The following is a 56,808-nucleotide window of genomic DNA, read 5'->3' on the forward strand; positions in this document are numbered from 1 at the left end:
GGACGCATGGGTGTGTCGACGCAAGCCTTCGGTACGCTGTGCCATTGGCTGGCGCAGTTGATCAATCTGGTCACCGGCAATCTGGACCGTGTCGGTGGCACGCTGTGTACTGAACCTGCGGTGGATCTGGTCAGTTCGACATCCGGCGGGCATTTCAATCTGTGGCAAAGCCGCGTCTCTGGCCTGCCGGAGTACGGCGGCGAGCTGCCGGTATCAGCGCTCGCCGAGGAAATGCTGGTGGAGGGGGAAGGGCAGGTTCGCGCACTGGTGACGGTCGCGGGCAACCCTGTGCTGTCGACACCCAACGGGCGTCAACTGGATCAGGCGTTGAGCGGGCTGGAATTCATGGTCAGCATTGACCTGTACATCAACGAGACAACCCGTCATGCCGATTTGATTCTGCCGTCGACCTCGGCCCTGGAAAACGATCATTACGACACCACATTCAACACGCTCGCGGTGCGTAACGTCACGCGCTTCAACCGCGCCATTTTTGACAAGCCAGAGGGTGCGCTGCACGACTGGGAGATCTTTGTCGGTCTGGCCAAGGCTTTTGCCGCCAAAGCCGGGCGCGAACTCAAGGCGACCCTGCCGCCCGCACAGATGATCGATCGCGGCCTGCGGGCGGGGCTTTACGGTGATGCTTCTCCGCACAAGCTGTCGTTGGAAACATTGGCCAGTCATCCGCATGGGCTGGATCTGGGGGCTCTCAAGGCCAATTTGACCGAGCGACTGAAAACCGCCAATGGCCGTATTCAGGCCGCGCCAGGGGTAATCATGGCGGATCTGGCGCGCTTTGCCGCTGCTCCCGCCCCCAAGCCCGGCGAGTTGCTGCTGATTGGCCGCAGGCACGTACGCAGCAATAACTCCTGGATGCACAACTATCACCGGCTGGTGAAAGGCAAGCCTCGTCATCAGTTGCTCATGCATCCCGATGATCTGGCCTGTCGCGGGCTGAGCGACGGCCAGCAGGTCAGCGTCAGCTCGCGGGTCGGGATGATCGAGGTGCAAGTGCAGGGCAGTCTGGACATGATGCCAGGGGTGGTCAGCCTGCCGCACGGCTGGGGCCATTCGCGAGCGGGCGTCAAGATGGAGATTGCCCGGAGCCAGCCTGGCGCAAGCGCCAACGACCTGACCGACGAACGGCAATTGGATGTTCTGTCCGGCAATGCGGCGCTGAACGGGGTACCGGTGCAGGTGGCTTCGTGTTGAGGTTCAAGCGTCTGGCTCGGGATTTCGTTACAATGCGCCACCGTGCCGACAACTGAGTCGGATATTTCAGCCGAGGTGCTCCATGGATATCATCGAAACAATCAAAGAGCAGATTTCCAGCAACACTATTCTGCTTTACATGAAAGGCGCTCCAAACGCTCCGCAATGCGGTTTTTCGGCCAAGGCCTCTCAGGCGTTGATGGCGTGTGGCGAAAAGTTTGCCTACGTCGACATCCTGCAAAACCCTGAAATCCGCGCCAACCTGCCCAAGTACGCCAACTGGCCGACTTTCCCGCAACTGTGGGTTGCCGGTGAACTGGTGGGTGGTAGCGACATCATCACCGAGATGATGGCCGACGGCTCGCTGCAGACGCTGGTCAAGGAAGCATCGGCCGCCAAAGCCGAGTAAAGCCTTGCGTTCGAACGGCATTCCGGCGCGGAGCATTGGCAGATAGTTGATTATCTTCCCCTAAGCTCCAGTGGAATGCCCTTCACGACGCTCTGCGTCGCAAGATGACGCTGAGCATCCTGAACCGCATGCCCACGCGGAGCATGCGCACGATAGGTCAGGGTGCCAAGTGTTGTGAGCAACATGTTTTTACCGACAAGAAAAAGCCCGCTCTCGATTGAGGCGGGCTTTTTCGTTGCAGCGCAGTCGGCGAATCAGTCGCCCATCTGCGATTGCAGGTAGTTCTCGATACCGACCTTGACGATCAGCCCCAGCTGCGTTTCCAGCCAGTCGATGTGCTCTTCCTTGGGCTCAAGGATGTCTTCCAGCAGCTCACGGCTGCCGAAATCACCCACGGTCTCGAAGTGAGCAATCGCCGCTTTAAGATCAGCCAAGCCTTTCTGCTCGATCTTCAAGTCACACTCAAGCATTTCCTTGGTGTGCTCGCCGATCAGGATCTTGCCCAGCTCTTGCAGGTTCGGCAGGCCTTCGAGAAACAGGGTGCGCTTGATGAGTTTGTCAGCGTGCTTCATCGCATGGATGGACTCGTGATACTCATGCCCACCGAGCTTTTTCAGACCCCAGTCTTCGTACATGCGTGCATGCAGAAAATACTGATTGATAGCGACCAGCTCGTTTCCGAGGATCTTATTGAGATGCTGGATGACTGTAATGTCGCCTTTCATGTTCGAGGTCCTGCCGATGGATGGTGTCGATAAGCTGCAAGTGTGAGCTGCGCCTAAACGTCTGTCAAACCTAAGTAATTGAATAATAAGTGAATTTAAATAGGAATAAGAATGTTTGAGTTCCGCATCTTGATGCTAAGCGCTTGAATTACAGGCATAAAAAAACCGGACATGGCGTCCGGTTCTTTAAAAAGGGGTATTCAGGCCGCTGAAAATTCTGTGGAATAGGCCAGTGCTGCATGACTGCTTTGCAGTTCGGTCAACGTGTCGCGCACCACTTCCTTAGCCAGGCAGGCGCATTTTCCACATTTACTCGCGACGCCAAGCGTTTCGCGGACTTCACGGTAACTGCAGCAGCCTTCCAGAATTGCATCCCGGATTTGACCGTCTGTGACACCTTGGCAGAGGCAAACATACATAAGCTATGGACCGTCGCTGGTTTATTGCTTGGTGCCGAGGAGCTTAATGTTAATGAGAATGCTTGTCAAAACTGTTTTGGGTCCTATTCAGGAAGCGGCGATGAGTGGTCATCCAGAACACATGCTTTTCGACAAACATGAAAAAACCGGCACTGGGCCGGTTTGCTCATCACGCATCGGCATCAATCGTCGAAGTCTTCCCAACCGCCCATCTCTTTCCAGCGGTTGACGATGCCGCAGAACAGCTCGGCAGTCTTTTCCGTGTCGTAGCGGGCCGAGTGGGCTTCGCGGCCGTCGAAGTCGATGCCGGCAGCCTGGCAGGCTTTGGCCAGTACCGTCTGACCGTAGGCAAGGCCGGCGAGGGTGGCGGTATCAAAGCTGGAGAACGGGTGAAACGGGTTGCGCTTCATGTCCATGCGGGCGACGGCGGCGTTGACGAAGCCGAGGTCGAAGCTGGCGTTATGGCCGACCAGCACGGCGCGTTTGCAGCCATTGGCCTTGAGGGCCTTGCGTACGCCACGGAAGATGTCGTTCAGCGCAGTTTCTTCACTGACCGCCATGCGCAGCGGGTGATCGAGCTTGATGCCGGTGAATTCCAGCGCTGCGGCTTCGATGTTGGCGCCTTCGAAGGGCTCGACCCGGAAGAAATAGGTGTGCTCGGGGAACACGAAGCCTTTTTCGTCCATGCCGATGGTCACCGCAGCGATTTCCAGCAGCGCGTCGGTGGCCGAGTTGAAGCCACCGGTTTCTACGTCAACGACTACCGGCAGGTAGCCGCGAAAGCGCGCTGCCATCGGGTGACGTGAACCGCCACCGCCGTGGCCTTCCTGTTCGTCATCGAAATGATCTTCACTCACGCGTGTTCCTCCAGACGCCAGCGCAGTTTTTCACCCGCGCGCAGCGGAATAACGGTCAACTCGCCAAACGGCAGGCTGGCAGGGGCGGTCCACTCGTCACGTACCAGCGTGATGGTGTCCTGATTGGCGGGCAGGCCGTAGAACGCTGGACCGTGAAGGCTGGCGAAGCCCTCCAGCCGATCCAGAGCGTTACGTTGCTCGAAAGCTTCTGCATACAGCTCGATGGCGGCGTAGGCGGTGTAGCAACCGGCGCAACCGCAGGCGTTTTCCTTGGCGTGCTGGGCATGGGGTGCCGAGTCTGTGCCGAGGAAGAACTTGCCGCTGCCGCTGGTGGCCGCGTCGAGCAGAGAAGCCTGATGCGTATTGCGCTTGAGAATCGGCAGGCAATAGAAGTGCGGACGAATCCCGCCGACCAGCATGTGGTTGCGGTTATACAGCAGGTGATGTGCGGTGATGGTCGCCGCGACGTTGGCCGAGGCCTCATTGACGAATTGCACCGCTTCGCCGGTGGTGATGTGTTCGAACACCACCTTGAGCGCCGGAAAGCGTTCGACGACGCGGCGCAGGTGTTCTTCGATGAACACTTTTTCGCGATCAAAGACGTCGACTTCACCGCGCGTCACTTCACCGTGTACCAGCAGCAGCATGCCGACTTCGGCCATGGCTTCAAGCGCAGGGAATATCTTGTCGATGCTGGTGACACCGGAATCGGAGTTGGTCGTCGCGCCGGCCGGATACAGCTTGGCGGCGTGGACGAAGCCGGTTGCCTTGGCGGTGCGAATGTCTTCAGCCGTGGTCTGGTCGGTGAGATAAAGCACCATCAGCGGCTCGAAGCGGCTACCAGCCGGGCGTGCGGCCAGAATGCGCTGGCGATAGGCATCGGCTTGCACCGCGTTGCGAACAGGCGGCACGAGGTTGGGCATGATGATTGCGCGACCAAAGGTTCGCGCTACGTCGGCAACGGTATGCGGCAAAACAGCTCCATCACGGAGGTGAATATGCCAGTCGTCGGGGCGCAGAAGGGTCAGGCGATCAGACATTGGGGATTCCAGGCGGGTCAAACTCGCTGGGAATGCTACCGGAAAAGACTCTGTCAGGCATCCGCTATCAAGTTTTGTATGAAGTTACCGATAGCTCCCCTGTAAGGAAGTAATTTCTGTTTCGCGTTCATTTTCAGTGGAGCCTCCCGTGCGCCAGCGATATCTAGCCCTGCTCAGCATGTTTGCCAGCCTTCCGGTGATGGCTATGAATTTCCAGACGCGTCTGGAGAGCATCGAGTGGAAAGTCGAAGGCGATCAATTCGAGTGCCGCCTGACTCAGCCGATCACCGATTTCGGTGCGGGCGAGTTCGTGCGTCGTGCGGGCGAGCAGGCGACGTTTCGCCTCAAGGCTGCTTACAACATGCTTGGCAATGGTTCTGCGACGCTGCTGGCCGCTGCGGCTCCGTGGCAGCCTGGGCGCGGTGACATCAACCTCGGATCGGTGCGCGTCAGCAATGGCGATATTCCGTTCAATACCTCTCAGGCCCAGGCCGGGCGGTTGATCAATGGCCTGATGGACGGGCGCAGTCCGCTCATCAGGCACTACAACCGCGACGGAGGGCAGATGGAAATTCGCTTGCTGCCCGTCAAGTTCAGCAAGGCGTTCAGCGATTATCAGGCCTGCACCGCGAAGCTGTTGCCGATGAATTTCGATCAGATCAAGCAGGCCGAAGTCGGCTTCCCGGGTGGAGGTATCGAACTGGATGCCGCCGCCAAGGCACGCCTGGACAATATGGTCGCCTATTTGAAGGCTGACCCGACCGTCAACCGTATCGAACTGGATGGCCATTCGGACAACAGCGGCAATCGCCTGACCAACCGCGACCTGTCGCGTCGTCGTGCGCTGGCGGTCATGGATTATTTCAAGGCGCAGGGTATTCCCGAACAGCAGATCACCCTGCGTTTTCACGGCGAACGTTACCCGCTGGCGCCCAACACCAACAACGCCAATCGTGCACGCAACCGCCGCGTGAACGTGCACTTGGAGCGTGTTGCTCCCGAAGAGCGTCCGGTACCGGTTGCCTCCTCGGCTAGCGCTGCGCATACCTCGTAAATCCTGTCTGTAATTACTGCTGAACGTCGCCTTGTCGTCACAAGCTGTCGCGCCCCTGTAAATTTGCTGGTTTGAACGGTAGAATCAGCGGTTTTCCGTACAACCTGGTGGAGTGATGGCATGGCGGACGTAAACAAGGTAGTTCTCGCGTATTCCGGTGGCCTGGATACTTCGGTAATCCTCAAGTGGCTGCAAGATACGTACAACTGCGAAGTGGTGACCTTTACCGCTGACCTGGGTCAGGGTGAAGAAGTCGAACCGGCACGCGCCAAGGCTCAGGCCATGGGCGTCAAGGAAATCTACATCGACGACCTGCGCGAAGAGTTCGTGCGTGATTTCGTGTTCCCGATGTTCCGTGCCAACACTGTCTATGAAGGCGAGTACCTGCTGGGTACATCCATCGCTCGTCCGTTGATCGCCAAGCGTTTGATCGAAATCGCCAACGAGACCGGCGCTGACGCCATTTCCCACGGCGCAACCGGCAAAGGTAACGATCAGGTCCGTTTCGAGCTGGGCGCCTACGCGCTGAAGCCGGGCGTCAAAGTGATCGCTCCGTGGCGCGAATGGGATCTGCTGTCGCGTGAAAAGCTGATGGACTACGCCGAGAAGCACAACATTCCGATCGAGCGTCACGGCAAGAAGAAATCGCCGTACTCCATGGATGCCAACCTGTTGCACATCTCGTATGAAGGCGGCGTGCTGGAAGACACCTGGACCGAGCACGAAGAAGAGATGTGGCGCTGGACCAAGTCCCCGGAGGACGCACCGAACGTTGCAACTTATCTTGAACTGACCTACCGCAATGGCGATATCGTCGCGCTGGACGGCGTTGAGATGACTCCGGCCACCGTGTTGGCAACCCTGAACCGCATTGGCGGCGAAAACGGCATTGGTCGTCTGGATATCGTGGAAAACCGCTATGTGGGCATGAAGTCCCGTGGCTGCTATGAAACGCCAGGCGGCACGATCATGCTGCGCGCACACCGTGCTATCGAATCAATCACGCTGGACCGCGAAGTCGCTCACCTCAAGGATGAGCTGATGGTGAAGTACGCCAGCCTGATCTATACCGGTTACTGGTGGAGCCCTGAGCGTCTGATGCTGCAACAGATGATCGATGCGTCCCAGGCTCATGTGAATGGCGTGGTGCGTCTCAAACTCTATAAGGGCAATGTGATCGTCACAGGCCGCAAGTCCGACGATTCGTTGTTTGATGCCAACATCGCAACATTCGAAGATGACGCAGGTGCTTACGATCAGGCCGACGCAGCAGGCTTTATCAAGCTTAATGCATTGCGTATGCGGATCGCTGCAAACAAGGGCCGCAAACTGTTCTGATTGCGCGTCCCGTTCTGCCAGGTGCAGCCCCTTGCAGGGCTGCACCTGGATAATGATAGTTGTTCCTGTGCAAGCAATAGCCTGGCGGGTATTAATGAACGTAGCATTGCAACGATGCCACGTTGAATACGGTAAGGTGCCCAGTGGTTTCTTACAGCACGCCGCAGTGTTCTATAAAGTCCCTTGTACTTTCTTACAGGTGATGTCGCATTAGCGGTTTTAAAGGTAGTCCTCTGCAGAGCTTTTTTCCAAAGGCTGTTCGCACCTGACGGCCTTTTGGTTTATGAGTGGCTATACCTTCCTGTTGAAACGTCTGATGCATCAGTTCGTGCCGAACGTCATGGCGTATCGCTGTCGCGGCGTTGCCGGAATTCGATTCGGTACGCCTTGCCGATGTCCCACACCTGCCTGAGGGTAAGGTCCAGCACCTGCGCAATCTCCGATGCGGTGTAGCCAAGGCTCGAGTAGTGCAGGGCGTGGCCCGCAACCACGTCATCGACATCCCCCGGATCATGTCGGGCCTCCCTTCTCAGGGCTCGAACAGGCTGACTAAAGCTGATTTTCACGCCATTCTCGGTGGCCAGTTGCCGGATATCCTTCCTGTTCATCCTTAATGAATACTGCAAAGCGGTAAAGCCGGCGCCCTTGGCTGCCAGGCGCTTCAACAGTTCCACTTTGGCCGCTTGCTCGAGGCTGATATCGGCGTCCGCAGACAGATCGGTTGATGAAGTGGCTGATGAGCCTGCTGTTTCGCCATCCGCGATGACTGCGATAACACCACCTTTGTCAACAAACGTGTTCACTGCCTTGATCAGGTCAAGGGCAGTGGACTCACTTGCGGGCGAACGAGAGTGTTTGTTGTTCATGATATATCCCTTTTTGAACATGGTTATACACATGACCCATTCAAAGAATTTGTCACGCGTCCAGGTGCGCTTCAAAAGCGTGCGTGATAGGCCATGTGCGTATCGTCGAAATCCGTCCGACGCTTGTGGTGTGCATGAACGGTGCATGAGCACTGTTTGTTTGGAGTATTCACAGGGTGGCATTCATTTAATGGCGTCCCCAGTGGTTTGATATTAAAAAAGTAACGACTGGTAATAAGATTTGCAAGTGAAAAGTGGGAGGCTACATAAATCGATCAGGGCTTTCTTGGGGTGTCTTACAGGTTTTAGTTTGACGTCTGTGACCTGTGTAGTCTTTTTCCTATTTGATGAGTCAGGTATGGAACTGAAATAAATTATGGTATTAGCTTCTTGTCGAATCAGCCATAAATTATCTTAAGTAGTGTAGGGTGATGCCATCGTCTCTGTAAGAATTCGTGAATGTACGCATTTCAGGGCGTAATCGGTGCGGAGAGTCAGCGTGCCGCTTGGGGCTATCGTGGTATGAGGTGGTTATAGGGATAAAGCTTTGCCGTAGGATTTATCGGGCGGACCTGTAGGAAACGTCCTTATATAACTATTTGTACGGAATTTAACGGTAAATGTGTAATTTTTCATAACCGTTTACGTATTAAGGGTGCCACTGATCAGCGATGGGTTACAAGGCGCAGGCGGGTCGATGCTGAATGCATCGGAAGGCCTGCATGATTTGATATATAAAAGCTTCATTTGCAGGTAACGGCTCGCCAGCGTTCTATATTTATTTAGAGGTGTTTGGGCGAGCAGCATTTGCGGAGTGGCGACAGGCTTAAGCAGTCCAATATCGCTGGCTATAGGCCACTTAAATCTTGCGGTCGGCCGCCTGTGCAGCAAGCGTTCAGAGAGAATTTAACAGTGGTGGCGTGATCAGGCTGAACATGAGTGATCACTCTGATCATGTCACATCCAATTATCTACTGGTGTCGCGACGCCTTATGTCATCGACCCTAGCAGCAACAATTCATCGGATTCCGAAAAGGAAGGCTCTATGAAAATTAATAAAAAGTATGCGTTCGTGCCGAGTTTTGTAGGAAGTTTCTGCCGTAATTGTAGGAATGGTCTTTGGCTGTCAGTCCTCAGGGGTGAGCGCCATGCAAAGCAGTAAACGACTAAGTTATTGTGCTGGCTCTGAAAATTCGAATAGCGAAAAATGGACTGCCCATGAATAAAGTGCTGATCGTGGATGATCATCCCGTCATTCGCCTTGCTGTGCGCATGCTGATGGAGCGTCATGGCTATGAGGTCATTGCGGAGACTGACAACGGTGTGGATGCGTTGCAGCTTGCACGTGAGCACCTGCCCGATATCGTCATTCTCGACATCGGTATTCCCAAACTCGACGGACTCGAAGTCATTGCCCGGTTGTCGGCCATGACATTGCCATTCAAGGTTCTGATCCTGACGTCCCAGGCGCCAGGTCACTTCTCGATGCGCTGCATGCAGGCGGGTGCTGCCGGTTATGTCTGCAAGCAGCAGGACTTGACCGAATTGCTCAGTGCCATCAAGGCGGTACTGTCGGGTTACAGCTATTTCCCCAATCAGGCTTTGCATACCGTGCGGTCGAGCATGGGAAATGCGAGCGAATCAGACATGGTCGATCGTCTGTCCGGTCGGGAGATGATGGTTCTGCAACAGCTGGCCCGAGGGAAAACCAACAAGGAAATCGCTGACGGGATGTTTTTGAGCAATAAAACCGTGAGCACTTACAAAACGCGCCTGCTGCTCAAGCTGAATGCTCATTCTCTGGTCGATCTGATTGAATTGGCACAGCGCAACGGGCTGGTCTGAAGCTGGATAGTCAGTGAGTCCCGCCTTGGGTCAACGGTCGTGGCCTCGATTTCCACGGTGTCGAGGCCTCTTTCTGGAGGCTTCGAACTGTCTAGAGATCAAAGTCGTAGTCAGCCAGCTGTTTTTGCAGTCGCCGTTCTTCCAGAAGGTTGTCGATGGTGCGCCGTTTGCTCAGATTGGTCTTCGCTGGCTCGACGATTACCTGTTCGCTTTCGTCTGCATCGGCGGCGACCAGTTCATCATCAACATCCAGTTGCTCTTTGCCAGTACTCATGAAGTTGACTCCAAGGCTTGGTTTCTCTCTGGCGCACCTTATATCGACAATCCACGAACGGGTAAAAAAGATTTTTTCAATCGATCCATAGGCAATTCCCGATCAGCTCAATCGTCGGAGGTTTTCTCCTTGTAATCGCACAAGTCCTCAATACGGCAGCTGCCGCAACGCGGTTTGCGCGCCTGGCAGACATAGCGCCCATGCAGGATCAACCAGTGGTGCGCATCGAGAAGGTAGTTTTTAGGCACAAACTTCATCAACTGCTTCTCGACCTCCACCACGTTTTTCCCGGGTGCGATGCCGGTGCGATTGCTGACGCGAAAGATGTGCGTATCAACGGCCATCGCAATCTGCCGGAAAGCGGTATTGAGCACCACATTGGCGGTCTTGCGTCCCACGCCCGGCAGCGCTTCGAGCGCTTCCCGGGTTTGCGGTACTTCGCCATTGTGCAAGTCCACCAGCATGCGGCAGGTTTCGATCACATTTTTGGCCTTGCTGTTGTACAGGCCGATGGTCTTTATGTATTCCGACAAACCTTCGACGCCAAGGTCATGGATAGCCTGTGGCGTATTGGCGACCGGGTAGAGTCTGGCCGTTGCCTTGTTGACGCTGACGTCGGTTGCCTGAGCAGAAAGGATCACCGCAATCAGCAACTCGAAGGGGGTCGTGTAGGCCAGTTCGGTCTTGGGGTCCGGATTGTCCTCGTGCAGCCTGCGAAAGATTTCCTGACGTTTTGCGGCATTCATGAACAGAACGTTTCCTGAGTATCGGTCGTGGAAGAAGCTGTCAGCAGCGTATCGAGCGCCTGCTCGGCTGCTTCGTACTCGCGTTGTAATTCCACAAGCCTGGCAGCCTGCTCCGCAACAGGAGGGTGGCCGAACGCCTTGAGCGACTTGTTCAACTGCGCACGGCTCATGGCCAATGCGATCCTGGCTTTTTTCAGGGCTTCATCTGGTGTCGCAGCGTTGTTGGCCTGAACATGTTTTACGACAGAGCCAGGGGCGGCGTTACGGATGGATTCGGTTTTTTTGCTGCGAGCCAGGCGCTCTGTCAGGCGCGCCTGCTGTTCGCGATGCAGGCGTGCGTTACGCGACTCGAAACGCAGACGGGCATGGATGCGTTTTTTCAGGCGTGCCTGTTGCAGCTCCGTGGTTGGCGCCAGACCACCCACTATCGGTGTAACAGTCGCCCAGGGTAGCGGATGCATTTCAATGCAATCGACCGGGCAGGGCGCAACGCAGAGATCGCAGCCTGTGCATTCATCGATGATCACGGTATGCATCAGCTTGGATGCGCCGACAATCGCGTCTACCGGGCAGGCCTGGATGCATTTGGTACAGCCGATGCATTCCGCTTCACGGATAAAGGCGACCTGGGCGGGGGCCGAGCCGCGTTCGGTATCCAGCGGCAGGGTCGGTACAGACAGCAGACCGGCCAGTTGAGCAATGGTTTCGTCACCGCCCGGCGGGCATTTATTGATGGCTTCGCCGCCCGCAATACCTTCGGCGTATGGCTGGCAGCCGGAATGACCGCATTTGCCGCACTGAGTTTGCGGCAGAAGCGCGTCGATGCGCTGGACCAGTTCCACGCTGGGGAGTAAACGAATCAAGTCAGTCATGATCTTTTTGGGGGTGAACGGCCTGTTCAGGATCTTTGGCGACCCATGTTACCGGCCGCCGGTGAGTCTTGCGAATACACGAAGGCCCGGTATCCGCTGCCATTTAGCGGATACCGGGCCTCGCGGGTGTTACTTGATTCGCTGACCCGGCTTGGCGCCGCTGTCCGGACTGAGCAGGTAGATTTCCTCGCCGCCAGGACCTGCCGCCATGACCATGCCTTCCGAGATACCGAAACGCATTTTGCGCGGCTTGAGGTTGGCGATCATCATCGTCAAACGACCTTCCAGCTCGGCGGGGTTCGGGTAGGCACTCTTGATCCCGGAGAAGACATTACGCTGCTCGTCACCGATATCCAGGGTCAGGCGCAACAGCTTGTCGGCACCTTCCACGTGTTCGGCCCTGAGAATCAGTGCCACACGCAGATCGACAGCAGCAAAGGTATCGAAATCGATTTCCGCAGACAGCGGGTCCTTGGCCAGTTCGCCATTGCCGATTGGCGCGGCGGCAGTGTTGGTATCCGTGGCCGTCAGGTCTTCCTTGGATGCTGTGGCCATGGCCTCTACCTTGGCCGGGTCGATCCGCGTCATCAGTGCCGAAAACGGGTTGAGTTGATGATTGGCCAGCAAGGTCTTGTGATCATTCCAGGTCAGCGGCGCGACGTTGAGGAACTTCTCGGCGTCAGCGGCCAGATTCGGCAACACTGGTTTGAGGAAAATGACCAGTTGGCGGAACAGGTTGATGCCCAGTGCACACACTGCCTGGACCTCGTCCTGTTTGCCTTCCTGCTTGGCCAGTGCCCAGGGCGCTTTTTCTGCGATATAGGCATTGGCGCGGTCGGCCAGGGCCATCGTCTCGCGCATGGCACGGGCGAAGTCGCGGGCTTCGTAGGCGTCGGCAATGCTCGGTGCGGCAGCCAGGAACGCGTCCGTCAGTTCAGGCGCGGCATTGGCCTCGACCATCACACCGGCATTGCCCTTGTGGATGAATCCGGCGCAACGGCTGGCAATGTTCACAACCTTGCCGATCAGGTCGGAGTTGACCTTCTGCACGAAGTCTTCGAGATTCAGGTCCAGATCGTCTACGCCGCGGCCCAGTTTCGACGCGTAGTAGTAGCGCAGGTATTCCGGTGGCAAATGATCAAGATAAGTACGTGCCTTGATGAAGGTACCGCGCGATTTCGACATCTTCTGGCCGTTGACGGTCAGGTAGCCATGGACATTGATGCCGGTCGGTTTGCGCAGGTCTGTGCCTTCCAGCATCGCAGGCCAGAACAGGGCGTGGAAGTTGACGATGTCCTTGCCGATGAAGTGGTACAGCTCGGTGGTCGCGTCTTTACCCCAATACGCGTCGAAGTCCAGGTCCGGACGACGCGCGCACAGGTTCTTGAAGCTGGCCATGTAGCCGATCGGCGCATCGAGCCAGACGTAGAAATATTTGCCTGGCTCGTCGGGAATTTCGAAACCGAAATACGGTGCATCGCGGGAGATGTCCCACTGCTGCAGGCCACTGTCGAGCCATTCGGCGATCTTGTTGGCCACTGCGTCCTGCAACGTGCCGCTACGCGTCCAGCTTTTCAGCATGGCATCGAAGGCTGGCAGGTCGAAGAAGAAGTGCTTCGAATCCTTGAGGACAGGCGTTGCACCGGAAATCGCCGACTTGGGATCTTTCAGGTCGGTCGGTGCGTAGGTGGCACCGCATTTTTCGCAGTTATCACCATACTGGTCTTCAGCCGCACATTTCGGGCAGGTGCCCTTGATGAAGCGGTCGGCCAGGAACATTTTCTTTTCCGGGTCGAAATACTGGGTAACCGAACGTGTAGCGATATGGCCCGCATCGCGCAGGCGCGTGTAGATCATGCTCGACAGCTCGCGGTTTTCATCCGAGTGCGTCGAGTGGAAGTTATCGAAGTCCACCAGGAAATCGGCAAAGTCGGCGCTGTGCTCAGCCTTGACGTTGTCGATCAGTTGTTCCGGGGTGATGCCTTCCTTTTCGGCGCGCAGCATGACTGCCGAACCATGAGCGTCGTCCGCGCAGACATAAATGCATTGATTGCCGCGGTGCTTCTGGAAACGCACCCACATGTCGGTCTGGATGTACTCGAGCATGTGGCCAAGGTGAATGGAACCATTGGCATAGGGCAGGGCGCTGGTAACGAGAATCTTGCGTGGCTCGGACATGGGGCTCGGCTACTTGAAGTGAAACGGAGGTCGGTCACTATAAAGGTCTGAGCGATTTTTTTCACCCCGCGCGGCTGTGGGAATGCGCCTGAAGATGTGCCGAAATTATGTGGGCACCTGGCAGAACAGGTACGATAGCTGCCTGTTTTAGTCAGTCTTTTCGGAGTAAGCCCATGAGCGCAGTCAATCGCGCAGCGGTGGAGACGATTCTTCGCCAGTACACCGACCCTTATCTGAATCAGGACCCGGTCAGCGCCGGTTGCGTCAGGTCCATCGACATTCAGGGTACGCACGTCAGTGTGCAGCTTGAGTTGGGTTACGCCGCTGATCTGTTCAGGAACGGCTGGGCGCAGGTCCTGAAAACCGCCCTCGAGAATCTGGACGGCGTGACGTCAGCCAGGGTGGATATAAACAGTGTGATCGTTGCGCACAAGGCGCAGAGCCAGATCCCCGGCCTGGCCAATGTGAAGAATATTGTCGCCGTGGCTTCTGGCAAGGGGGGTGTGGGCAAATCCACAACGGCCGCCAATCTTGCACTGGCCTTGTCTCGTGAAGGCGCACGGGTCGGGATTCTTGATGCGGATATCTATGGGCCGAGTCAGGGCGTGATGTTTGGTATCCCTGAGGGGACACGGCCGAAGATCAAGGATCAGAAATGGTTTGTGCCGATCGAGGCGCACGGCATCGACGTGATGTCGATGGCCTTTCTGACTGATGACAACACGCCGATGGTCTGGCGTGGGCCGATGGTGTCTGGCGCATTGCTGCAACTGGTGACCCAGACTGCGTGGAATGACCTGGATTATCTGGTCATCGACATGCCACCCGGCACCGGGGACATTCAGCTGACGCTGGCGCAGAAGGTTCCGGTCGCCGGTGCGGTGATCGTCACCACGCCTCAGGACCTGGCGTTGCTGGATGCAAAAAAGGGCGTGGAGATGTTCCGCAAGGTCAATATTCCGGTATTGGGTGTCGTGGAAAACATGGCGGTGCATATCTGCTCGAATTGTGGGCATGCCGAACACCTGTTCGGTGAGGGCGGAGGCGAGAAGCTGGCGTCGCAGTACGATGTCGAGCTGCTGGCTTCACTGCCATTGTCGATGCTGATTCGCGAGCAGGCAGATGGCGGGAAGCCGACGGCGATTGCCGAGCCGGAAAGTCAGATTGCGATGGTTTATCAGGAACTGGCGCGTCACGTCGGCGCACGTATCGTGTTGCAGGAAGCTGCCAGCCCGGCCATGCCGACCATTTCGGTCAGCGACGACTGACTCTGTAGCGATGCTCTGGTGGGGGGGGGAGGTGGCGGTTCAGCCTTCCCTGATCAGGCTTGATGAATGGGCGAATGCTCAAACAGCAGGCAATAAAAAACCCCGCTTTTAAGGGCGGGGTTTTTAAGCGAATCAGTACAAGTTAGATAACTTGAACTTCTTCAGCTTGCATGCCTTTCTGACCGCGGGTAGCGATGAAAGAAACCTGTTGGCCTTCTTTCAGGCTTTTGAAGCCGTCGGATTGGATAGCTTTGAAGTGCACGAACAGGTCGTCACCGGATTGTGGAGTGATGAAGCCGAAGCCTTTTTCATCGTTGAACCACTTAACGGTACCAGTTTGGCGATTAGACATAGTATATCTCCTTGGACAAAGTTAACTGCGGCGTAGGAAGAGCCCTGGCCGAGACTGAGTGCAAAGAGCTGGAAAATTCATGGAGATGGTTGGATCGAAATTCAACATCGTGTAGAGATTCTCAGTGACACAAGCAACACAGTGACGCCACCTTAACCCTTTTTTTCGAACGTGCCAATGGTCTGTTGATGATTATTTCCATTCGCAGCAAATCGACGTGGCGCGCTACCCAAACTCTCTATCTGTTGCCTTTGAACCGTTGGCCCCACCCCGGTAAGATGCCGGATATCTTTTTTACCTCGCTATTCAGGACACCGCCATGAGCATCAAATCAGACAAGTGGATTCGCCGCATGGCGCAGGAACACGGGATGATCGAGCCTTTCGTCGAGCGTCAGGTACGTGGCGAAGGCGCCAACCGGGTGATCTCTTTCGGCGTGTCCAGCTACGGCTACGACGTGCGTTGCGCGGACGAATTCAAGGTGTTCACCAACATCAATTCGGCGACGGTCGACCCGAAAAATTTCGATGAAAAAAGTTTTGTCGATATCAAAAGTGACGTGTGCATCATCCCGCCGAACTCGTTCGCGCTGGCGCGCACCGTGGAATATTTCCGCATTCCACGTAATGTTCTGACTATCTGCCTGGGCAAAAGCACCTATGCGCGCTGCGGCATCATTGTCAACGTCACGCCGCTTGAACCGGAGTGGGAAGGCCATGTGACGCTGGAGTTCTCCAACACCACGACCTTGCCGGCCAAGATCTACGCCAACGAGGGTGTGGCGCAGATGCTGTTTCTCGAATCCGATGAGGAGTGCGAGGTTTCGTACAAGGACCGCGGCGGCAAGTACCAGGGCCAGCGTGGCGTCACCCTGCCACGCACTTGATTTGCGAGTCAGGCGACTAGTGGAATTGAATTAATGCTCTATTTCGTACTCTATCTGCTCACACGCTTTCGCATAATCATGACGTGCGATGGCCTTTGATCTGGAGTGCCCTATGAAGACTCATTTTAAAATCTCTGACCAGGTTCAATCTCCACTTAACGAGATCGGTTTGCTGGCCTGGTCATTGATGGCTCATTCGGATCTTCTGCCGGAGCTCAATATGGTCGGTGGCGGAATTCCGGGTGATCCGGGCCCTGATACGCCGTACCCGGAGCCTACAGAGCCGGGCGGCCCTACAGTCCCGGACGAACCGCCGCCAGCACCGGTTGCCTGATTCGATTACGCCTGCCCGCTGGATCAGCGAGCGGGCGTTTTTCATTAGCGTGCGGCATCGGTGCGGCATCGGTCAGATGACTCGCCAGACGGCATCCCCGCCCGTCACATAGACCGAGCTGCCTTCCTCCGGCCTGATACGGAATCCTCCTGTGAATTCGCCGAAAGCCGGTAACAGGGTGATCCGCTTGCCGATGTAGAAGCATGCCAGACGCAAACTCTGCCGACCGCGTCCGTACAGGTGATAAACCGGGTGAACGTGCCCGGCCAGAACGTGAAACTCAGGATGCGGGTCAGGTTCGTGTTGTAGCGCAAACGGGCCCACGATCAGCGGCTCTGGTACCACCTCGATGTTCAGGTAAGCGGGCGGGTCGCCTGCGCGCTTGTCGTGATTGCCCCGGATCAGTGTGATGGGCAGCGTCGGGCGTCCTGCTCGCCAGTGTTCCAGCGCCGCCAGCGTGCCTGCGGCATGTGATTCTGGCGCATGCAGAAAATCTCCCAGAAAAATCAGGTGCTCAGTGGGGTACTCGTTCAGCAGGCTGTCCAGTCGGCGCAGATTCTCCTGAGTCGTGCCATGCGGCACCGGTTGCCCAAGCTTGCGGTAGGCCGCTGCCTTGCCAAAATGCGCGTCGGCGATCAGCAAGGCTCGTCTGGCGGGGTAGTAGATTGCCTTGTCGGCCAGCAACCACAGCTCTTCACCTGCCAGCGTCATGCTCAGGTAAGGCGTCATTGCTCATGCTCCGGGCCTGCTGCCTTCTCAAGATCGCGGACCATGCGGGCGATGCGATCGGCCAGTTTTTCCGAGCTGAGGCTTTCGCGAAAGCGCTCTACCAGTAACGGGAATGCCAGGGGCGTCGCGCGTTTTATCGCGTGCAGGTCCAGTCTGCGACTGTTGATCTGTCTCAAGGTCAGCTCAAGACGCTGCAGATCCAGCTCTTGGCGCAGCACCTCTTCCTGAGCCTGGGTCAGCAGCATGTTATCGGCGTCGTACTGTTTGAACACTTCGAAAAACAGCCCGCTCGAGGCCTGAAGCTGTCGGTTGCTCTTGGCCGCGCCGGGGTAGCCGGAAAATACCAGCCCGGAGATGCGGGCAATTTCCCGGAAGCGTCGCAGCGCCAGTTCACCTGCGTTGAGGCTGGCCATGATGTCGGCGAGCAGATCGGTTTCACTGAACAGCTCGGCATTCAAGGTTTCGACCCAGTCGATTTCGCTGGCGCTGAGCAGCTCCAGGCCATAGTCGTTGACCGCAATCGAGAAGGTCAGTGGCCGATCACGGCTGAGTCGCCATGCCAGCAGGCTGCCCAGCCCCAGATGCACATGACGTCCGGCAAACGGATAGAGAAACAGGTGCCAGCCCTCGCGGGACTTGAGTGTTTCGACCAGCAATGTATCGCGCTGCGGCAGGGCAGACCACTGTTGCTGCACTTCCAGCAAGGGCTTGATGGCCTGCATTTCCGGGCTGTTGAATTCTCCCCGTGCGGCAGCATCGAATTTCTCGACCACCGCGTCCGCCAGTTCGCTGGACAGGGGCATTCGCCCGCCATTCCAGCGTGGCACGGCAGCTTTTTTGCCGCTCGCGCGTTTGACGTACGCTGTCATGTTTTCGACGCGGACCAGCTCCAGCAGGCGTCCGCCGAACAGAAAGCCGTCGCCGGGCTTGAGCCGGGCGATAAAGCCTTCCTCGACGCTACCCAGCGAGCCGCCTCCACCGCCTTTTTTCCAGTATTTCAGGTTTACAGTGGCCTCACTGACGATCGTGCCGACCCCCATCCGATGGCGACGTGCCAGGCGTGCATCCGGCACCCGCCAGACGCCGTGTTCATCGGGCTCTGCGCGGCGGTAGTCGGGATAAGCGGTCAGCGAGTGGCCACCGTTGCGCACAAAAGCCAGTGCCCATTGCCATTGCTCGTCGCTGAGGTCGCGATAGGCCCAGGCGCTACGCACTTCGGTCAGCAGCTCGTCGGGCAGAAAACCGCCGCCCAGAGCCATGCTGACCAAGTGCTGGACCAGAACGTCCAACGGTTGGTGCGGCGATTCGCGTGGTTCGATCATGCGGGCGGCCACGGCGTCGTGTGCCGCTGCGGCTTCTACCAGCTCGAGGCTGTGGGTCGGCACCAGCGTCACGCGAGAAGGGCGGCCCGGCGCGTGTCCCGAACGTCCGGCGCGCTGCATGAGGCGGGCGACGCCTTTGGGCGAGCCAATTTGCAGTACACGTTCGACCGGCAGGAAATCCACGCCCAGGTCGAGGCTGGAGGTACACACCACGGCTTTCAGAGAACCCTCTTTCAGAGCACGCTCAACCCAATCGCGCACCTCGCGGGCCAGCGACCCATGGTGCAGCGCAATCAGGCCGGCCCAGTCCGGGCGCGCTTCGAGCAGCGCCTGATACCAGATTTCCGATTGTGCCCGAGTGTTGGTGAACACCAGGCAACTGGCGCTGCTTTCTACCTCTGCCACCACCTGCGGCAACATGCGCAGGCCCATATGCCCGGCCCACGGGAAGCGCTCGATGGAAGGCGGCAGGAGCGTATCCACTTGCAAGTCCTTGACGATCTTGCCTTGCACGGTCACACCGCCGTCGCCAATCAGTACCTGTTGTGCGTGCTGCTGATTGCCGAGTGTTGCGGAAATACCCCACACAATCAGCTGCGGATTCCACTGGCGCAGACGAGCCAGCGCCAGTTGCAACTGCACGCCGCGCTTGTTGCCGATCAGTTCGTGCCACTCGTCCACGACGACCATCTTCAGCGTCGACAAGGCGACCTGCGCATCGGCGCGGGTCAGCAGCAGGGTCAGACTCTCGGGTGTGGTGATCAGCGCAGACGGTAAACGACGACCCTGACGTGCGCGCTCACTGCTGCTGGTATCGCCGGTGCGCAACCCTACTGACCACGGAATATCCAACTCGGCCAGCGGTGCTTCAAGGGCGCGGGCGGTATCGGCGGCCAGCGCACGCATCGGCGTGATCCACATGACACTCAGCGGTGCGGCGGGTGGTTTGCGTTTGCGGGGTTTGTCGTCGGCGGTCAGCGTATTGGCTTTGGCGAATTGATTGAGAGCGGCGAACCACACCGCGTAGGTCTTGCCCGAACCGGTACTGGCATGCAGCAACCCTGACTCACCCTTCTTCACCGCTGCCCAGACGTCCTTCTGAAACGCGAACGGCTTCCAGCCTCGGGCGAGAAACCATCGTCGAGCGAAATCGGTGGGTCTGCTCATCCGTTTGAGTAGGCTCTGAGGGGGTTAAGTCAGAGACAGCGGAGAAAGGGTAATAGTTTTAAATGGTTATGGGATTGATCGCTCGTAGATTCCGGGGAAACGAGATTCGACTCTTGGGCCGATGCGCAGCGCTCATCGTAAGACATAAATCTAACGGACTATCGTGCCGATGCTCCGCGTCGGCATGCAGTTCTGGACGCTCTGCGTCCTGGTTGTGACGCAGAGCGTCACGAAGTGCATTCCCACGCTGGAGCGTGGGGACGATAGTCGTGGATATTTCAGTCCCGGTTTCCAGGCATTTCCGGCTGTGGCACAAAAAACGTGCTACTTCAGATTGCCACTCAAAAACTGCTGCAAACGCTCGCTCTTCGGGTTGTTAAGTACTTCGTCCGGGTGGCCGGATTCTTCGATCTGCCCTTGGTGCAAAAACACCACCTGGCTGGCAACCTTACGGGCGAAGCCCATCTCGTGGGTGACCAGAATCATGGTCCGGCCTTCTTCTGCCAGGCCCTGAATGACTTTCAGCACCTCACCGACCAGTTCCGGGTCGAGCGCCGAGGTCGGTTCGTCGAACAGCATGATTTCCGGTTCCATCGCCAGCGCCCGGGCAATCGCCACGCGCTGCTGCTGGCCGCCAGACAGAAACGCCGGGTACTGACCGGCGACCCGCTCTGGCAGGCCGACCTTTTCCAGGTATTTGCGCGCGCGGGCCTCGGCTTCGGCCTTGGGCACGCCGAGCACACGGCGCGGCGCCATGGTGATGTTTTCCAGCACGGTCATGTGCGCCCACAGATTGAAATGTTGAAACACCATCGCCAGACGGGTACGTATACGTTGCAGCTCATCGGCGTCGGCCACGCGCATGCCGTCCTTGTCGCTGACCATGCGCACTTGCTTGCCGTCCAGGCTCATTGCGCCGTCGTTGGGCTGTTCGAGAAAGTTGATGCAGCGCAGGAACGTGCTCTTGCCCGAGCCGCTTGCGCCGATCAGGCAGATCACATCACCGCTGCTGGCCTTGAGCGATACGCCTTTGAGCACTTCGTTGTCGCCGTAGCTCTTGTGCAGGCCATCGATGGTCAGTTTGTACATGACAGGTCCTCAAGGAGAAAGTAGATAGCCGCTGCGATAGGCCTGAGTGCCCGCGATATGAGCGATGACCATGCCCGCCGTGGCCATGCGGCGCAGCGAGCGTGCGTACAGCAGGCCGCCATTCAGGGCATGGATACAGGTCACGCTGTCGCTGATCGGGTCGATGACCTCGGCAATCAGTTGGCCGGCCTCGACGTATTCGCCGGGCATCGCGCAAAACACCAACAGACCGCCGACCGGTGTCGCGACCGGTTCGACCGCAGCCAGCGGCGTGGCGGGGTAGAGCAATTCGGGAGGCGGCGACAGCTCGCCATCAATGAGACCGGCGTCGATCAGGTAATGAATGATCGCCTGGCAGTCGCGGCTGGCGAGGGCATGATTGACATCACCCTGGCCACGCAGCTCCAGGGTTACCGAAAAGCTGCCCATCGGTATCGGGAAGCGCTCGCCGAAGCGTTGCTGCAATTGCCACCAGACCAATGTGAAGCATTCATCGAACGACTGACCGCCAGAATCCGTTGCCAGCAGGCTCGCCTGCGCGCCCAGATAACGCGACAGCGTCTCGACTTTTGGCCATGCTTCAGGCGTGGTGTACAGGTGTTCGACCGACTCGAAGTCGCAGTGCAGGTCCAGCACCATGTCGGCATCGCAGGCCAGACGTTGCAGCGTCAAGCGTAGCGATTCCAGCTGAGTGGTTGCCGTTTGAGCATTCAGTGCCGCCAGCAGGCTTTCCCGCACCAGCGTGCGGTTTTGCTCGGCGTCGGCGGTCAGTCGTGTCTCGATAGCATCGCCGACTTGCGCGCCGAGGTCGCTGAACCGGCGATTGAAGTTTTGCCCGCTCTCCAGTTCGTAGCGTCCCAGCGGCGTATCCATCAGGACCTGTTCCAAACCGATCGGGTTGGCGACCGGCACCACCACGATTTCGCCCAGCAGCCGCCCGGCACTTTCCAGTTCGGCCAAGCGCTGCTTCAAGCACCAGGCGACCAGCATCCCCGGCAGTTCGTCGGCGTGTAGCGACGCCTGAATGTAGACTTTCCCCGCGCCGTCCTGCGGCCCGTAATGAAAGCTGTGAATGTGCCGGGCAGTGCCCGGCACAGGGGACAGCAAGTCGTGGGTGTTATGGCGCATGATCAGCGGGCCGGTCCGAGAAAGGCCAGCCAGCGCCGTTCTGCCAGACGAAACAGTCCAACCAGAATAAAGGTCACGGTCAGGTACATGACGGCAGCGATGCCGAACGACTGGAAGGTCATGAAGGTTGCGGAGTTGGCGTCCCGAGCTACTTTGAGAATGTCCGGCACCGTGGCGGTGAACGCGACGGTGGTCGAATGCAGCATCAGGATCACTTCGTTGCTGTAATACGGCAGCGAGCGACGCAGCGCCGATGGCATGATCACGTAGGCGTAGAGCTTCCAGCCGTTCAGCCCATAAGCCTTGGCGGCTTCGACTTCTCCATGGGCCATGCTGCGAATCGCACCGGCGAAGATTTCCGTGGTGTACGCGCACGTGTTCAGGGCGAAGGCCAGGATTGTGCAGTTCATCGCATCACGAAAGAACGCATCCAGTACCGGTTGCTCACGCACCGCAGCGAGACTGTAAATGCCGGTGTAGCAGATCAGCAGCTGTATATAGAGTGGCGTGCCGCGAAACAGGTAGGTGTAGAACTGCACCGGCCAGCGCACCCAACGATTGTTCGACACGCGAGCGATGGACAGCGGAATGGACACGCAGAAACCGATGGCAATCGAGGCGCTGAGCAGCCACAGGGTCATGGCCAGACCGGTGATATTCACGCCGTCTGTATAAAGGAAGGGTTTCCAGTATTCCTGTAACAACTCGATCATCGCTGCGCCTCCCGACTGCCTGCGGCGTAATGCCGTTCAGCCCAGCGCAGGGCGAAGTTCGAGGCGCTGGTGATCAGCAGATAGATCAACGCCGCCAGCACCAGAAAGTAAAACAGCTGGTAGGTGCTTTTACCCGCGTCCTGCGAGGCCTTGACCAGATCGGCCAGGCCAATGATCGACACCAGCGCGGTGGCTTTGAGCAGGACTTGCCAGTTGTTGCCGATGCCCGGCAGGGCGTAACGCATCATTTGCGGGAACACCACATAGCGGAATCGCTGGCCACGCTTCAAGCCGTACGCCGTCGCCGCTTCTACCTGGCCACGAGGCACGGACAGAATCGCGCCACGGAACGTCTCGGTGAAATAGGCCCCATAAATGAAGCCCAGAGTGATGACACCTGCGCCGAACGGGTTGATCTCGATGTATTCCCAGTCCATGGCATCGGTGAGCATGGTCAGCCAGGTTTGCAGGCTGTAGAAAATCAGCAGCATCAACACCAGATCCGGTACACCGCGGATCAGTGTTGTATAAATTTGTGCCGGTATGCGCAGCAGCGCTGAACTCGACAGTTTGGCAGTGGCCCCGATCAGCCCGAGCAGAATGCTCAGCGCGAGCGACAGTACAGCCAGTTTGACGGTCATCCAGGTGCCTTCCAGCAACAGCGGGCCAAAGCCCTTCAGGCTGAGCGCCGAGAGTCCCAGGTTTTGCAGGAGTGCATCGAACATGGATAGGCCTTGCGTCTACAAACAGAAACGCCCATCAACCGGGCGGCGAATCATCGCCGGAATCGATGGGCGTCGGGGTGTTATTTGCCGCTGTACAGGTTCAGGTCACCGAAGTGCTTTTTCTGGATTTCGGCGTAGGTGCCGTCATCGTGCATCGCCTTGATGCCTTTATCCAGCAGCGCCTTCAGCTCTTTGTTGCCCTTGGCGATACCGATGGCTGTCTTAGCAGGCAGCAACTCGCTGTCGACCGGTTTGCTGACTTCATAATCAGCACCGGCTGGCGACTTCAGAAAGCCCAGTTCGGCTTGCAGCATGTCCTGGATCGAGGCGTCCAGACGGCCGGACGTCAGGTCGGCGTATACCTGATCCTGGTTGGCGTAGGCCTTGGTGGTCACGCCTGCCTTGTCCAGCACGGCTTTGGCGTAGGCTTCCTGAATGGTGCCCTGCTCATAGCCCACGGTCTTGCCCTTCAGGCTGGCCGGGTCGGCAGTGAAGGCGGCGCCTTTCTTGAACACCAGCGAGGTCGGGCCGGAGAACAGTTCATTGGAGAAATCGATGACTTTCTCGCGCGCCGGGGTCACGGTCATCGAGGAAATCACGCCATCGAATTTACGCGCCTTGAGGCCGGGAATCATGCCGTCGAAGTCGCTTTCGACCCATTTGCAGGTGACTTTCAGCTCTTTGCAGATCGCATTGCCCAGATCGATATCGAAGCCGACCAGGCTGCCATCAGCGGCTTTGGATTCGAACGGCGCATAGGATGGGTCGACGCCAAAGCGCAGTTCTTTGTATTCCTTGGCCATGGTGTTACCGGCGGCGATGCACAGAGCCAGTGCAGAAAGAGTCAGCCATGCTTTTTTCATTGTTCAGTCCTTAAAACCTTAAATGGGGCGTTGGGAACACGCGAGGCTTGCTACCGGCGAGTGCCAGACTGGCTAAGGTTAGCAATTTCCGAACCATACGGATGAACGTGCGTTTGAAATGTAAGGCGTTGTCGCTATTTCGTATAAACCGCTGGCAATCTGCCTGCTCGGCGCGTTTAACGGACGGGTGTTGACTGCCTGGCCTTAAGGCAGACGTCTGTTCTGGTGAGGCGGAACGGCAGAATAGTAACGAACGTGTGAAGTTTCCTACGAGCAGGCAAGTCGATTCATCTCACAGTGTTTCAAAAAGGTGCGCGGAATTTGCTGTGCGCTTTTTTGGTGCTTCAGTTGAGCAGGTCTTGTAACGTCACCAGACTGTCCGCTTCCGCAACCGGCTTGTCCTGACGCCAGCGCAGCATGCGCGGGAAGCGCACGGCAATGCCGCTTTTGTGGCGTTTGGACAGCGCGATGCCTTCAAAACCCAGTTCAAATACCAGCGTCGGCGTCACGCTGCTCACCGGTCCGAATTTTTCGACGGTGGTCTTGCGAACGATAGCGTCGACTTTGCGCATCTCTTCGTCGGTCAGCCCCGAGTAGGCCTTGGCGAATGGCACCAGTGTGCGCTCGCTTGCTTCCGGCGGGCCGTCCCAGACGGCAAAGGTGTAATCGCTATAAAGGCTGGCACGTCGCCCATGACCGCGTTGCGCATAGATCAGCACGGCATCGACACTGAACGGGTCGATCTTCCATTTCCACCACACGCCCATGTCCTTGGTGCGCCCGACGCCATATAAGGAGTCGCGGGCCTTGAGCATCATGCCCTCGACACCCAGGCTGCGAGAGGCTTCGCGCTGGGTGGCCAAGTCCAGCCAGTCCTTGCCCTTGAGCACCGGGGAGGGCATCAGCACCTCGCTCTGGCAGCTTTCGATCAGGCCTTCCAGTTGGGTGCGACGCTCGTGTTGCGGTCGGCTGCGCCAGTCATCGCCCTGCCACTCCAGCAGGTCATAGGCCAGCACCACCACAGGTACGTCGGTCAGGATTTTTTTGCCCAGGGTTTTGCGGCCAATGCGTTGTTGCAGCAGGGCGAACGGTTGCACCGACGGCGCAGCCTGTGGCGCGTCGCTGTTCAAGGCGAACTCTGCGTCGCTGTCAGGGCTTGCCTCGGGTGCTTTCCAGACCACGATTTCGCCGTCGATAACGGTGCCGTCCGGCAGGCATTTCACCAGGCTGTGCAGTTCCGGAAAACGGTCAGTCACCAGTTCCTCACCCCGCGACCAGATCCACAACCTGCCGTCACGTTTGACTAACTGCGCACGAATGCCATCCCACTTCCATTCCACCTGCCAGTTTTCGGCAGCGCCCAGCAGCGTTTCGAACTGGTCGACGGGCTGTTGCAAGGAATGCGCAAGAAAGAACGGGTAGGGCTGGCCGCCACGTTGCGCGTGCTCGTCTTCCGATTCAGGCGCGATCAGCTTCAGATAACGCTCTGCGCTGGGCCGATGCGACAGGTCGGTATAGCCGACCAGCCGTTGGGCGACACGCTTGCTGTCGATGTCGGCCAGCGCTGCCAGGGCACGGGTAACCAGCAGTTTGGATACGCCAACGCGGAAGCTTCCGGTGATCAACTTGATACAGACCATCAGGCTGCTGCGGTCCAGTTGCGACCAGAACAGCGGCAGACGCTCGGCCAGTTCTTCAGGTGGCAGGCCGCGCAGTGGCAACAGCTTGTCTTCCATCCAGGTGGCCAGGCCTTCGTCGTTGCTGTGATCTGCCTGAGGCAGTAACAGCGAGAGCGTTTCGGCGAGGTCGCCGACCGCCTGATAGCTTTCTTCGAACAGCCACTCCGGCAGGCTGGCCAGTGTCATGGCCTGCTCGCGCAGGACGCGGGTGGGGACCAGTTGGCGTGGACGGCCACCCGACAGAAAGTACACTGCCCACGCTGCATCTTCCGGCGCGGCGTTCTCGAAGTAGTCGCGCATGGCGGCCAGTTTGGCGTTGCTGGAGGTGGTGGCATCCAGTTGCGCGTACAGCTCGGCGAAGGCTTTCATGGCTGCGCCTCGCTGGCACTCGCTGTTTCAGGTTCAGCGGTGGCCGGGTTGCTGTCCTCTTCATCGCCGTATTCGGTACTGAAGCCCTGCGCGTCCAGCCCCAGTTCGCACAGATAGCGCACCAGTATGCCGACCGAGCCATGGGTGACCATGACGCGCTCGGCGCCGGTCTGCTCGATGGCCCATAACAGGCCTGGCCAGTCGGCATGATCGGAAAGTACGAAGCCGCGATCCACACCGCGCCGCCGCCGTGTGCCGCGCAACATCATCCAGCCGCTGGCAAACGCATCGCTGTATTCGCCAAAGCGCTTCATCCAGCTGCTGCCACCGGCCGAGGGCGGGGCGAGGATCAGTGCCTGACGCAGGGCCGGGTCAGTTTTCTTGAAGTCGCCCGCGTAGTGGGTTTCCGGGATGCGGATACCACCTTCGCGATAGACACGGTTCAAGGGCTCGACTGCGCCATGGACCAGAATCGGCCCGATCTGCGAGTCGATCCCGTGCAGAATGCGTTGCGCCTTGCCGAAGGAATAGGCAAACAGCACGCTGGCCTTGCCCTGCGCAGCATTGCCGCGCCACCACTGGTTGATGCCTTCGAAAATCTGCGATTGCGGTGCCCAGCGATAGATCGGCAGGCCGAAGGTCGATTCGGTGATAAACGTGTGGCAGCGCACCGGTTCGAATGGCGCACAGGTGCCGTCCGGTTCGACTTTGTAGTCTCCGGAAGCCACCCAGACTTCGCCCTGGTATTCCAGCCGCACTTGCGCTGAACCCAGTACATGCCCGGCTGGGTGCAGACTCAGCTTCACGCCATGATGGGTAATGGTTTCGCCATATTCCAGGGTTTGCAGATTGATGTCCTGCCCCAGACGCGAGCGCAGAATGCCTTCGCCACTGGCGGTTGACAGGTAATGCTGATTGCCGGTGCGGGCGTGATCGCCATGCGCATGAGTGATGACCGCCCGCTCCACCGAGCGCCACGGATCAATATAAAAATCCCCGGGCGGGCAATACAATCCTTCAGGACGAGCAACGACAAGATCCATGGTGCAACCGTATGGATGGGCTTGTTAGCTATGAGCCGAGGCGGGGCGGGAAGTTCGGGGAGTTTGCGTGAGCACTGCTGAGGTGAGTCGCGATAGGTGTCTTGGAGAACGCGATCGTGCATAAAAGCGCTTTTTTATCGCGATGGCACTGACGACGCAGAGTGCGACGTAAGTGACGGCTGAGCCCTGGCGCTGATCCGGGGGTAGCCTGGCAGGACGCCAGGCTAGCCGCACCGGGCCATGGATGGCCCGTTGCGGCGACCCCCGGATCAGGGTCAGGGCGAAGGAACCCGACGAAGTCGGGCCGGAAACGGAGCCGGGACTTTGCCTACTTTGGTCCCTCAAAGTAGGGCGCCGTAAGGGCGCAAAGGTGACCTGAGCCTGAGGCAAATATCACTGACATCGCAGAACAGTATTACTTGCCCGGCGTCAGCGTCAGACGTTGTTTGCCGTAGCCTTTTTCGTAGTTCTGCTGTTGCACCGGGATCGACGTGTATTGCGCTTTCTGCCATGCCTCGATGCTGTTGGCGTAATACGGGCTGGCCGGGTTGCCGGACTGGCCGGTGCTGATCATGCCGGTCATGGGTTCAACCAGGCTGAAGTCTACGATCATGCGCAGGCCGGGCGCCATACGTGCGTCGAAGCCTTTGCCCCACTCAAAGCCCGATACGTTCAGCGTGGTGTGATCGCCTCCGGCAGGTGTAGCGCTGCGGTTGAAGTCGCCACCACCCAGTTGCCTGGCCAACGGATTGGCCGAGACCCAGTTGTCGCGATGCAGTTTGCCCCACTGCCAGGCTTTGTGATCGCTGCCCAGCAGGCTGTCGCCGCTGGTGATCGCGGCCGCCAGGCTGCGCGCCAGAATGGCTGGCTTGTCTTCTTTCTGCGGCGTTTTGATGTCATCCCAGTAAGGGCTGTCATCACGGCCCAGCAGGTGGTCGGCCTGCGGCGAATACGATGAGCTGGCGTTGGCCACCAGTGCCTGCCAGGCTAGGCTGGTTTCCGGGCCCAGTTCATCGAGGAAAATCTGTTTGGCGCTTTCCTGCAAGAACAGCTCATAAAGAGCGGCGTCAGCCGAACCGGCACTGAGCTTGCCATCGAACGCCATCAGGCGAGTGAATGCCTCGCGGGCCTTGTTGCGATCGGCTTCCGGCAATGCATCAATAGCCTGCTTGAGCGGCTTGCTCATGCCCGGCGCCTGGAACATGGTCTTGAGTTTGGCCGCAAACGTCGTGGTCTGGTCGTACTGCATGGCGATAGTGCTGCGCAGGTCCTGCTTGCCGCCATTGGCCAGCTCGGCAATTCGCTCGGCACGCTCCGGGTAGCCCCACGAATTGGAAAGCTGCATACCGTAGCCTTTCGGAATCGTGCGCTGGTTAGCTGCTGCGAGCCAGCCCTGACGCGGGTCCTGATCGTAGGGATGGAGCATCGAGTCGGCAAAACCGTCCCAGTCATACTTGCCTTCCCAGCCCGGCGAAGGCAGCAGGCCCTGGCCTTCACGGCGGTTGGGGAAGCGACCGGTCACCTGCCAGCCAATGTTCGACGCATCGGCGAACACCATGTTCAGGGTGATCGCACGAATCTCGCGGCTGGTATCGAACGCTTTTTCGACGTTGGGCGCGCGCGACAGGTCGAAAAATGCATCCAGGCTCTTGTCGTCCTTGAAGCTCGGCACTTGCAGCGCCAGGCTCAACCCGTTGCCGGGCGGCGTCGCGCTGGCATTGAGCAGCGCGCCATGACGGGTTTCGTACACGGTTTCGCGAAGCGGACTGCCGCCTTTGACCAGAAAGGTTTCCTGATGCGCGGTCGCAGGCACCCATTTGCCGTCAGCCATATAAGACACACGGTTGCCTTCGCGCTTGATCTTCTCCAGGAACAGGTCCTGGTTGTCGCCTTTGACGTTGCTCATGCTCCACGCCAGCTTGCCGTTGAAACCACTCAGGACCAGTGGCAGGCCGGCGATGGATACACCAGACACCTGATATTTCGGTGCGCGGATCTGCACAAAGCTCCAGGCCGAATTGAGGCCGGCCGGCAACTGCATGTCGCTGGCCAACAGGCTCTTGCCGTTGCGGCTGCGTTGCGGCGCGATGGCCCAGTTGCTGGAGGCGGCGACACCGAGCATGTTCAGGTCCGAGAGCTGCAAGGCGACCCTGTTCAGGTCATTCAGGCCGGTCACCTGATTGTTCAGATTCAGGCCTTTGAGCTTGTCGGCTTCGGCGAACGGCAGCTCTTCGTCAGGGTAGGTCGGCAGCAGCCAGGCGAGCTTGTCAGCCCCGACTTTCTGCGCCAGTACCAGCGATGACAGTTCTTCTTGCAGATTCACCGACAGGCTGAAGTTGAGCAGGCTGAAAATCAGCGCCGAGTCCTCCGGCTTCCAGTATTCAGGCTTGTAACCGGAGTTGGCGATGTCGGCTGGCAGCTTGTCGCGGTAGCGAAACAGGTAAGCATTGACGCCACGTGCGTAGACATCGAAGAAGCGTTTGAGGCGAGGCGAAGCTGCGTTGTACAAGTCACTGGCGTTCTGCTTGAGGTTGACCGAGCGCATCAGGCGGTCGACTTCCAACGCATCAGCCCCGGCCATTTCCGACAGACGGCCCTGCGCCAGCAGGCGCATGCCGAGCATCTGGCTCAGGCGATCACCTGCGTGCACATAACCCAACGTAAACAGCGCGTCATGGTAACTGCTGCTTTCAATCAGCGGCATGCCCATGGTGTTGCGCCGTACCGAGACATTCTGTGCCAGCCCTTTGACCGGAAAGGTCCCGGAAACAGGCAGCACGGTATCGGGATCGCTGCTGCCCAACTGGCAGCCGGCAAGGCTCAGGAAACTCGCCGCAGCGGCGGCAGCGCCGAATCGGGGGAGAAAATGAAGAAGGGCTGGCGAGGCCATGGGCAAGCTCCTGGAGGGGTAACGTACAAAAGCCGCTACGTTAGAGAGCCGTCAGGCAGCACGCAAGCGGCAAGGACCAGTTTATTTCAGGATTTTTCACAAGTAGGCCAGACACCCCTGCATGCCAATGCTGAGCACTGGCAAGAGAGGCGGCATTACCGCGCAGCGGCTCAAGCCTTCGGCGGATTGATCTTGTCAGCCAGCGCATACGCACGTTTAGTCGCGTCGCGGCTGGCGATGCTGTCGAACCAGCGCTTGAGGTGGGGGAAGTCGTTCAGGTCCTGCTGCTGATAGGTGTGTGGCACGATCCACGGATAGATCGCCATGTCGGCGATGCTGTATTCATTGCCCGCGACGAATTCACGATCCGCCAGGCGCTTGTTCAGCACGCCGTACAAACGCGCCGTTTCATTGACGTAGCGCTCGATGGCATAAGGAATCTTTTCTTTGGCGAATCGGTTGAAGTGATGGTTCTGACCCGCCATCGGCCCCAGGCCGCCCATCTGCCAGAACAGCCATTGCGACACTTCCTGACGCCCGCGCAGATCCTGCGGGATGAACCGGCCGGTCTTTTCCGCCAGATACAGCAGGATAGCGCCTGACTCGAACAGGCTCAGAGGTGCGCCGCCATCGGCCGGCTGGTGATCGACAATGGCCGGAATGCGGTTGTTGGGGGATATCTTCAGGAATTCGGGTTTGAACTGATCATTGTTGCCAATGTTGACCGGAAAGATCGTGTACGGCAGGCCGCTTTCTTCCAGAAACAGGGTGATTTTGTGGCCGTTGGGCGTGGTCCAGTAGTGAAGGTCGATCATTGGGCGCTCCATGTGGGTGATCGCAAGCCACTGTTTTACGCTTCCTTGAGCAGCCCGTACAAATGAAAACGGCCTGCAAGGCAGGCCGTTGGCAGAACGCTCAGCGCATCACGCGCCGTGGCATTTCTTGAATTTCTTGTCGCTGCCGCATGGGCAGGGATCGTTGCGACCCACGTCCTTCAGGGTATTGCGCACCGGCTCCTGGTGGGCGTGACCGCAGTTCGGACCGTGGACATGGCCGTGCTGGTGGTCATGATGATCATGGTCGTGATCGTGGTTGCAATCGGGGCCATGAACATGGGCTTGCTGGTTCATCGGGTGTACTCCACAGTGAAATCTGTAATCAATCTGGCGCGCATTATCCCGCAAATCATCGTCAAGCAGTAACAGTGCGTTGTTTTTTGCGTTCAGCGGTTTTTTTAAGTATGCTTAGTTTTAGCCGGGCGTTTTCAGCGTCCCTATATTTCCTGCAGCGCCGAGCGAGCCCTATGACCAGACACGAACGTATTGCCAAGGCCATCGCCGCCAGCGGCAAGAAGAAGGGCGAAATCGCCGCGCAATGCGGGGTCGCCAACTCGGCGGTTACCCAGTGGATAAGCGGCGAGAGCAAGAGCCTGCGACCTGAGAATCTCTACGCGCTGGCCAGGGCCACCGGCTTTCGAGCCGAGTGGCTGGCCATTGGTGAAGGGCCCGAGAAGGCTCTAGAGTTCGACGCCAACGTTGCCTTGATCGATCAGCCGGAAATGTCCTTTCGCTATCCGGTGATCAGTTGGGTATCCGCCGGGTCGTGGGAGGAGGCTGTGCAGCCTTATCCCGATGGGTTCTCGGACCGCTATGAAATCTCCGACTACGACTCCAAAGGTCCGGCATTCTGGCTTGAGGTCAAGGGCGACTCGATGACCGCGCCCACCGGCGTCAGCGTGCCTGAGGGGATGCTGATTCTTGTGGACACCGAAGCGGATGTTCAGCCTGGCAAACTGGTCATTGCCAAGCTGCCCGCCAGCAATGAGGCGACGTTCAAGAAGCTGGTCGAGGATGGTGGCACCCGTTATCTGAAGCCGCTTAACCCGGCGTACAAAATGATCGAGTGCGGCGCCGACTGTCGCATTATCGGTGTCGCGGTAAGGATGACGGCCAGGCTGTAAGCCTTGAGCTACAGGCGTTTTTAGAGCTTCTATCGATTGCCGGCACTGCGAAACGTCATACGATCTGCTTGCCGGAATTCTGCGCCTGTAATACTGTATTTATATACAGTAAAGCCTCGGAGGTCATCATGGCTTACCACCCAGATTCTACGTCGAGCACGACCTCTTCCTACGAGTTGATCGGCAGACGTATTCAACGGCTGGTCTCGGCCCCGGACGTGCAGAAAATTCAGTGGGTCATCGTCACGCGCAAGGATGACGAGCCGCTGGACAGCTGGGACAGGGTGCTCCGGGAAATCGGAGAAACCGACGGAATTCAGGTCGACCGCCAGCAGGACGGGTCCATCCGGATTGGCTGGCAACGCTACATCGATAACTGAGCATTGCGGATGACCGACGACCGGATGAATCAGTCGCTTGATTATATTTTTAAGTATGCTTAAATTAAGCTTCCTTGTTTAGTATTTCGATCGACATTTAATTGCAGCAACGCAAGGATGCGACAAGGGCATGGCGGCCCATGTGTCAGACCGGATGACTTCCATTCCTCTCTCCCTGCCGATTTTCCGGCAGACGTTAAGTACCTGAGTTTTTCTGTGTTCGAACGGCTGTTATCTCTTGGACGGAGTCAGGCTGATGGATCTCTTGAACGGTTTGGCAGACAGAGGCGAATGGTTGGTGGCCGGCCTGGTTGGCGCGATCATCTCTGGCTGGTGGCACAAGACGGCGCTGCCCGACTGGCGCGCCTGGATGGTTTTTCTCGTCACAGGCGTGGCCTGCGCAGTGTTCCTCACCGGCATTGCCAGTGTTTACCTGGGCGTTGCCGAGCCTCGTAACATCACCGGTGTTGGCTTTCTGTTGGGCTCGTTTGGTGGCGCGCTGATCAGCGCAGTCAATCGGGCGTTATGGGCAGCAGACGTCTGGAAGTTTCTGATGGAGCTGATCAAAGGCAGGCTGGGCTGAGCATGATCCGGTTACCGGCGGTCTTTGATCAGGTCGCCTGGAACCACATCGCCAGAACGCAGGATGCGCACATTGTGGTGAAACAGAATGCCAGTCTTGAGCTTGCCCTCAAGCTGGTAATGGATGGTCTGATCAGGCTTCTTCAGCAGTTTGGCGATGTATCTGGCGTGCTGCCACAGGTTGGTCCGGACGGATATCAGCAGGGTTTTCCGACTGTCGCCGTCGACAAAAAACCAGTCGCTGGATGTGCCCTCGGCCAGCATTTCCTCATTCAGCATGATTTTGTAATTCAGGCCGCGCACCAGCAGTCGTGAGTCATTGGGATTATCGACTTCGAAATACAGTTTGAAATCCTGATGCGTCAGCCGGGCCTTGATCACCTCGACTTTCAGCAGGTGCACTTCCGGGTCCTGAACGCTGTCAAAGTTCAGTAACGAGCATCCGCTCAGCCCCAACATGACCAACGCAAGGCTTATGAATCTTGTAATGTGCGCCTGAAAAGACATGGATGTGCTCCGTTTGAAGTCCGAGTCTAACAACTCGACGGCCACGGGTAACGCGCTTGTTGCGCGGTCTGACGCTACGCCATACTTTTATTGACGTACCAATGGTGTCTCCATGAATCTCTACGAAATCGTCTTCAGCGCCGAACTGGTCGCTGGAGCCCAGCCCGAGAAGGTCAGGGCCAACCTCGGCAAGCTGTTCCAGGCGGATGCCGAGCGCCTTGAATTGTTGTTCTCCGGACGTCGACTGGTCCTCAAAAATAATCTCGACGCGGCGACTGCCGAGAAATACCGCGCCACTCTGGAACGGGCGGGTGCGCGGGTTCACGTTGTGGAAATGCTTACCGAACCGGACGAGCCGCCGCACATGGAAGAGGTCGAGCTGGCGCCGCCGCCTGACGCACCGACCTGGGTGCGCAAGTCTGCGCAGAGCCAGGCCCGTCTGCAGATCAAGCCACGCGATGTTTACATGGCAGCCTTCGTGGACGTCGATGCCCCGGATTATTCGGTCGCCGAAGCGGGTGCTGACCTGGTGCCTGCACAGCCTCAGCCGGTTGCGCCGGCACTGGACCTCTCCCGATTGAGCCTGGCACCGGTGGGCAGCGATATGGGCCAGGCCGAAAAGCCTGCGGCGCAGGCGGCGCCTGATACCTCGCGTTTGCGCGTCATCCCCGAATAAACGCCCGCGACATCCGAAACCTGAAACGGAATTATTTTCAATCAGCCCTGTTACTTTTTACGGTTCACTCGGCTAACAGGCATTGAGAAATATTCCATCAGGAGTTGCCCGATGTCCCGCTCGTTAGACACCTTGCTGCGCCCCAGTCTGTTGGCCATGACCATTGCCTTTTGCTCGCCTCTGGTCAGCCCGTTGCTGATGGCTGCGCAACAGGCTGGTGTGGTTGCCTACGTCTGCCCGCTGCACCGCTGGCAACTACGCTGAATCAGATCGCCAGCCAGGGCGGCCTTGCGCTAAGCCTCGATCCGGCGCTGGCCGCTGGCAAGACAAGCGCGCCCGTGAAAGGGAATTTCGACGCGGCGACAGCATTGCGCGAGGCGCTGCGTGGCAGTGGATTGCAACTGACGCAAAGCAGCGCCGGGACCTACACCCTGATGGCCATGGAGCAGGGCGCGTTGAACCTGTCCGACGTCAACATCAACGCCAGCAGCGCCCCCGCCGAAGGTTCGGAAGCGGCGGGTTATCGCAGCGAGAACATCAGCAGTGTCGGTGCGCTGGGTGGCATGAAGCTTCAGGACGCGCCGTATTCCATCAGCGTGACGCCTCAGGCCTTACTGAAAAACATCCAGGCCACTTCGCTGGACGACGTGATCAAGCACAATCCGTTCACCCAGATGTATTCGCCGACCAGTGCCGGTTATGCGAGCGCCGTCAATATTCGTGGGTTCAGCAGCGCGGGCAGTCTGAACATTGCCAACGATGGCCTGCGTTTCTCCAACGGGGCTGACGGCAGCAATTATCTGGAAGAAATGGAACAGCTGGAAATAATTACCGGCCTGACCGGCTTTCTGTACGGCCCTGCGTCGCCGGGCGGGCTGGTCAACTATGTGATCAAGCGACCGACCTACGAGCGTTACAGCAGCGTGACCCTGGGCAATGCCGGTGGCGAGAATTACTACCTGCATGGCGACTTCGGCGGACCGATCGACAGTGAAGGTACATTCGCCTATCGCCTCAATGTGCTGACCCAGGATGGCGAAACTGCTATCGACCTGAACAAGCGTCGTCGCGAGATGATTTCCCTGGCACTGGACTGGAACGTGTCCGATGACCTGCTGGTGCAGTTCGACGCGTCGCACAAGAAGACCGAAATACGCGGCCTGACCAGCTACTGGTATTTCAATGACCAATCGTTGCGCCCCAGTGCTGCGTCGCTGGACAACGACAAACTCTATAGCCAGAAGTGGTCGTTCTCCGATTATGAGTCTGACAAGGCGGGCGTACGTGCCAAGTGGCGCTTGAACGACACCTTCACCTTGCGCGCGGCCTTTGCCGCCCAGCAGTACACCTCGGAAAACACCTACACCGGCCCCACGGTTTCCAGTGCAGGTCTCTACTCGCAGCCGCTGTACGCGTTCGCCCCGATCGAAACCGAGGAAAAGACCGGCTCGCTGTTTCTGGATGCTGCGTTCGATACCGGCTTCCTCGGCCATAAAGTCACGATGGGCTATCAGGGCAACACCTCGCGCCAGAAACAGTACGAGGACCACATCCCGTACACGCCTGATCAGCCTGGTCCGCAATACACCTCGCCTGTGGGCACGATCCCGCTGGATCAGACGCCTCAGGTCGGCAAGCCCTCGTACTCGATTGGCCACGGCGATCAGCGTCTGGCCAATAGCACCGAGAGCAACAACTTCCTGATCGGTGACGTCATTACTTTCAATGAGCAGTGGTCGGCGATCCTTGGTGTGACCAACACGCAGATCAAGACCTACGCCAACGAGTTCGTCTACGCCAGAGCGTTCGGCTCGGCGGAAACCGAGACCACCTACAACGAGAGCAAAACCTCGCCGAACCTCTCGCTGGTCTACAAGCCACTGCCGTGGCTGACCACCTATGCGACTTATATAGAAGGTCTGCAATCGGGAGGCATCGCGCCAAGCGGTACGGCCAATGCCGGTCAGGCCTTTGCGCCTGAAGTCAGCGAGCAATACGAAATCGGTGCCAAGGCCACTGTGGGCGAAACGCTGTTTACCCTCGCGCTGTTCAACATCGAGAAGCCGAACGGCTACACCACGGGCGGCAACGTTTACGTGGTTGACGGGCGTCAGGAAAACAACGGGCTGGAGTTCAGCGTTACCGGCAAGGTCATTCCGGAACTGACTCTGGTCGGCGGCTTCACCTTGCTGGACCCGAAGATCAAGAAAACCGGCGTCGCGGCAGATGAAGGCAATGTGCCGACCAACGTCGCCAAACAACTGGCCAAGGTCTATGCCGAATACGACATCAACCAGGTGCCAGGCCTGGCCATGACCGGCGGTGCGTTCTATACCGGCAAGCAATACACCGACCAGAGCAACGAAAACGACCTGCCGTCGTTCACCACCTTTGACGCCGGGGCCCGCTACCGCATGCGCGTTTCAGAAAACGATCTGACCTTGCGAGTCAACGTCAGCAACCTGGGCAACAAGGAATACTGGCTCAACAGCAGCTACCTGGGCGACCCGCGCACCGTCGCTTTCTCGGCACAGCTGGAGTTCTGATCGCGGCATTACGCCGACCTGACTGCTGAAGCGTGAGGAACGAGAGTCCCGACTATCGTAAGTCGCTCCGCGTCGTATGCTGTTCTGGACGCTCTGCGTCCGATGTTGAGTTGGGCAGTGCGGTTCTGGGTTGGGACTCAGTCAAACTACATACCCGGAGCAACACTTCTTGAATTTCTGCTCACTGCCACACGGGCACGCATCGTTGCGGCTGGCTTTCAGCGGAACGGTGGAGTCGATGAAATACCAGCGGCCCTGATTCTGCACGAACGACGAGCGCTCCTTGTGGCTGTGTTCGCCGTTGCCATCGTGCCAACGAGCAGTGAAGGTCACAAACGCATGCTCAGGCTTGCCGCCGAACACCTCCGCGCTTTCCACCTCCAGCCCCAGCCAGGTGCTTTGCGCACTCCACTGGGCGATGGCTTCACGGTCCAGTGCGCTTTGCTGCACCGGCAGCGTGGTCTGCACCAGATAATCGGTCAGCCCCAGCACATAAGCGCTGTAACGCGAGCGCATCAGCTTTTCCGCGCACGGCGCAGGCTGGCCAGCGTGATAGCGGCCGCAGCAGGCCAACAACAGATCGCCGTTGCCGCACGGGCAAATAGCACTACTCATGATTCACCACCAGTATTTTCCAAAATTCTCCGGGTTGGCCCAGTACTTCGCGTTCAGCCAGTCGGGCACCTGTTTGTATTCGCGCAAATCGTAGGTGAACAGATTCATCACCTGTTCGTCGCGGGCAAAGCGTTCGCTGGATTGCAGGGCCAGCGAGAAGAAGTCAGTCTCCTGCCAGTCGCAAGCCTGCAAATCGGCCAGGACCGCGATGCGGCTGGCGTTCAGGTTGCGGATACCGCCCAGCAACTCAAGCCCAATGCGCTTGGGGATGTGTTCCAGGCAGTCGACCACCAATGCCAGATCGAAGCGTTGCGCGGCCAGATGCGCAGGCAGCGTACCGGGTTCCGCCAGCGCCACAGTGGTGTGTGGATGTGCGTCCTGGAAGGCTTGCAACGCAGGAAAGGCGTGCGCCCCGATTACCAGCAGGCGTTCGGGTGCATAAAGATCGAGCAGGGCAGCCAGCGCTTGCTGAGGTGTGCGGGTGGAATAGCCGACGGTCATCGAAAGTCCTCTGGTTGACTGGCAAGACTAGCCTGCCGAGCCGGCTCTGAACAGCCGCCAGCCTGCGCGTTGACAACCTCTTATTAAGGATAACGATCTATGCTTTATCTTTTTCAATTCACTGCTGGCATATTCGCTGAACAGCACGTCTACTGTGCGGCGACGAAAAGCATGCGCAGACTTCGCTTTCGGAACAGATCATGACAAGGGGCAGGCGATGAAGGTGTTTTGGGGGCTGGGAAAGATCTTGGTGCTGGGCTTCTGGCTGGTGGTGCTGGCCAATGCGCTGATTGAAGCGCCCAGCCCGTTCGGCGTGATGATCGACATGGCGGGCGCAGTCCTGCTGCTGACTCATCTGCTGGAACTGATTCTGTTCAACGGCAGCCTGCGCGGTCGTCGGCATCCGTGGCGCGACCGGGGCAAAATCATCCTGTTCGGCATCTTCCATCTGCAATCCATCAGCCGTTCGGCTTCGGGGCACTCTCATGCGTAATCTCGTTCTGCTGGCGGCACTGTTCAGCCCTTTGGCCATGGCACAGGCAATTATTGTCGCGCCGCACTCGCTGATGCGCCTGCCCGGCAACAGCAGCGTCCTGCAACTGGATCGCCTTGAAGTGTCCGATTACGGCACCTTGTTGATCCCGGCCAATATCGACGACGTGAAAATCGGTGAGCTGGTATTGGGACACGAAGCGCGTATTGCCATCGTTCCTGGCGTGCAGGCCTTCAATATGATCGTGACGCACGGTGAGTTCGGCACCGGCAGCCAGATCACGGCGCGTGGCGCACCGGGCACGTTCGAGAAGCCGGCGCTGCCTGGTCGCAACCTGACCGTGCGCCTGCAAAACCTCAACGCGGAAGAATTATCGATCGACGCACGCGGCGGCGCAGGCAGCCCGGGTTATGTCGGCCTGGATGGCGGCTACGGCGAACAACCGGGCTGTATCTGGGGGCAGGCTGGACATGGCTACGATGGTCAAAATGGCAGCACCGGCCGGGACGGCGCGGCGGGCGCTCAGGTGCGCCTGGAGTTGCCGCAGAGTTTCCCGACTGATCGCATCAAGGTGAACGTTGCCGGCGGTGCGGCCGGCAAAGGCGGCGAGGGTGGCAAGGCCGGTAAAGGCGGACTGTCCAAAGGCTGTTTCGTGTACCGCGCTGATGGCGGCAAGGCCGGTAAAGAGGGCGAGCCTGGCCAGCCGGGTGTTGCCGGTCCTGCGGGCGCGTTGATTCTGCAACGCCTGTAAGCCTCAAGACACTGTCCGGATCGGGCGCAAGGCCCTGTTCCGGACAGTCGTCACAACGTCACGTTTTTACTGCGGTACGCCTTTCTCCCAGTTCTTCCAGTCGCTGACTATCGCTTGCACCAGAGGGTTGCCGGTGCGGTACAGGTTCTCCAGTGCCGGCACGAATGCGCCCTGATCGGCGTACTTGAGCAGGTTATCGACCTCGCTGTAGCCAGGGTACGGACGATCGAAGTCGGAACCGGCGCGCACCACGGCCAGACGGTTCACATCGACCTTGCCCGCCTTGCTGGCCCGCAGCAGGGCTTCATACGTGGAGTTGTCCTCCTGCTGGGTAGTGCAATAGACGCCTTTGCCGTCAGTCAGCAGCTTGGTCCAGACTTCCGCCCGTTCGCTCAAGCGCGTTCCGGAAAACCACGTATTGCCGGCCACGGTGTCACATTGAGTGACCTGCGGCGGCTGATTGGCCGGGGCGTAAGGGTATTTGACGCGCCATGCAGCTGACTCCTTGCTCTCGCTGAGCGCCACTTTTTGTGACAGGGCGAACGCTTTGGCCTGAAGCTTTGGGTTTAGCTCGAAGACTTCGGTCTTGTAGTCCAGCGGCGGCTTCTCGTTCGGACCTTTGGTGTTGATGCCCAGATAACCGGTCGGCCAATCCTTGGGTACGTCGCGGGAATCGATTTCCCACTGGGTGCCGAACTCCACCAGATAATGCGCCCAGGCGGTGGTGCCGAGGCTGCCGTGATGCGGGTTGATCCCGGCGATACCGGCGACGATGAAGTAGGTCTTGCGCAGATCGAATTGCGGCGACAACGCCAGTGCGAGGGTCGAGGCGGCGGCATTGGTCTGGCCCATGCCGGTGACCATCAGGCACACGTCCTGCTCGTTGCAGCGGATGGCCGGGTATTCGGCTGCCAGGCCTGGCACCTGAATTTCCCTGGTCAGGTGCAGACGATCAATCCAGTTCTGCGCTTCAGGCGCAAACATGGCGACCAATATGACCTTGGGCGTGACCGGTGCGGCGGCGGCCCAGATACCGGGGCTGAGCAGTGCCAGTGTGGCGCAGAGTGCATTGCGAGTGATGTGCTTCATGAAAACTCCTGTAGTCAATATCATGATCAGAACTGATAACCCACGCCTGCGTAGTAACCCCAGCCGTCGGAACGTGCGCGGAAATTGCCTTCACCGAAGTTCAGCTCGCTGCCGTCCTCCCAGTTGCCACCGTTGTGGAAATAACGGCCTACCAGCGTGAAACGCAGGTGCGTGAAGGCATACAGCAACACGTTGGTGGCAACCGTGGAATTGCCGGTGCGCGCCGGATCGTTCTTGAGGTCCGAACCGAAATCAAAGTTGGTGAAGCCGATGTAGGTCAGCGACGCGCCATTGTCGAACGTGCTGATCGGCACGATGTACTTGAGCTGCGCCCGATAACCATCCCATGAGTACTCGTTGCTGGCGCCGTAGTTTTCCCACTGATAGCGACCGTAGAAGTTGGCCGACAGATTGACCCGCGAGTGGGTGTCGATGTCGGTGCCCAGGCCGCTGTACAAGGTGTTGGCACGGTTGGCAGAGTTGCTGCCGTGGTCGTAGATCCAGTCGAAGGCGACGTACCATTCCTTGAACGGTCCCACGGCCAGGCTGCGGCCAGCGAGATAATCGATGGAGATGCGCGGCTCGTGTTCCATGAACAGCGGCGAGCCATGGTCCCAGACGCCCTTGTCATTATCATTGCCGATGCCGAGGATCTTCGGCACGTCGACGTAGCCGTACAGTTCAAACGGCCCCTTGCGGCCGAAGTACTCGTACTCCAGGTAGATGTCATCGTTCGGCTTGGGGCCGAAGCTGATGTCCTTGCTGCCGATCAGGGTCAGGTCCTGATTGAACCAGTCTGAGAAATACGCGCCTTTTACTTCCTTGGGCGAGGCGGGCGGGCTGAGCGCTTCACCTTGCGCCGAGTCTTCGGTCGCAGTGGGCTGAGCCTGCGCCGTCATACACGGTAATGCTGCAGCTGCGGCGAGCAGCAGAGGAATCAGTGTTTTGCAGGATGCTGCGGGCTGGACGGATAGCTGCTTGGGCATTGAAATTCCTTTTTGTGGTCGCGTACTGCTGATCGCAAACGTTTGCACAGCTCATGCCAAAGCGCTTCAACCTGTTGAAAGCCATGGATATAAGGTGAGGAAGATGACCAGGCAGGCAGGAAACTGCGCACCAGCTGTGCGCGATGTCACCTCTCGTGCCCTGTGATGTTCCGTTTCGTCTCAAAATCCTGGACGGGCAGCCGCCAGGGCGACCACGGCCAGGCCGATGATCAGATTGATTGCGACCAGCCTGCGGATATGGCCGAGTGCTGCTGCGCCTTGCGCCCATTGCTCTGCTTCCACGGCGCGGCGCAGCTCCGGCAATTGCAAGGAATGGATACGAAGAAACAGCGCGACCATCACCACATACAGGCCCATCATGATTTGCACGTAGTGCGGCGCGGTTTCAAAGCCGGTGAAATTCAGCTGGATCATGCCAATGCCGGTGATCGGCAAGATCACGATGGTTGCCCAGACCCATATAAAGAAGCGCGGAAACACCTGGACCCACACTTTCAAGCGGGCCGGGCCTTCAAGTGCTGCAATAACGGCTGGACGCAAAACCATCCAGGCGAAAAACATGCCGCCAACCCAGATCAGGGCAGCCAGCACATGCAGCGTATAGACAGTGGAAAAAGCGGTCATCGGACACTCCGTTCTGCGCGGATGGATTTAGCGCGCTATGATAGCGCCCACTCAGAACCACTGAAAATTTATCCAGCCTTTTTAGTCGTGCCCCCGAACCGAAGCCAATGATCAGTACCGAACTCAAAACCCAGATCCAGGGCGCTTACTCGCGTTTCCTCGAAGCCAAGAGCCTCAAACCGCGCTACGGCCAGCGATTGATGATCGCTGAAGTCGCCAGGGTGCTGGGGGACATTGACACCGATGAAGAGGGCCGTCGGTCGGGCGACCCGGCCGTGGTAGCGGTCGAGGCGGGCACCGGCACCGGCAAAACCGTGGCTTACGCTATCGCTTCGATTCCGACCGCCAAGGCGGCGGGCAAGCGGCTGGTCATTGCTACGGCCACCGTCGCGCTACAGGAGCAGATCGTCTACAAGGACCTGCCGGACCTGATGCGCAACAGCGGTCTCAACTTCACCTTCGCCCTGGCCAAGGGGCGCGGCCGTTACATGTGCCTGTCCAAGCTCGACATGCTGTTGCAGGAAAGTGACGCGACCAACGCGACCGCGCAGCTGTTCGAAGAAGAAGGCTTCAAGATCGAGGTCGATGAAGCCAGTCAGAAGCTGTTCACCACCATGTTGCAGAAGCTGGCTGGCAACAAATGGGACGGTGACCGCGACAGCTGGCCTCAGGAGCTGGCCGATCAGGACTGGGCACGTGTCACCACCGACCACAGCCAGTGCACCAACCGCCATTGTCCAAACTTCCAGCAGTGCGCCTTCTATAAGGCGCGCGAAGGCATGGGCAAGGTCGATGTGATCGTCACCAACCACGACATGGTGCTGGCTGACCTGGCGCTCGGCGGCGGGGCAGTGTTGCCAGATCCGCGTGACACGCTGTACGTGTTCGACGAGGGCCATCACCTGCCAGACAAGGCCATCGGCCACTTTGCCCATTACACCCGCTTGAAATCGACCGCCGACTGGCTGGAACAGACCGCCAAGAACCTCGCCAAGCTGCTGGCTCAGCACCCGTTGCCTGGCGATCTGGGCAAGTTGATCGAGCAGGTGCCGGAGCTGGCCCGCGAGATAAAGGGCCATCAGCAGTTCATGTTCGGCGCCTGTGAGCAACTGGCCGATTTTCGTGCCGGTGAAGACATGCAGGGTCGCGAACGCCCGCGTCACCGCTTTATCGGCGGGGTGATTCCCGAGCACATCCGCGAGATGGGCGTCGAACTGAAAAAGGGTTTTGCGCGCCTCGACGATCTGTTCACGCGCCTGACTGAATTGCTTAAAGAGGGTATGGACGGCGAGGTCAACATCGGCATTGCCAGCCATCAGGCCGAAGAATGGTATCCGCTGTTCGGCAGTCTGCTGGCTCGTGCCCATGGCAATTGGGAGTTGTGGACGGCCTTCACCGCCGAAGACCCGGAAGACAATCCGCCGATGGCGCGCTGGCTGACCCTGGCCGACAGCGGCGCGCTGTTCGATATCGAGGTCAACGCCAGCCCGATTCTGGCTGCCGAAATGCTGCGTCGTAATCTGTGGAACATTGCTTATGGTGCGCTGGTGACCTCGGCTACCTTGACCGCGCTGGGCAAGTTCGACCGCTATCGCATGCGTGCCGGCCTGCCGAAATGTGCTGTGACTGCCGTCGTGCCCAGCCCGTTTCACCATGCCGATGCCGGCGTGCTGCGGGTCCCGGACCTCAAAGCCGACCCGCGCGACTCGGTGGCGCACACGGCGGCGATCATTCGTGATCTGCCCGGTCTTGTGGAAGGTTCGCGGGGCACACTGGTGTTGTATTCCTCGCGCAAGCAGATGCAGGACGTTTTCGATGGCCTGGACCGTGACTGGCGCAAGCAGGTGTTCATTCAGGGCAATCTTTCCAAGCAGGAAACCCTCAACAAGCACAAGGCGCGGGTCGACAGCGGTGAGTCCAGCGTGCTGTTCGGGCTCGCCAGCTTTGCCGAAGGCGTGGATTTGCCCGGTGCCTATTGCGAGCATGTGGTGATTGCGAAGATTCCATTCGCGGTGCCGGACGATCCGGTCGAGGCGGCGCTGGCCGAATGGATCGAGGCGCGTGGCGGCAACCCGTTCATGGAAATCGCTGTGCCCGATGCATCGCTGCGTCTGGTACAGGCTTGCGGCCGCTTGCTGCGTACTGAAGAGGACCGCGGCACCATCACGCTGCTGGACCGCCGGGTGGTCACCCAGCGTTACGGCAAGGCGATTCTCAATGCGCTGCCACCGTTTCGACGCGAGATATCCTGAGACAGAGATGAAGAGCGTTTCACATAGGTTCCCAAATCCTTCGATCGCTGGAACAATGCGCACCTATTCAGCCTGTCGTCAGGCTCATGCTGCCAGTCAGGAGTCAGTCGTTGCAGATTCAGGGTCACTACGAACTTCAATTTGAAGCGGTGCGTGAGGCGTTCGCCGCGCTTTTTGACGATCCTCAGGAGCGTGGCGCGGCCTTGTGCATTCAGGTCGGCGGCCAGACGGTTGTCGATCTGTGGGCCGGTACGGCCGACAAGGACGGTGCCGAGGCTTGGCACAGCGATACCATTGCCAATCTTTTTTCCTGCACCAAAACCTTCACCAGCGTTGCTGCGCTGCAACTGGTCGAGGAAGGCAAGCTGAAGCTGGACGAGCCCGTTGCCAGCCTCTGGCCGGAATTCGCTGCTGCGGGCAAGGCGTCGATCACCCTGCGTCAATTGCTCTGCCACCAGGCCGGTCTGCCCGCGCTGCGCGAGCAATTGCCCGCAGAAGCGCTTTATCAGTGGGACATCATGACCGCGGCGCTGGCGGCTGAAGAGCCTTGGTGGACGCCGGGTCAGGGGCACGGCTACGCAGCGATCACCTACGGCTGGCTGGTGGGCGAGATGTTGCGCCGGGCCGACGGTCGCGGGCCGGGTGAGTCGATTGCCGCACGCATCTCGCGTCCATTAGGGCTGGATTTCCATGTCGGGCTGGCCGATGACCAGTTTTATCGCGTGGCGCATATCGCTCGTGGCAAAGGCAACAACGGTGATGACGCTGCTCAGCGCGTGCTGCAAGCGACAATGCGCGAACCTGCTTCCATCACGGCCAGGGCCTTTACCAATCCGCCTTCGATCATGACCAGCACCAACAAGCCTGAATGGCGGCGCATGCAGCAGCCAGCGGCCAATGGTCATGGCAATGCGCGCAGTCTGGCAGGCTTTTATAACGGCCTGCTGGATGGCAGCCTGCTGGAAGCCGACATGCTCAATGAGCTGACCCGCGAACACAGCATCGGTCAGGATAAGACCCTACTGACGTCGACTCGTCTTGGGCTGGGCTGCATGCTTGACCAGCCGACCGTGCCCAACGCCACGTATGGCCTGGGCCCCAAGGCGTTTGGGCATCCCGGCGCAGGTGGCTCGGTGGGCTTTGCCGATCCGGATTATGAAGTGGCTTTCGGCTTCGTGACCAACACGCTGGGCCCTTACATTCTGATGGACCCGAGGGCACAGAAACTGGTTGGCAAATTGCGTGAGTGTTTGCAGTAAGTATCGCCCATAAGTGCTTGTTTAATACCGACTGTCAGTTAATAGGCTGTAACCGGAACCGTACGACGGTTTCTTTTTCCAACTGCGTCTTTATGCGTGTTATACGGACATAGTCACGTTCCCCTGTCTGATCAAAACCGTTGCGGGTCATCCATGTCGTCTAATAAAAGCCTCGTTCTTGCTCTGTGCATTGCCGTTACCGGCTGTGCTCAAACTCCTCAATCCGACTCTGCTGCAACTGGAGGCCATTGGTGGCAGTTCGGTTCCAGCAACGAGTCTGCCAATGCAGGCGCTGCTGCCAAGGCTCCGGCACCGAGCCCGGCTCCGGCTCCGGTGGCCAAGGCCGCTGCAACAACGGCACCTGCGGCTGGCGCTGAAAGCAGCGCCCCGTGGTACTGGCCGTTTGGCTCGAACGACAACGCTCAGGTGAAACCTGATGCGGTAGCCAGCAAAGCGGCAGACAAGCCTGCTGCGCCTGCGATGGTCGCCAAGTCCGAAACCGACACCAAGTGGTGGTGGCCGTTTGGTGCAAACGATGGCGCCAAGGACGAGCCTAAAGGGCTGCCGACGCCTGATCCGAAAGTGACCCAAGCCTGGCTTGATGAGTACGAACCGCGTTTGCGCGCTGCCATCAAGGACAGCCCGTTCCAGCTGGAGCGTCGCGAAGACCTGCTGGCGATCACCGCGCCGGTAGACACCTCGTTCAACCCGGATCGCCCGGCCATGCTGCTGCCCAACACTCTGGGTCCGATCACGCGTCTGGCGAAAGTGGTTGAAGGTGATCAGAAAACTGCCGTGCTGATTCTCGGTCATGCCGACACTTCCGGTCCCACCGAAGCCAACCAGAAGATCAGCCAGGAACGTGCGCAGTCGGTTGCCGCGATCTTTCGTCTCAGTGGTCTGGAGCGTAATCGCCTGAGCCAGCGCGGCATGGGCGCGGTCATGCCGCGTGCCGCCAACGACAGCTTGGAGGGGCGTGCGCTCAACCGCCGCGTCGAGATCCTCATGACGCCGCAAGACACCATGCGCGTCCTGATGGCCCGTTACGCGCTGCCTCCGGTGGCACCCGTCATGGTTGCTACCCAGGACGTCAAGCCTGTCGTACCTGCGCCAGCCGCTCCTGCCAAGAAAGCAGCAGCCCCGGCGAAGAAAGCCACGGCCAAAAAAGCTGCACCGGCCAAGGCCAGCACTGCCAAGAAAGCAGCGCCAGCCAAGACCACCGCAGCCGCGAAGAAACCGGCAGCAAGCAAAAACACTGACAAGGCCCCGGCCAAGACTACAACGTCAGCCAAGAAGGATGACAGTCAGGCCAACAACTGAGGTCTGACGCGGGGCGACCAGACACAACTGACTGATTCTCGTGCCAGCGCTCCGCGTTGGCATGCAGTTGTTCATGACATCTGCGCAGGAATGAACCCATGACCCAGACCCTGGCCGACATGCGCCGTGACTACACGCGTGACGGATTGACCGAATCTCAGTCACCGGACGAGCCGTTTGCGCTCTTCCACACGTGGTTCGACGAAGCGCTAAAAACCGAGCAGCCGCCGGTCGAGGTCAATGCCATGACCCTGGCGACCGTCGATGAGCAAGGCCGTCCGCATTGCCGCGTTCTGCTGCTCAAAGGGCTTGATACCCAAGGCTTCACATTCTTTACCAACTACGACAGCGCCAAGGGCCAGCAACTGGCTGCACGACCCTTTGCCGCCATGACCTTTTTCTGGCCCACGCTGGAGCGCCAGGTGCGTATTGAAGGTCGAGTCGAGAAAGTCAGTGCCCAGGAGTCCGATGCGTATTACCAGGTTCGTCCGCTGGGCAGTCGCCTGGGCGCATGGGCATCGCCGCAAAGCCGGGTGATTGCCGATCGCGACGAACTGGAAGGTCTGATCAGACAAACGCAACAACGCTTTTCCGACGCCCAGCCACACTGCCCGGAACACTGGGGAGGCTACCGTCTCTTGCCTGAGCGAATCGAGTTCTGGCAGGGCAGATCCAGCCGCCTTCACGATCGTTTGAACTATCGCTGGGTAGACGGTGAGTGGACACGCGAGCGTCTAGCGCCCTGATTGAATTTTTTGTCTGCCGGGTCGTCTGAGCGTTATACGGACGGTCGCTGTATGACGCCTGAATGAACTTAATTTGCGGAGCCGGGGCCGTGACAGCACCCTTGTAGGGTAGTCTAATGGCCACTGGTTCCTCTGGAGATACCGTTATGCGCAAGTCTGCTCTTCTGGTTGCTTCGTTCACTGCCCTGGCCTTGACCCTGGGTGGGTGTGCTTCGAATCTGACCGGCGATTCCTATTCCCGTGATGAAGCCAGGACCGTACAGACCGTCCGCATGGGCACCATCGAATCGCTGCGTCCAGTCAAGATCGAAGGCACCAAAACGCCAATCGGCGGCGCTGCAGGTGCAGTCGTCGGTGGCGTTGGCGGCAGCGCCATCGGTGGCGGTCGCGGGAGCATCGTGGCGGCAGTGATCGGTGCGGTGGCAGGTGGTCTGCTGGGTTCGGCGACCGAAGAAGGCCTGACGCGCACGCAAGGTGTTGAAATCACCGTGCGTGAAGACGACGGCAGCATGCGTGCCTATGTGCAGCAGGTTCAGGAAAACGAGATTTTCCGGGTCGGCGAGCGCGTGCGCATCATGAGCGTCAACGGCACCAGCCGCGTTACTCACTGATTCGCAGCACCGTAAACAAAAACCCCGAGCCAGAATGCTCGGGGTTTTTTATTGCCTGGCGTGAATATCGCGCTAATGCTCTGCGTTGGCATGCGGTTCTGGACGCTTCGCGTCCGATCCTTACTGTTAGCCGCAGCTTTTAATCATCCAGGGGTCAGCCCTCGATCCCCAACATATCCCGCACCAACGCTTCCGCAATCCGGATGCCGTCCACGCCTGCTGACAGAATCCCGCCCGCATAGCCCGCGCCTTCACCGGCCGGGTACAGGCCTTTGGTGTTCAGACTCTGCAGGGTCGGGCCGCGCGTGATGCGCAGCGGGGCGGAGGTGCGGGTTTCGATGCCGGTCAGCACTGCATCGTGCAGCGAAAAGCCTTTGATCTGCTTGTCGAACGCAGGCAACGCTTCACGAATGGCTTCGATGGCAAAGGCGGGCAGGGCATCGGCCAGGTCCACCAGCTTCACACCCGGCTTGTAGGATGGTTCTACACTGCCCAAGGCTGTCGACGCCCGGCCAGCGATGAAGTCGCCAACCAGTTGTGCCGGGGCCTCGTAGCTGCTGCCGCCCAGCAGGTAGGCGTGAGATTCCAGGCGCTCCTGCAGTTCGATACCGGCCAACGGGCTGCCAGGGTAGTCCTGCTCCGGAGAGATACCGACGACGATGCCCGAGTTGGCGTTGCGCTCGTTGCGTGAGTACTGACTCATGCCGTTGGTGACCACCCGGCCAGGCTCGGAGGTCGCGGCGACGACTGTCCCGCCAGGGCACATGCAGAAGCTGTAGACCGAGCGACCGTTGCTGGCGTGATGCACCAGCTTGTAATCGGCTGCGCCCAGTTTTGGGTGACCGGCGTACTTGCCCAGGCGAGCGCGGTCGATCAGCGACTGCGGGTGCTCGATGCGGAAGCCCACCGAGAACGGCTTGGCCTCCATGTACACGCCACGCCCGTGCAGCATGCGGAAGGTATCGCGGGCACTGTGGCCCAGCGCCAGAATGATGTGCCGGGACTCGATCTGTTCGCCGCTGTCCAGCTGGACGCCGAGTACCTGACCGTCCTCGATCATCAGGTCGGTGACGCGCTGCTGAAAGCGCACTTCGCCGCCCATGGCTTCGATCTGGTGACGCATGTTTTCCACCACACCGGTCAGGCGGAACGTGCCGATGTGCGGTTTGCTGACGTAGAGGATTTCTTCCGGCGCACCGGCTTTCACGAACTCGTGCAGCACCTTGCGGCCGATAAATTTAGGGTCCTTGATCTGGCTGTACAGCTTGCCGTCCGAGAACGTCCCGGCACCGCCTTCGCCAAACTGCACATTGGACTCGGGGTTGAGCACATTCTTGCGCCACAACGCCCACGTGTCCTTGGTGCGCTGGCGCACTTCGGTACCACGCTCAAGGATGATCGGCTTGAAACCCATCTGCGCCAGCAGCAGCCCGGCGAAGATACCGCACGGGCCGAAACCGACCACAATCGGGCGTTCGGTCAAGCCTTCGGGAGCATGGCCGACCACTTTGTAACTGACGTCGGGCGCAGGGCCGATGTGGCGATCGTTGGCCAGCTTGCGTAACAATGCCTCTTCATCCCTGACCTGAAAGTCGATGGTGTAGATGAAGCACAGTTCAGAGGACTTTTTACGCGCGTCGTAACTGCGCTTGAACAGGGTGAAGTCCAGCAGTTCGCTGCTGTCGATGCCCAGATGCTGCAAGAGTGCAACGCGCAGGTCTTCGTCCGGATGATCGATCGGCAGCTTGAGTTCGGTGATTCGTAACATTAAAGGGTCCAGTTTTCGGGCCGCAGGTTCAGCCCGACAGCACTACAAGACCGGCGATTATAAGCGCTGAACCCCTTTGGCGGCGAGCCTGCCCGATCAATCGTCGCGCGAGCCGCCGTAATAGCCGCAGCCACGCTGGGCCTGGCCATTGATACGCAGCTCGGCAGTCAGGTGTTGCATCGAGCCGTTTACGCTGTCTACACAACGCTGTGGTGCTACCCAGAGCTCGATACGCTGGTTATTGGCCTCACTGCTGATGCTGAAACTGCCATCGGGCAGTTTTTCTTCGACATACGGCACCGCCAGTGGCGCTGCACCTTCGCGCTCCAGGACCATACCCTTGCCACTGACATTGACGTTCCAGGCCGGTTTATTGCCATTGACGTGCAGGGTCAGACGCTTGAAGTTGAGGTCTTCACACGACTGGCCGGGACGCTCGACGCGATACAGCTGGTGCAGGTCCAGCAGCCCGTCGCTGTTGCCTGCCTTGCTCGCAGTGAAGTTACCGCGCAGATCGGCAAACACCTTGCCCTTGCTGTCGGCGAGAGAAGCCGCTTCCTGAAGAACGCCGGTATTACCGCGATCCTTGACCACGTAGCGACGCTGCTCGTTGCACGGTTTGAACAGCAACTGACCGTTTTCGCCCGTCAGGTCGCCCTGCATACGGAGCATGCCCGCCGTGGAAACCGTTGGCGCATCGGCAGATTTGCCAAGCAACTGACATCCGGCGAACAAAGGAAGAAGGGCAAATACGAGGACGGAACGAACAGCAAACATGGATTGATCTCCAGACAAGTGCCGCCACGTTACTCAGACTGGAGATGCATCACAAGGGTTGGAATGTTATCGCGCGGGCAGTGGCTTCGACTATCGTGCAGGTCTGACTCTGACAGTAGGAGCGAACTTGTTCGCGAAAGGGCCGTCGTGTTCGACGAAAATGCATCGTCTAAACGACCGCCTTCGCGAACAAGCGAAGCGTCGCCCGGTTCGCTCTTACAAAACCCTTCTCGGCCTCTCGGGACGTGGTGTGCGCTTAACCGCCCAGATACGCATCCCGTACTTTCGGATCGACCAGCAGTTCTTCGCCAGTGCCTTGCATAACCACGCGGCCGTTCTCCAGCACGTAGGCGCGGTCCGCGACTTTCAGGGCCTGGTTGGCGTTTTGCTCGACCAGGAACACTGTTACGCCGTCGCGGCGCAGTTGTTCGACAATCTCGAAAATCTGCTGAATGATGATCGGTGCCAAGCCCAGCGAGGGCTCGTCGAGCAACAGCAGCTTGGGTTTGCTCATCAATGCGCGGCCGATGGCGAGCATCTGCTGTTCACCACCGGACATGGTGCCGCCGCGTTGATTGAAGCGTTCCTTGAGGCGTGGGAACAGGTGCAGGACCTTGTCCATCTGCTCTTGATAGTCAGCCTTTTCCGTGAAAAAGCCGCCCATTGCCAGGTTTTCTTCGACCGTCAGACGCGCAAACACACGACGGCCTTCCGGCACTACGGCAATGCTCTTGCGCATGATGATCGATGATTCCTGACCGACCAGCTCTTCGCCCATATAACGGATGCTGCCACTGTGGGCGCGGGGTGAGCCGCACAGGGTCATCAGCAGGGTGGACTTGCCGGCGCCGTTGGCACCGATCAGGGTCACGATCTCGCCCTGACGCACTTCCACGTTGACGCTGTGCAGCGCCTGGATCTTGCCGTAGAAGGTGGAAACGTTTTCGAATTGCAGCATTTACGCTTCCCCCAGGTAGGCTTTGATCACGTCAGGATTGTCGCGAATCTGTTCCGGTGTTCCGTCCGCCAGCGGTGTGCCCTGATTGATCACGACGATGTGGTCGGAAATGCTCATCACCAGTTTCATGTCGTGCTCGATCAACAGCACGGTGGCGTCGTGATCGTTGCGCAGCACGCCGATCAGCGCTTTCAGATCGTCGGTCTCTCTGGGGTTCAGTCCGGCAGCCGGTTCGTCGAGCATCAGGATGCGCGGGCGGGTCATCATGCAGCGGGCGATCTCCAGCCGGCGTTGCTGACCGTAGGCCAGTGTGCCGGCAGGACGGTTGGCGAATTCCCGCAGGTTGACCGCTTCCAGCCAGTACTCGGCGTACTCCATGGCTTCGCGTTCACTGCGGCGGAAGGCCGGGGTCTTGAATAGACCGGACAAAAAATTGGTATTCAAATGCCGATGCTGGGCAACCAGCAGGTTTTCCACGGCAGTCATTTCCTTGAACAGGCGCACGTTCTGGAAGGTGCGTACCACGCCCTTGCGAGCGATCTGGTGACCGGCGAGGCCCTGAATCGGCTCACCGTCCAGCAGAATGGTGCCGGCGCTGGGCCGGTAGAAACCGGTCAGGCAGTTGAAGACCGTGGTCTTGCCTGCGCCGTTGGGGCCGATCATCGACACGACCTGCCCTTTATTCACGGTCAGGGCAACGCCGTTGACCGCCAGCAGACCGCCGAAACGCATGCTCAAGCCGGTGGCTTGCAGTAATGGGCGGCTCATTTTGGCAGCTCCGCTTTCAATTTCATTTCAGGGCGTTGCATCGGCAGGAAGCCCTGTGGACGCCAGATCATCATCAGCACCATCAGCGCGCCGAACATCAGCATGCGGTAGTCGCTGAACTCACGCATCAGCTCAGGCAGCAGGATCATCACGATAGCTGCCAGAATCACGCCCAGTTGCGAGCCCATACCGCCCAGCACGACGATGGCCAGAATGATTGCCGACTCGATGAAAGTGAACGATTCCGGGGTAATCAGACCCTGGCGCGCGGCAAAGAAACTGCCTGCGAAACCTGCGAAGGCTGCGCCAAGGGTGAAAGCCGAGAGCTTGATCACGGTAGGGTTCAGGCCCAGTGCGCGGCAGGCGATTTCGTCTTCGCGCAATGCTTCCCAGGCCCGGCCGATGGGCATGCGCAGCAGGCGATTGATAACGAACAGTGCGGCCAGCGCGAGTAGCAGGGCGATCAGGTAGAGGAAGATAACCTTGTTGATCGAGTTGTACGGCAGGCCGAAGTATTCGTGAAAGGTCTGCATGCCTTCGGCAGCCTTGCGCTCGAAGGTCAGGCCGAAAAAGGTCGGCTTTTCGATATTGCTGATGCCGTTGGGCCCGCCGGTGATGTCGGTCAGGTTACGCAGGAAGATACGGATGATCTCGCCGAACCCCAGCGTCACGATTGCCAGATAGTCGCCGCGCAGACGAAGCACCGGAAAGCCCAGCAGGAACCCGAACAGCGCCGCCATCAACCCCGCAATCGGCAGGCAGATCCAGAAGCCAAACCCGTAGTAATGCGACAGCAGGGCATAGCTGTAAGCACCGACCGCGTAAAAGCCCACGTAGCCAAGGTCGAGCAGGCCCGCCAGCCCGACCACAATGTTCAGGCCGAGGCCGAGCATCACGTAGATCAGGATCAGCGTCGCAATGTCCACCGCGCCGCGCGAACCGAAGAATGGCCAGATGAATGCCAGCACGATCAGCGCTGCAAGGCCCCAGCGCTGGGTTTTTGGCTGGCTCAGGAAGTCGCTGGTCTTTTGCGGGATCAGTGGTTTTTCGGAGCCGCGACGCATGCCGCTGATCTGCTCGGCGAACAGCACGCGCAGGAACAGCAGGACTGAACACACGGCAATGATGGTCAGGGTCAGCGGGCTGGCATTCTGCACTTGCAGCGTGACGCCGGAGAAGGCCAGCTTCAGGCCGAACACCGGGTAGGCCACAGCCCAGACCAATGCGGCGCTGAACAGCGCCTGTTTGAAAGACTTGCTCATACTTTCTCAACCTCCGGACGACCCAGAATACCGGTCGGTCGGAACAGCAGCACCAGGACCAGCAGGCCGAAAGCCACGACGTCCTTGTACTGATCACCAAAAATGTCGGCGCCGAAGGCTTCGGCGACGCCCAGCACCAGGCCACCGAGCACTGCGCCCGGAATCGAACCGATACCGCCCAGTACTGCGGCAGTGAACGCTTTCAGACCGACGAGGAAGCCCGCGTTGGGGTTGATCACGCCGTATTGCATGCTCAGCAGCATCGCAGCGACGGCTGCGAGTGCCGCACCGATCACGAAGGTCAGGGCGATGATGTTGTTGGTGTTGATCCCCAGTAGGTTGGCCATCTTCATGTCTTCGGCGCAGGCGCGGCAGGCGCGGCCCATTCGCGAGCGGGAAATGAACAGGGTCAGGCCGGTCATGGCCAGCAGAGTGACGACAAACACCACGATCTGCATGTAGGAAATCAGCACCTCCTGCGAACCACCTGGCCCGAACGACAGGCTGCCGGGCAGCAGGTTGGGAATGGCAAAGTTGCCGGAACCCTGGGAAAGCTGAACCGAGTTCTGCAGGAAGATCGACATGCCGATCGCAGAAATCAGTGGAATCAAACGGTTGCTGTTGCGCAACGGGCGGTAGGCTACGCGCTCGATGCTGTATCCGTAGGCGCTGGTCACGATAATAGTTGCGGCAAAACCGGCAATCATCAGCAACGGCAGGCTGTGAATCCCCAGCATCGCCAGACCGGCGAGTGCCATGAAAGCAACATAGGAACCGATCATGTACACCTCGCCGTGGGCGAAGTTGATCATTCCGATGATGCCGTAGACCATCGTGTATCCGATGGCGATCAATGCATACGTACTGCCAATGGTCAGGCCATTGACCAGTTGCTGCATGTAGTGGAATAACTCGGGCATTTACCGCGCTCCTAAAAACCTGATCTGCATTTCTCTGCATCGAGCCGGGTCGCATTCTGTCGATACGTTGCTCGTGACGCTGTCAGAGAACCGCTGGCAACGGTTTTAAGATTTTCAGGGGGCTTCGTTGCGCAGGTCTGTTGTCAGAGGGTGCGAACGGGCCGGGATTTGTAAAACAAAGCCCACTGCACAGGCAGTGGGCTTCGAGGGTTGACGCAGCAGCTTATTTGGCAGCTTCGGTCTTGGGCTTGCCGAAGTGCCACTCGTAGACCACGAACTGGAAGTTCTTCAGGTCGCCCTTGGCGTCATAGCTCAGCTCGCCCATTGGCGTCTTGAAGCTACCGGCATGGATGGCGGCTGCCACCTTGGCGGTGTCTTCGGACTTGGCGGCAGTGATGCCGTCAGCAATGACCTGCACGGCGGAGTAGGACGGGTACACGAACGGGCCGCTCGGGTCCTCCCCTTTGGCTTTGAAGGCTTCGGTCAGCGCCTGGTTGGCCGGGTCCTGGTCAAAGGATTTCGGCAGGGTGACCAGCAAGCCTTCGGAAGCTTCGCCAGCAATTTGCGAGATGGAATCGTTGCCGACGCCTTCAGGGCCCATGAACTTGGCGTTCAGGCCTTTTTCCTTGGACTGACGCAGGATCTGGCCCAGCTCAGGGTGGTAGCCGCCGTAGTAGACGAAGTCGACGTTGGCCTGCTTGAGCTTGGCGATCAGCGACGAGAAGTCCTTGTCGCCAGCGTTGATGCCTTCGAAAAGTGCAACCTTGACGCCTTTTTTCTCCAGCGTTTGCTTGACTGCCGTCGCAATACCTTCGCCGTATTGCTGCTTGTCGTGGATGACAGCAACGATTTTCGGCTTGGCGACGTCGGCAATGTAGTTGCCTGCAGCCGGGCCCTGGGCGCTGTCGAGACCGATGGTACGGAATACCAGTTTGTAACCGCGCGCGGTGATTTCCGGGCTGGTGGCAGCCGGTGTCACCATGATGATGCCTTCGTCTTCATAGACGTCGGACGCAGGTTGAGTGGAGCTGGAGCAGAGGTGACCGACAACGTATTTCACGCCGTCATTGACCACTTTGTTGGCGACTGCAACGGCCTGTTTCGGATCGCACACGTCATCATATTCGACGGCCTCAAGCTGCTTGCCGTCCACGCCGCCTTTGGCGTTGATCTGCTCGATCGCCATTTTGGCGCCGTTGAACTGCATGGTGCCGTATTCGGCAACCGGACCGGTTTTGGGGCCGGCGATACCGATCTTGATGGTGTCAGCTGCGAACGAATGGCTGGCAACCCCAGCGATAACCAGTGCGGCAAACAGCCTGGACAGCTTATTAGTACCCTTAGTCATGATGCTCCACTCTTGCGTTGTAGTTTTTATAATCCTGATGGCCAAAGCTTCAGGACCGGATTCGGTCACCGGTTTTCCCGCACGCCGCCAACTGTACCGGAACAGTTTAGAGCGCCGCTCGTTGGCTTGGAAAGCCGGGCGTTCAGGGACAAACCGATGCGTGTCGCTTAATCGAAAGAAAGTTACAGAATCCAACCACTTGAGTGTCCGAAATCACTTCAGATCCATAAGGTTATCTGCACTTCCCTGCGACGAATCAGCTGCTTCCGGGTTTTTCCCTGAAAGGGTCGGCGCTATCATTAGGCCGATTTCCTTCCTGGTGAAACCCATGACGCAAGAACCTAGCACCCTCTATGCCAAACTGCTCGGCGAAACCGCCTCTATTGCCTGGACTGAATTGCAACCATTCTTTGCCAAGGGTGCTCTGTTGTGGGTCGAGCTGCCGCTGGATCTGATCGAAGTCGCCGAGGCAGTGGCCGAAAATGATGCAGCCAGGGTGTCTGCGTGGTTGGCAGACGGGCGCGTGGGCAAGGTGTCTGAAACCAAGGCGCTTGAGCTGGTAGAGACCGATCCGCTGCTATGGGCGGTGGTAGTGGCACCTTGGGTTTTGATTCAAAACAGGGCGTCAGACTGAAAGCCGCACTTTTAGAGTGCCTGCGGGCGAGCCGGACTGGGTGGGAAGGTAACCGTCGAGGT

General features: G+C 58.7%; 55 protein-coding genes and 2 pseudogenes (1 of these 57 only partly in view). 21 read left to right on the forward strand and 36 right to left on the reverse strand.

Annotated elements, in window-relative coordinates:
* Positions 1–1,212, forward strand: partial view of a molybdopterin oxidoreductase family protein gene (locus N018_RS05915; protein WP_025389082.1) — the 3' portion only. It extends 897 nt beyond the left edge of the window; the window shows 1,212 of its 2,109 coding nt (coding positions 898–2,109); its start codon lies beyond the left edge, outside the window; it ends in the stop codon at positions 1,210–1,212.
* 82 nt (positions 1,213–1,294) lie between these two features.
* A complete protein-coding gene (gene grxD / locus N018_RS05920; protein ID WP_024647079.1) occupies positions 1,295–1,621 on the forward strand; it encodes a Grx4 family monothiol glutaredoxin in 327 nt (108 codons plus the stop codon).
* 254 nt (positions 1,622–1,875) lie between these two features.
* Here the strand turns inward: grxD and bfr are convergent, their stop codons facing one another.
* From bfr to pyrC, 4 genes are all read right to left on the reverse strand, one after another.
* A complete protein-coding gene (gene bfr / locus N018_RS05925; protein WP_024647080.1) occupies positions 1,876–2,346 on the reverse strand; it encodes a bacterioferritin in 471 nt (156 codons plus the stop codon).
* Between the two features lie 200 nt (positions 2,347–2,546).
* Positions 2,547–2,765, reverse strand: a complete 219-nt coding sequence (locus N018_RS05930; protein WP_024675179.1) for a bacterioferritin-associated ferredoxin — start codon at positions 2,763–2,765, stop codon at positions 2,547–2,549.
* A gap of 182 nt (positions 2,766–2,947) precedes the next feature.
* Entirely contained in the window at positions 2,948–3,622 is a 675-nt protein-coding gene (rnt, locus tag N018_RS05935; protein WP_024647082.1) for a ribonuclease T, read from the reverse strand.
* Positions 3,619–4,662 (reverse strand): dihydroorotase, encoded by a 1,044-nt coding sequence (gene pyrC, locus N018_RS05940; protein ID WP_024647083.1) that lies wholly within the window; start codon positions 4,660–4,662, stop codon positions 3,619–3,621. Before pyrC ends, rnt begins: the two co-directional genes overlap by 4 nt.
* A 148-nt stretch (positions 4,663–4,810) precedes the next feature.
* Here pyrC and N018_RS05945 point away from each other — a divergent pair, with 148 nt between their 5' ends.
* Together N018_RS05945 and N018_RS05950 are read left to right on the forward strand one after the other, a co-directional pair.
* Positions 4,811–5,716 carry a flagellar protein MotY gene (locus N018_RS05945; protein WP_024647084.1) on the forward strand — a complete coding sequence of 302 codons (906 nt, stop codon included), beginning with the start codon at positions 4,811–4,813 and terminating at the stop codon, positions 5,714–5,716.
* 120 nt (positions 5,717–5,836) lie between these two features.
* Positions 5,837–7,054: an argininosuccinate synthase gene (locus N018_RS05950; protein WP_024647085.1), complete on the forward strand. Its 1,218-nt coding sequence runs from the start codon at positions 5,837–5,839 to the stop codon at positions 7,052–7,054.
* A 338-nt stretch (positions 7,055–7,392) separates the two neighbouring features.
* Here the strand turns inward: N018_RS05950 and N018_RS05955 are convergent, their stop codons facing one another.
* Positions 7,393–7,920: a hypothetical protein gene (locus N018_RS05955; RefSeq protein WP_229631299.1), complete on the reverse strand. Its 528-nt coding sequence runs from the start codon at positions 7,918–7,920 to the stop codon at positions 7,393–7,395.
* A gap of 1,218 nt (positions 7,921–9,138) precedes the next feature.
* On the opposite strand from N018_RS05955, the gene N018_RS05960 reads away from it, so the two are divergent.
* Positions 9,139–9,765 (forward strand): response regulator transcription factor, encoded by a 627-nt coding sequence (locus N018_RS05960; RefSeq protein ID WP_002554843.1) that lies wholly within the window; start codon positions 9,139–9,141, stop codon positions 9,763–9,765.
* A gap of 91 nt (positions 9,766–9,856) precedes the next feature.
* Here N018_RS05960 and N018_RS05965 read toward each other — a convergent pair whose 3' ends face one another.
* The 4 genes from N018_RS05965 to metG form a co-directional block, all read right to left on the reverse strand.
* Positions 9,857–10,039 (reverse strand): PA3496 family putative envelope integrity protein, encoded by a 183-nt coding sequence (locus N018_RS05965; protein WP_024647087.1) that lies wholly within the window; start codon positions 10,037–10,039, stop codon positions 9,857–9,859.
* A gap of 107 nt (positions 10,040–10,146) precedes the next feature.
* The gene (nth, locus tag N018_RS05970; protein ID WP_024647088.1) at positions 10,147–10,785 is read right to left on the reverse strand and encodes an endonuclease III; all 639 of its coding nucleotides are present in this window, start codon (positions 10,783–10,785) and stop codon (positions 10,147–10,149) included.
* On the reverse strand, positions 10,782–11,657 hold the full coding sequence (gene rsxB / locus N018_RS05975) for an electron transport complex subunit RsxB (RefSeq protein ID WP_024647089.1): 876 nt from the start codon (positions 11,655–11,657) through the stop codon (positions 10,782–10,784). Before rsxB ends, nth begins: the two co-directional genes overlap by 4 nt.
* A gap of 129 nt (positions 11,658–11,786) precedes the next feature.
* Positions 11,787–13,835, reverse strand: coding sequence for a methionine--tRNA ligase (gene metG, locus N018_RS05980; RefSeq protein ID WP_024647090.1), 2,049 nt, complete (start codon positions 13,833–13,835; stop codon positions 11,787–11,789).
* Positions 13,836–14,008: 173 nt separating this feature from the next.
* On the opposite strand from metG, the gene apbC reads away from it, so the two are divergent.
* Complete coding sequence (gene apbC / locus N018_RS05985) at positions 14,009–15,103, forward strand: iron-sulfur cluster carrier protein ApbC (protein WP_025389083.1); 1,095 nt, start codon at positions 14,009–14,011, stop codon at positions 15,101–15,103.
* A 142-nt stretch (positions 15,104–15,245) separates the two neighbouring features.
* Here apbC and N018_RS05990 read toward each other — a convergent pair whose 3' ends face one another.
* Positions 15,246–15,455 carry a cold-shock protein gene (locus tag N018_RS05990; RefSeq protein WP_002554837.1) on the reverse strand — a complete coding sequence of 70 codons (210 nt, stop codon included), beginning with the start codon at positions 15,453–15,455 and terminating at the stop codon, positions 15,246–15,248.
* A gap of 319 nt (positions 15,456–15,774) precedes the next feature.
* On the opposite strand from N018_RS05990, the gene dcd reads away from it, so the two are divergent.
* On the forward strand, positions 15,775–16,341 hold the full coding sequence (gene dcd / locus N018_RS05995; protein ID WP_003381535.1) for a dCTP deaminase: 567 nt from the start codon (positions 15,775–15,777) through the stop codon (positions 16,339–16,341).
* A gap of 112 nt (positions 16,342–16,453) precedes the next feature.
* Entirely contained in the window at positions 16,454–16,675 is a 222-nt protein-coding gene (locus N018_RS06000; RefSeq protein WP_024647092.1) for a hypothetical protein, read from the forward strand.
* A gap of 72 nt (positions 16,676–16,747) precedes the next feature.
* Here the strand turns inward: N018_RS06000 and pdeM are convergent, their stop codons facing one another.
* The 12 genes from pdeM to N018_RS26155 all read right to left on the reverse strand — a co-directional run bounded on the left by pdeM (position 16,748) and on the right by N018_RS26155 (position 31,522).
* Positions 16,748–17,404, reverse strand: a complete 657-nt coding sequence (gene pdeM / locus N018_RS06005; protein WP_025389084.1) for a ligase-associated DNA damage response endonuclease PdeM — start codon at positions 17,402–17,404, stop codon at positions 16,748–16,750.
* Positions 17,401–19,893 (reverse strand): ligase-associated DNA damage response DEXH box helicase, encoded by a 2,493-nt coding sequence (locus N018_RS06010; RefSeq protein WP_025389085.1) that lies wholly within the window; start codon positions 19,891–19,893, stop codon positions 17,401–17,403. Before N018_RS06010 ends, pdeM begins: the two co-directional genes overlap by 4 nt.
* A gap of 324 nt (positions 19,894–20,217) precedes the next feature.
* Complete coding sequence (locus tag N018_RS06015) at positions 20,218–20,982, reverse strand: ABC transporter ATP-binding protein (protein ID WP_024643516.1); 765 nt, start codon at positions 20,980–20,982, stop codon at positions 20,218–20,220.
* 9 nt (positions 20,983–20,991) lie between these two features.
* Complete coding sequence (locus N018_RS06020) at positions 20,992–22,110, reverse strand: succinylglutamate desuccinylase/aspartoacylase family protein (RefSeq protein ID WP_025389086.1); 1,119 nt, start codon at positions 22,108–22,110, stop codon at positions 20,992–20,994.
* A gap of 2 nt (positions 22,111–22,112) precedes the next feature.
* Complete coding sequence (locus N018_RS06025) at positions 22,113–22,823, reverse strand: ABC transporter permease (protein WP_025389087.1); 711 nt, start codon at positions 22,821–22,823, stop codon at positions 22,113–22,115.
* Positions 22,820–23,548, reverse strand: a complete 729-nt coding sequence (locus N018_RS06030) for an ABC transporter permease (RefSeq protein ID WP_024643519.1) — start codon at positions 23,546–23,548, stop codon at positions 22,820–22,822. Before N018_RS06030 ends, N018_RS06025 begins: the two co-directional genes overlap by 4 nt.
* Before the next feature lie 80 nt (positions 23,549–23,628).
* Positions 23,629–24,411: a transporter substrate-binding domain-containing protein gene (locus N018_RS06035; RefSeq protein WP_024643520.1), complete on the reverse strand. Its 783-nt coding sequence runs from the start codon at positions 24,409–24,411 to the stop codon at positions 23,629–23,631.
* A 344-nt stretch (positions 24,412–24,755) separates the two neighbouring features.
* Positions 24,756–26,459 (reverse strand): ATP-dependent DNA ligase, encoded by a 1,704-nt coding sequence (locus tag N018_RS06040; protein ID WP_025389088.1) that lies wholly within the window; start codon positions 26,457–26,459, stop codon positions 24,756–24,758.
* Positions 26,456–27,502, reverse strand: coding sequence for a ligase-associated DNA damage response exonuclease (locus tag N018_RS06045; RefSeq protein WP_025389089.1), 1,047 nt, complete (start codon positions 27,500–27,502; stop codon positions 26,456–26,458). The genes N018_RS06040 and N018_RS06045 overlap by 4 nt, the downstream gene beginning before the upstream one ends.
* A 415-nt stretch (positions 27,503–27,917) precedes the next feature.
* Positions 27,918–30,392, reverse strand: a complete 2,475-nt coding sequence (locus N018_RS06050) for a penicillin acylase family protein (RefSeq protein ID WP_025389090.1) — start codon at positions 30,390–30,392, stop codon at positions 27,918–27,920.
* Between the two features lie 170 nt (positions 30,393–30,562).
* A complete protein-coding gene (locus tag N018_RS06055; RefSeq protein ID WP_024646692.1) occupies positions 30,563–31,207 on the reverse strand; it encodes a glutathione binding-like protein in 645 nt (214 codons plus the stop codon).
* Between the two features lie 108 nt (positions 31,208–31,315).
* Complete coding sequence (locus N018_RS26155; protein ID WP_002554826.1) at positions 31,316–31,522, reverse strand: SEC-C metal-binding domain-containing protein; 207 nt, start codon at positions 31,520–31,522, stop codon at positions 31,316–31,318.
* A 173-nt stretch (positions 31,523–31,695) separates the two neighbouring features.
* Between N018_RS26155 and N018_RS06065 the strand changes: the two genes are divergently transcribed.
* The 3 genes from N018_RS06065 (at position 31,696) to N018_RS06075 (ending at position 33,315) form a co-directional block, all read left to right on the forward strand.
* The gene (locus N018_RS06065; RefSeq protein ID WP_025389091.1) at positions 31,696–32,352 is read left to right on the forward strand and encodes a LexA family protein; all 657 of its coding nucleotides are present in this window, start codon (positions 31,696–31,698) and stop codon (positions 32,350–32,352) included.
* A gap of 128 nt (positions 32,353–32,480) precedes the next feature.
* Positions 32,481–32,732, forward strand: a complete 252-nt coding sequence (locus N018_RS06070; RefSeq protein ID WP_025389092.1) for a DUF1654 domain-containing protein — start codon at positions 32,481–32,483, stop codon at positions 32,730–32,732.
* A gap of 256 nt (positions 32,733–32,988) precedes the next feature.
* Positions 32,989–33,315, forward strand: coding sequence for a hypothetical protein (locus N018_RS06075; protein WP_025389093.1), 327 nt, complete (start codon positions 32,989–32,991; stop codon positions 33,313–33,315).
* Between the two features lie 11 nt (positions 33,316–33,326).
* Here the strand turns inward: N018_RS06075 and N018_RS06080 are convergent, their stop codons facing one another.
* Complete coding sequence (locus N018_RS06080) at positions 33,327–33,821, reverse strand: LEA type 2 family protein (RefSeq protein ID WP_024646696.1); 495 nt, start codon at positions 33,819–33,821, stop codon at positions 33,327–33,329.
* A gap of 112 nt (positions 33,822–33,933) precedes the next feature.
* Here N018_RS06080 and N018_RS06085 point away from each other — a divergent pair, with 112 nt between their 5' ends.
* Positions 33,934–34,497, forward strand: coding sequence for a hypothetical protein (locus tag N018_RS06085; RefSeq protein ID WP_025389094.1), 564 nt, complete (start codon positions 33,934–33,936; stop codon positions 34,495–34,497).
* 111 nt (positions 34,498–34,608) lie between these two features.
* Positions 34,609–37,043: pseudogene (locus N018_RS06090) on the forward strand (TonB-dependent siderophore receptor).
* Between the two features lie 141 nt (positions 37,044–37,184).
* On the opposite strand, the gene N018_RS06095 reads toward N018_RS06090, so the two are convergent.
* Complete coding sequence (locus N018_RS06095) at positions 37,185–37,658, reverse strand: YchJ family protein (RefSeq protein ID WP_024646699.1); 474 nt, start codon at positions 37,656–37,658, stop codon at positions 37,185–37,187.
* Positions 37,659–37,661: 3 nt separating this feature from the next.
* Positions 37,662–38,159, reverse strand: coding sequence for a DUF6231 family protein (locus tag N018_RS06100; protein ID WP_025389095.1), 498 nt, complete (start codon positions 38,157–38,159; stop codon positions 37,662–37,664).
* A gap of 217 nt (positions 38,160–38,376) precedes the next feature.
* Between N018_RS06100 and N018_RS06105 the strand changes: the two genes are divergently transcribed.
* Positions 38,377–38,652: a DUF1145 domain-containing protein gene (locus N018_RS06105; protein ID WP_024646701.1), complete on the forward strand. Its 276-nt coding sequence runs from the start codon at positions 38,377–38,379 to the stop codon at positions 38,650–38,652.
* A complete protein-coding gene (locus N018_RS06110) occupies positions 38,645–39,403 on the forward strand; it encodes a hypothetical protein (RefSeq protein ID WP_025389096.1) in 759 nt (252 codons plus the stop codon). Before N018_RS06105 ends, N018_RS06110 begins: the two co-directional genes overlap by 8 nt.
* Before the next feature lie 66 nt (positions 39,404–39,469).
* Here N018_RS06110 and N018_RS06115 read toward each other — a convergent pair whose 3' ends face one another.
* From N018_RS06115 to N018_RS06125, 3 genes are all read right to left on the reverse strand, one after another.
* A complete protein-coding gene (locus N018_RS06115; RefSeq protein ID WP_025389097.1) occupies positions 39,470–40,492 on the reverse strand; it encodes a purine-nucleoside phosphorylase in 1,023 nt (340 codons plus the stop codon).
* 26 nt (positions 40,493–40,518) lie between these two features.
* Positions 40,519–41,478, reverse strand: a complete 960-nt coding sequence (locus N018_RS06120; RefSeq protein ID WP_025389098.1) for a nucleoside-specific channel-forming protein Tsx — start codon at positions 41,476–41,478, stop codon at positions 40,519–40,521.
* A gap of 180 nt (positions 41,479–41,658) precedes the next feature.
* Complete coding sequence (locus N018_RS06125) at positions 41,659–42,123, reverse strand: CopD family protein (RefSeq protein WP_025389099.1); 465 nt, start codon at positions 42,121–42,123, stop codon at positions 41,659–41,661.
* Between the two features lie 107 nt (positions 42,124–42,230).
* Here N018_RS06125 and dinG point away from each other — a divergent pair, with 107 nt between their 5' ends.
* The 5 genes from dinG (at position 42,231) to N018_RS06150 (ending at position 48,311) form a co-directional block, all read left to right on the forward strand.
* Entirely contained in the window at positions 42,231–44,375 is a 2,145-nt protein-coding gene (gene dinG, locus N018_RS06130; protein WP_024646706.1) for an ATP-dependent DNA helicase DinG, read from the forward strand.
* Positions 44,376–44,485: 110 nt separating this feature from the next.
* Positions 44,486–45,634: an EstA family serine hydrolase gene (locus N018_RS06135; protein ID WP_025389100.1), complete on the forward strand. Its 1,149-nt coding sequence runs from the start codon at positions 44,486–44,488 to the stop codon at positions 45,632–45,634.
* Between the two features lie 153 nt (positions 45,635–45,787).
* On the forward strand, positions 45,788–46,954 hold the full coding sequence (locus N018_RS06140; RefSeq protein WP_025389101.1) for an OmpA family protein: 1,167 nt from the start codon (positions 45,788–45,790) through the stop codon (positions 46,952–46,954).
* A 98-nt stretch (positions 46,955–47,052) separates the two neighbouring features.
* Positions 47,053–47,700, forward strand: coding sequence for a pyridoxamine 5'-phosphate oxidase (pdxH, locus tag N018_RS06145; protein ID WP_024646709.1), 648 nt, complete (start codon positions 47,053–47,055; stop codon positions 47,698–47,700).
* A 146-nt stretch (positions 47,701–47,846) separates the two neighbouring features.
* Positions 47,847–48,311, forward strand: coding sequence for a glycine zipper 2TM domain-containing protein (locus N018_RS06150; protein ID WP_024646710.1), 465 nt, complete (start codon positions 47,847–47,849; stop codon positions 48,309–48,311).
* A 154-nt stretch (positions 48,312–48,465) separates the two neighbouring features.
* On the opposite strand, the gene N018_RS06155 is transcribed toward N018_RS06150, so the two are convergent.
* The 8 genes and pseudogenes from N018_RS06155 to N018_RS28350 form a co-directional block, all read right to left on the reverse strand.
* On the reverse strand, positions 48,466–50,079 hold the full coding sequence (locus N018_RS06155; RefSeq protein ID WP_025389102.1) for an NAD(P)/FAD-dependent oxidoreductase: 1,614 nt from the start codon (positions 50,077–50,079) through the stop codon (positions 48,466–48,468).
* Between the two features lie 96 nt (positions 50,080–50,175).
* Entirely contained in the window at positions 50,176–50,856 is a 681-nt protein-coding gene (locus N018_RS06160; protein WP_024646712.1) for a COG3650 family protein, read from the reverse strand.
* 256 nt (positions 50,857–51,112) lie between these two features.
* Positions 51,113–51,814 carry an ABC transporter ATP-binding protein gene (locus N018_RS06165; RefSeq protein WP_007248684.1) on the reverse strand — a complete coding sequence of 234 codons (702 nt, stop codon included), beginning with the start codon at positions 51,812–51,814 and terminating at the stop codon, positions 51,113–51,115.
* The gene (livG, locus tag N018_RS06170; protein WP_024646713.1) at positions 51,815–52,582 is read right to left on the reverse strand and encodes a high-affinity branched-chain amino acid ABC transporter ATP-binding protein LivG; all 768 of its coding nucleotides are present in this window, start codon (positions 52,580–52,582) and stop codon (positions 51,815–51,817) included.
* Positions 52,579–53,844: a high-affinity branched-chain amino acid ABC transporter permease LivM gene (locus tag N018_RS06175; RefSeq protein ID WP_025389103.1), complete on the reverse strand. Its 1,266-nt coding sequence runs from the start codon at positions 53,842–53,844 to the stop codon at positions 52,579–52,581. The genes livG and N018_RS06175 overlap by 4 nt, the downstream gene beginning before the upstream one ends.
* Complete coding sequence (gene livH, locus N018_RS06180; protein WP_024646715.1) at positions 53,841–54,764, reverse strand: high-affinity branched-chain amino acid ABC transporter permease LivH; 924 nt, start codon at positions 54,762–54,764, stop codon at positions 53,841–53,843. The genes N018_RS06175 and livH overlap by 4 nt, the downstream gene beginning before the upstream one ends.
* Positions 54,765–54,987: 223 nt before the next feature.
* A complete protein-coding gene (locus tag N018_RS06185; protein WP_025389104.1) occupies positions 54,988–56,112 on the reverse strand; it encodes a branched-chain amino acid ABC transporter substrate-binding protein in 1,125 nt (374 codons plus the stop codon).
* Between the two features lie 84 nt (positions 56,113–56,196).
* A pseudogene (locus N018_RS28350) lies at positions 56,197–56,442 on the reverse strand (hypothetical protein); the annotation flags it as partial.
* On the opposite strand from N018_RS28350, the gene N018_RS06190 reads away from it, so the two are divergent.
* Positions 56,441–56,746: a DUF2288 domain-containing protein gene (locus N018_RS06190; protein ID WP_024646717.1), complete on the forward strand. Its 306-nt coding sequence runs from the start codon at positions 56,441–56,443 to the stop codon at positions 56,744–56,746. The pseudogene N018_RS28350 and the gene N018_RS06190 overlap by 2 nt on opposite strands.
* Positions 56,747–56,808: the final 62 nt, after the last annotated feature.

The organism is Pseudomonas syringae CC1557 (genome assembly GCF_000452705.1).
Taxonomy (GTDB): domain Bacteria; phylum Pseudomonadota; class Gammaproteobacteria; order Pseudomonadales; family Pseudomonadaceae; genus Aquipseudomonas; species Aquipseudomonas syringae_F.

Coding starts and splice junctions, on each gene's coding strand:
- N018_RS05955 (WP_229631299.1), bottom strand. CDS start 7,920: ATGAACAACAAACACTCTCGTTCGCCCGCAAGTGAGTCCACTGCCCTT.
- N018_RS06010 (WP_025389085.1), bottom strand. CDS start 19,893: ATGAGCAGACCCACCGATTTCGCTCGACGATGGTTTCTCGCCCGAGGC.
- N018_RS06110 (WP_025389096.1), top strand. CDS start 38,645: ATGCGTAATCTCGTTCTGCTGGCGGCACTGTTCAGCCCTTTGGCCATG.
- N018_RS06185 (WP_025389104.1), bottom strand. CDS start 56,112: ATGACTAAGGGTACTAATAAGCTGTCCAGGCTGTTTGCCGCACTGGTT.
- grxD (WP_024647079.1), top strand. CDS start 1,295: ATGGATATCATCGAAACAATCAAAGAGCAGATTTCCAGCAACACTATT.
- N018_RS06040 (WP_025389088.1), bottom strand. CDS start 26,459: ATGAAAGCCTTCGCCGAGCTGTACGCGCAACTGGATGCCACCACCTCC.
- N018_RS06095 (WP_024646699.1), bottom strand. CDS start 37,658: ATGAGTAGTGCTATTTGCCCGTGCGGCAACGGCGATCTGTTGTTGGCC.
- N018_RS06055 (WP_024646692.1), bottom strand. CDS start 31,207: ATGATCGACCTTCACTACTGGACCACGCCCAACGGCCACAAAATCACC.
- N018_RS06000 (WP_024647092.1), top strand. CDS start 16,454: ATGAAGACTCATTTTAAAATCTCTGACCAGGTTCAATCTCCACTTAAC.
- N018_RS06160 (WP_024646712.1), bottom strand. CDS start 50,856: ATGTTTGCTGTTCGTTCCGTCCTCGTATTTGCCCTTCTTCCTTTGTTC.
- N018_RS05965 (WP_024647087.1), bottom strand. CDS start 10,039: ATGAGTACTGGCAAAGAGCAACTGGATGTTGATGATGAACTGGTCGCC.
- N018_RS05990 (WP_002554837.1), bottom strand. CDS start 15,455: ATGTCTAATCGCCAAACTGGTACCGTTAAGTGGTTCAACGATGAAAAA.
- N018_RS06035 (WP_024643520.1), bottom strand. CDS start 24,411: ATGAAAAAAGCATGGCTGACTCTTTCTGCACTGGCTCTGTGCATCGCC.
- N018_RS06075 (WP_025389093.1), top strand. CDS start 32,989: ATGGATCTCTTGAACGGTTTGGCAGACAGAGGCGAATGGTTGGTGGCC.
- N018_RS05960 (WP_002554843.1), top strand. CDS start 9,139: ATGAATAAAGTGCTGATCGTGGATGATCATCCCGTCATTCGCCTTGCT.
- N018_RS06115 (WP_025389097.1), bottom strand. CDS start 40,492: ATGAAGCACATCACTCGCAATGCACTCTGCGCCACACTGGCACTGCTC.
- N018_RS06140 (WP_025389101.1), top strand. CDS start 45,788: ATGTCGTCTAATAAAAGCCTCGTTCTTGCTCTGTGCATTGCCGTTACC.
- N018_RS06070 (WP_025389092.1), top strand. CDS start 32,481: ATGGCTTACCACCCAGATTCTACGTCGAGCACGACCTCTTCCTACGAG.
- N018_RS06190 (WP_024646717.1), top strand. CDS start 56,441: ATGACGCAAGAACCTAGCACCCTCTATGCCAAACTGCTCGGCGAAACC.
- nth (WP_024647088.1), bottom strand. CDS start 10,785: ATGAATGCCGCAAAACGTCAGGAAATCTTTCGCAGGCTGCACGAGGAC.
- pdeM (WP_025389084.1), bottom strand. CDS start 17,404: ATGACGCCTTACCTGAGCATGACGCTGGCAGGTGAAGAGCTGTGGTTG.
- N018_RS06020 (WP_025389086.1), bottom strand. CDS start 22,110: ATGCGCCATAACACCCACGACTTGCTGTCCCCTGTGCCGGGCACTGCC.
- metG (WP_024647090.1), bottom strand. CDS start 13,835: ATGTCCGAGCCACGCAAGATTCTCGTTACCAGCGCCCTGCCCTATGCC.
- N018_RS06100 (WP_025389095.1), bottom strand. CDS start 38,159: ATGACCGTCGGCTATTCCACCCGCACACCTCAGCAAGCGCTGGCTGCC.
- apbC (WP_025389083.1), top strand. CDS start 14,009: ATGAGCGCAGTCAATCGCGCAGCGGTGGAGACGATTCTTCGCCAGTAC.
- N018_RS06125 (WP_025389099.1), bottom strand. CDS start 42,123: ATGACCGCTTTTTCCACTGTCTATACGCTGCATGTGCTGGCTGCCCTG.
- livG (WP_024646713.1), bottom strand. CDS start 52,582: ATGAGCCGCCCATTACTGCAAGCCACCGGCTTGAGCATGCGTTTCGGC.
- N018_RS06175 (WP_025389103.1), bottom strand. CDS start 53,844: ATGAGCAAGTCTTTCAAACAGGCGCTGTTCAGCGCCGCATTGGTCTGG.
- dinG (WP_024646706.1), top strand. CDS start 42,231: ATGATCAGTACCGAACTCAAAACCCAGATCCAGGGCGCTTACTCGCGT.
- N018_RS05930 (WP_024675179.1), bottom strand. CDS start 2,765: ATGTATGTTTGCCTCTGCCAAGGTGTCACAGACGGTCAAATCCGGGAT.
- N018_RS06155 (WP_025389102.1), bottom strand. CDS start 50,079: ATGTTACGAATCACCGAACTCAAGCTGCCGATCGATCATCCGGACGAA.
- N018_RS06080 (WP_024646696.1), bottom strand. CDS start 33,821: ATGTCTTTTCAGGCGCACATTACAAGATTCATAAGCCTTGCGTTGGTC.
- N018_RS06150 (WP_024646710.1), top strand. CDS start 47,847: ATGCGCAAGTCTGCTCTTCTGGTTGCTTCGTTCACTGCCCTGGCCTTG.
- N018_RS06165 (WP_007248684.1), bottom strand. CDS start 51,814: ATGCTGCAATTCGAAAACGTTTCCACCTTCTACGGCAAGATCCAGGCG.
- N018_RS06085 (WP_025389094.1), top strand. CDS start 33,934: ATGAATCTCTACGAAATCGTCTTCAGCGCCGAACTGGTCGCTGGAGCC.
- bfr (WP_024647080.1), bottom strand. CDS start 2,346: ATGAAAGGCGACATTACAGTCATCCAGCATCTCAATAAGATCCTCGGA.
- N018_RS06015 (WP_024643516.1), bottom strand. CDS start 20,982: ATGTACAAACTGACCATCGATGGCCTGCACAAGAGCTACGGCGACAAC.
- pdxH (WP_024646709.1), top strand. CDS start 47,053: ATGACCCAGACCCTGGCCGACATGCGCCGTGACTACACGCGTGACGGA.
- N018_RS06050 (WP_025389090.1), bottom strand. CDS start 30,392: ATGGCCTCGCCAGCCCTTCTTCATTTTCTCCCCCGATTCGGCGCTGCC.
- pyrC (WP_024647083.1), bottom strand. CDS start 4,662: ATGTCTGATCGCCTGACCCTTCTGCGCCCCGACGACTGGCATATTCAC.
- N018_RS05950 (WP_024647085.1), top strand. CDS start 5,837: ATGGCGGACGTAAACAAGGTAGTTCTCGCGTATTCCGGTGGCCTGGAT.
- N018_RS06045 (WP_025389089.1), bottom strand. CDS start 27,502: ATGGATCTTGTCGTTGCTCGTCCTGAAGGATTGTATTGCCCGCCCGGG.
- dcd (WP_003381535.1), top strand. CDS start 15,775: ATGAGCATCAAATCAGACAAGTGGATTCGCCGCATGGCGCAGGAACAC.
- N018_RS26155 (WP_002554826.1), bottom strand. CDS start 31,522: ATGAACCAGCAAGCCCATGTTCATGGCCCCGATTGCAACCACGATCAC.
- livH (WP_024646715.1), bottom strand. CDS start 54,764: ATGCCCGAGTTATTCCACTACATGCAGCAACTGGTCAATGGCCTGACC.
- N018_RS06030 (WP_024643519.1), bottom strand. CDS start 23,548: ATGTTCGATGCACTCCTGCAAAACCTGGGACTCTCGGCGCTCAGCCTG.
- N018_RS06065 (WP_025389091.1), top strand. CDS start 31,696: ATGACCAGACACGAACGTATTGCCAAGGCCATCGCCGCCAGCGGCAAG.
- rsxB (WP_024647089.1), bottom strand. CDS start 11,657: ATGACTGACTTGATTCGTTTACTCCCCAGCGTGGAACTGGTCCAGCGC.
- N018_RS06025 (WP_025389087.1), bottom strand. CDS start 22,823: ATGATCGAGTTGTTACAGGAATACTGGAAACCCTTCCTTTATACAGAC.
- N018_RS06120 (WP_025389098.1), bottom strand. CDS start 41,478: ATGCCCAAGCAGCTATCCGTCCAGCCCGCAGCATCCTGCAAAACACTG.
- N018_RS06105 (WP_024646701.1), top strand. CDS start 38,377: ATGAAGGTGTTTTGGGGGCTGGGAAAGATCTTGGTGCTGGGCTTCTGG.